The organism is Dyadobacter frigoris (assembly GCF_005280585.1).
GTDB lineage: Bacteria > Bacteroidota > Bacteroidia > Cytophagales > Spirosomataceae > Dyadobacter > Dyadobacter frigoris.
Genome location: NZ_SZVO01000011.1, coordinates 115,343 through 172,315, shown reverse-complemented (window position 1 = coordinate 172,315; position 56,973 = coordinate 115,343). Strand labels below are relative to the sequence as shown.

Annotated in this window: 64 protein-coding genes (1 of these 64 running past the window's edge); 47 read left to right on the top strand and 17 right to left on the bottom strand. The window is 40.1% G+C overall.

The annotated features are described in order from the left end of the window. The first annotated feature begins 27 nt into the window (after positions 1–27). Complete coding sequence (locus FDK13_RS22775; RefSeq protein WP_229216171.1) at positions 28–1,041, top strand: nucleoside hydrolase; 1,014 nt, start codon at positions 28–30, stop codon at positions 1,039–1,041. Between the two features lie 411 nt (positions 1,042–1,452). Here the strand turns inward: FDK13_RS22775 and FDK13_RS22765 are convergent, their stop codons facing one another. From FDK13_RS22765 to FDK13_RS22750, 4 genes are read right to left on the bottom strand one after another with little or no spacing between them, the layout of a single operon-like run. Then, on the bottom strand, positions 1,453–1,698 hold the full coding sequence (locus tag FDK13_RS22765; protein ID WP_137342313.1) for a hypothetical protein: 246 nt from the start codon (positions 1,696–1,698) through the stop codon (positions 1,453–1,455). 41 nt (positions 1,699–1,739) lie between these two features. Beyond that, a complete protein-coding gene (locus tag FDK13_RS22760; RefSeq protein WP_137342312.1) occupies positions 1,740–2,546 on the bottom strand; it encodes an HpcH/HpaI aldolase family protein in 807 nt (268 codons plus the stop codon). 21 nt (positions 2,547–2,567) lie between these two features. Beyond that, on the bottom strand, positions 2,568–4,994 hold the full coding sequence (locus FDK13_RS22755; RefSeq protein ID WP_137342311.1) for an alpha-glucuronidase family glycosyl hydrolase: 2,427 nt from the start codon (positions 4,992–4,994) through the stop codon (positions 2,568–2,570). Between the two features lie 48 nt (positions 4,995–5,042). Beyond that, positions 5,043–6,149, bottom strand: a complete 1,107-nt coding sequence (locus FDK13_RS22750; RefSeq protein ID WP_137342310.1) for an acyltransferase family protein — start codon at positions 6,147–6,149, stop codon at positions 5,043–5,045. A 180-nt stretch (positions 6,150–6,329) separates the two neighbouring features. Between FDK13_RS22750 and FDK13_RS22745 the strand changes: the two genes are divergently transcribed. The 4 genes from FDK13_RS22745 to FDK13_RS22730 all read left to right on the top strand — a co-directional run bounded on the left by FDK13_RS22745 (position 6,330) and on the right by FDK13_RS22730 (position 12,431). After that, positions 6,330–8,924 (top strand): family 20 glycosylhydrolase, encoded by a 2,595-nt coding sequence (locus FDK13_RS22745; RefSeq protein WP_137342309.1) that lies wholly within the window; start codon positions 6,330–6,332, stop codon positions 8,922–8,924. A gap of 130 nt (positions 8,925–9,054) precedes the next feature. Further along, positions 9,055–9,885 (top strand): ROK family protein, encoded by an 831-nt coding sequence (locus tag FDK13_RS22740; RefSeq protein ID WP_137342308.1) that lies wholly within the window; start codon positions 9,055–9,057, stop codon positions 9,883–9,885. A gap of 57 nt (positions 9,886–9,942) precedes the next feature. Then, complete coding sequence (locus FDK13_RS22735) at positions 9,943–11,193, top strand: MFS transporter (RefSeq protein WP_137342307.1); 1,251 nt, start codon at positions 9,943–9,945, stop codon at positions 11,191–11,193. 74 nt (positions 11,194–11,267) lie between these two features. Further along, positions 11,268–12,431 carry an AraC family transcriptional regulator gene (locus FDK13_RS22730; RefSeq protein WP_137342306.1) on the top strand — a complete coding sequence of 388 codons (1,164 nt, stop codon included), beginning with the start codon at positions 11,268–11,270 and terminating at the stop codon, positions 12,429–12,431. 98 nt (positions 12,432–12,529) lie between these two features. On the opposite strand, the gene FDK13_RS22725 is transcribed toward FDK13_RS22730, so the two are convergent. Further along, the gene (locus FDK13_RS22725) at positions 12,530–14,578 is read right to left on the bottom strand and encodes a M13 family metallopeptidase (RefSeq protein ID WP_137342305.1); all 2,049 of its coding nucleotides are present in this window, start codon (positions 14,576–14,578) and stop codon (positions 12,530–12,532) included. A gap of 163 nt (positions 14,579–14,741) precedes the next feature. On the opposite strand from FDK13_RS22725, the gene FDK13_RS22720 reads away from it, so the two are divergent. Further along, a complete protein-coding gene (locus FDK13_RS22720; protein WP_137342304.1) occupies positions 14,742–16,391 on the top strand; it encodes a M28 family metallopeptidase in 1,650 nt (549 codons plus the stop codon). Between the two features lie 89 nt (positions 16,392–16,480). On the opposite strand, the gene FDK13_RS22715 is transcribed toward FDK13_RS22720, so the two are convergent. The 7 genes from FDK13_RS22715 to FDK13_RS22685 all read right to left on the bottom strand — a co-directional run bounded on the left by FDK13_RS22715 (position 16,481) and on the right by FDK13_RS22685 (position 24,732). Further along, positions 16,481–17,971: a peptide MFS transporter gene (locus FDK13_RS22715; RefSeq protein WP_137342303.1), complete on the bottom strand. Its 1,491-nt coding sequence runs from the start codon at positions 17,969–17,971 to the stop codon at positions 16,481–16,483. Positions 17,972–18,211: 240 nt separating this feature from the next. Then, a complete protein-coding gene (locus FDK13_RS22710) occupies positions 18,212–19,120 on the bottom strand; it encodes a DUF8428 domain-containing protein (RefSeq protein WP_137342302.1) in 909 nt (302 codons plus the stop codon). A gap of 201 nt (positions 19,121–19,321) precedes the next feature. Beyond that, the gene (locus FDK13_RS22705; protein ID WP_137342301.1) at positions 19,322–20,095 is read right to left on the bottom strand and encodes a TPM domain-containing protein; all 774 of its coding nucleotides are present in this window, start codon (positions 20,093–20,095) and stop codon (positions 19,322–19,324) included. 9 nt (positions 20,096–20,104) lie between these two features. Next, positions 20,105–20,542, bottom strand: a complete 438-nt coding sequence (locus tag FDK13_RS22700; protein WP_137342300.1) for a TPM domain-containing protein — start codon at positions 20,540–20,542, stop codon at positions 20,105–20,107. 89 nt (positions 20,543–20,631) lie between these two features. Next, entirely contained in the window at positions 20,632–21,213 is a 582-nt protein-coding gene (locus FDK13_RS22695) for a LemA family protein (RefSeq protein WP_137342299.1), read from the bottom strand. Positions 21,214–21,336: 123 nt separating this feature from the next. Beyond that, positions 21,337–22,536, bottom strand: a complete 1,200-nt coding sequence (locus tag FDK13_RS22690; RefSeq protein WP_137342298.1) for a deoxyribodipyrimidine photo-lyase — start codon at positions 22,534–22,536, stop codon at positions 21,337–21,339. A 174-nt stretch (positions 22,537–22,710) separates the two neighbouring features. Further along, positions 22,711–24,732, bottom strand: a complete 2,022-nt coding sequence (locus FDK13_RS22685) for a CHU_0125 family OmpA-like outer membrane integrity protein (protein ID WP_445438713.1) — start codon at positions 24,730–24,732, stop codon at positions 22,711–22,713. A 580-nt stretch (positions 24,733–25,312) separates the two neighbouring features. Here FDK13_RS22685 and rpsL point away from each other — a divergent pair. From rpsL to carA, 35 genes are all read left to right on the top strand, one after another. Then, complete coding sequence (gene rpsL / locus FDK13_RS22680) at positions 25,313–25,723, top strand: 30S ribosomal protein S12 (protein ID WP_137342297.1); 411 nt, start codon at positions 25,313–25,315, stop codon at positions 25,721–25,723. 123 nt (positions 25,724–25,846) lie between these two features. After that, positions 25,847–26,314 carry a 30S ribosomal protein S7 gene (gene rpsG, locus FDK13_RS22675; protein ID WP_090341140.1) on the top strand — a complete coding sequence of 156 codons (468 nt, stop codon included), beginning with the start codon at positions 25,847–25,849 and terminating at the stop codon, positions 26,312–26,314. Between the two features lie 194 nt (positions 26,315–26,508). Further along, complete coding sequence (locus tag FDK13_RS22670) at positions 26,509–27,699, top strand: leucine-rich repeat domain-containing protein (protein WP_137342296.1); 1,191 nt, start codon at positions 26,509–26,511, stop codon at positions 27,697–27,699. Positions 27,700–27,928: 229 nt separating this feature from the next. Beyond that, positions 27,929–30,049: an elongation factor G gene (fusA, locus tag FDK13_RS22665; RefSeq protein ID WP_137342295.1), complete on the top strand. Its 2,121-nt coding sequence runs from the start codon at positions 27,929–27,931 to the stop codon at positions 30,047–30,049. A gap of 136 nt (positions 30,050–30,185) precedes the next feature. After that, positions 30,186–30,491, top strand: a complete 306-nt coding sequence (rpsJ, locus tag FDK13_RS22660; protein ID WP_015813787.1) for a 30S ribosomal protein S10 — start codon at positions 30,186–30,188, stop codon at positions 30,489–30,491. A 283-nt stretch (positions 30,492–30,774) separates the two neighbouring features. Continuing rightward, positions 30,775–31,395 (top strand): 50S ribosomal protein L3, encoded by a 621-nt coding sequence (rplC, locus tag FDK13_RS22655; RefSeq protein ID WP_137342294.1) that lies wholly within the window; start codon positions 30,775–30,777, stop codon positions 31,393–31,395. 5 nt (positions 31,396–31,400) lie between these two features. Next, positions 31,401–32,030 (top strand): 50S ribosomal protein L4, encoded by a 630-nt coding sequence (gene rplD, locus FDK13_RS22650; RefSeq protein WP_137342293.1) that lies wholly within the window; start codon positions 31,401–31,403, stop codon positions 32,028–32,030. 2 nt (positions 32,031–32,032) lie between these two features. Beyond that, positions 32,033–32,320 carry a 50S ribosomal protein L23 gene (rplW, locus tag FDK13_RS22645; protein ID WP_090341154.1) on the top strand — a complete coding sequence of 96 codons (288 nt, stop codon included), beginning with the start codon at positions 32,033–32,035 and terminating at the stop codon, positions 32,318–32,320. A gap of 46 nt (positions 32,321–32,366) precedes the next feature. Then, entirely contained in the window at positions 32,367–33,191 is an 825-nt protein-coding gene (rplB, locus tag FDK13_RS22640) for a 50S ribosomal protein L2 (protein WP_090341157.1), read from the top strand. Between the two features lie 9 nt (positions 33,192–33,200). Further along, positions 33,201–33,479, top strand: a complete 279-nt coding sequence (gene rpsS, locus FDK13_RS22635) for a 30S ribosomal protein S19 (RefSeq protein ID WP_137342292.1) — start codon at positions 33,201–33,203, stop codon at positions 33,477–33,479. 55 nt (positions 33,480–33,534) lie between these two features. After that, positions 33,535–33,936 carry a 50S ribosomal protein L22 gene (gene rplV / locus FDK13_RS22630; RefSeq protein ID WP_090341163.1) on the top strand — a complete coding sequence of 134 codons (402 nt, stop codon included), beginning with the start codon at positions 33,535–33,537 and terminating at the stop codon, positions 33,934–33,936. Positions 33,937–33,954: 18 nt separating this feature from the next. Beyond that, a complete protein-coding gene (gene rpsC, locus FDK13_RS22625) occupies positions 33,955–34,782 on the top strand; it encodes a 30S ribosomal protein S3 (RefSeq protein WP_137342291.1) in 828 nt (275 codons plus the stop codon). A 47-nt stretch (positions 34,783–34,829) separates the two neighbouring features. Next, complete coding sequence (gene rplP, locus FDK13_RS22620; RefSeq protein ID WP_137342290.1) at positions 34,830–35,255, top strand: 50S ribosomal protein L16; 426 nt, start codon at positions 34,830–34,832, stop codon at positions 35,253–35,255. A gap of 42 nt (positions 35,256–35,297) precedes the next feature. Beyond that, positions 35,298–35,492 carry a 50S ribosomal protein L29 gene (gene rpmC / locus FDK13_RS22615; RefSeq protein WP_137342289.1) on the top strand — a complete coding sequence of 65 codons (195 nt, stop codon included), beginning with the start codon at positions 35,298–35,300 and terminating at the stop codon, positions 35,490–35,492. A 16-nt stretch (positions 35,493–35,508) separates the two neighbouring features. Next, complete coding sequence (gene rpsQ, locus FDK13_RS22610; protein WP_090341174.1) at positions 35,509–35,772, top strand: 30S ribosomal protein S17; 264 nt, start codon at positions 35,509–35,511, stop codon at positions 35,770–35,772. Positions 35,773–35,775: 3 nt separating this feature from the next. Further along, on the top strand, positions 35,776–36,144 hold the full coding sequence (rplN, locus tag FDK13_RS22605; protein WP_090341176.1) for a 50S ribosomal protein L14: 369 nt from the start codon (positions 35,776–35,778) through the stop codon (positions 36,142–36,144). Positions 36,145–36,193: 49 nt separating this feature from the next. Then, the gene (gene rplX / locus FDK13_RS22600) at positions 36,194–36,535 is read left to right on the top strand and encodes a 50S ribosomal protein L24 (protein ID WP_137342288.1); all 342 of its coding nucleotides are present in this window, start codon (positions 36,194–36,196) and stop codon (positions 36,533–36,535) included. A 79-nt stretch (positions 36,536–36,614) separates the two neighbouring features. After that, on the top strand, positions 36,615–37,175 hold the full coding sequence (rplE, locus tag FDK13_RS22595) for a 50S ribosomal protein L5 (RefSeq protein WP_137342287.1): 561 nt from the start codon (positions 36,615–36,617) through the stop codon (positions 37,173–37,175). 27 nt (positions 37,176–37,202) lie between these two features. Continuing rightward, positions 37,203–37,472, top strand: coding sequence for a 30S ribosomal protein S14 (gene rpsN, locus FDK13_RS22590; RefSeq protein WP_090341179.1), 270 nt, complete (start codon positions 37,203–37,205; stop codon positions 37,470–37,472). 77 nt (positions 37,473–37,549) lie between these two features. Further along, on the top strand, positions 37,550–37,948 hold the full coding sequence (gene rpsH, locus FDK13_RS22585) for a 30S ribosomal protein S8 (RefSeq protein ID WP_090341180.1): 399 nt from the start codon (positions 37,550–37,552) through the stop codon (positions 37,946–37,948). A 21-nt stretch (positions 37,949–37,969) separates the two neighbouring features. Then, positions 37,970–38,524: a 50S ribosomal protein L6 gene (gene rplF, locus FDK13_RS22580; protein ID WP_137342286.1), complete on the top strand. Its 555-nt coding sequence runs from the start codon at positions 37,970–37,972 to the stop codon at positions 38,522–38,524. A gap of 49 nt (positions 38,525–38,573) precedes the next feature. Beyond that, a complete protein-coding gene (gene rplR, locus FDK13_RS22575) occupies positions 38,574–38,927 on the top strand; it encodes a 50S ribosomal protein L18 (protein ID WP_137342285.1) in 354 nt (117 codons plus the stop codon). A 15-nt stretch (positions 38,928–38,942) separates the two neighbouring features. Then, positions 38,943–39,458 (top strand): 30S ribosomal protein S5, encoded by a 516-nt coding sequence (gene rpsE, locus FDK13_RS22570; protein ID WP_090341189.1) that lies wholly within the window; start codon positions 38,943–38,945, stop codon positions 39,456–39,458. Between the two features lie 36 nt (positions 39,459–39,494). After that, positions 39,495–39,674 (top strand): 50S ribosomal protein L30, encoded by a 180-nt coding sequence (rpmD, locus tag FDK13_RS22565; protein WP_137342284.1) that lies wholly within the window; start codon positions 39,495–39,497, stop codon positions 39,672–39,674. A 14-nt stretch (positions 39,675–39,688) separates the two neighbouring features. Then, positions 39,689–40,135, top strand: a complete 447-nt coding sequence (rplO, locus tag FDK13_RS22560) for a 50S ribosomal protein L15 (RefSeq protein ID WP_137342283.1) — start codon at positions 39,689–39,691, stop codon at positions 40,133–40,135. 65 nt (positions 40,136–40,200) lie between these two features. Then, a complete protein-coding gene (secY, locus tag FDK13_RS22555) occupies positions 40,201–41,514 on the top strand; it encodes a preprotein translocase subunit SecY (RefSeq protein WP_137342282.1) in 1,314 nt (437 codons plus the stop codon). Between the two features lie 6 nt (positions 41,515–41,520). Beyond that, positions 41,521–42,318: a type I methionyl aminopeptidase gene (gene map, locus FDK13_RS22550; protein WP_137342281.1), complete on the top strand. Its 798-nt coding sequence runs from the start codon at positions 41,521–41,523 to the stop codon at positions 42,316–42,318. Positions 42,319–42,330: 12 nt separating this feature from the next. Further along, positions 42,331–42,549 (top strand): translation initiation factor IF-1, encoded by a 219-nt coding sequence (gene infA, locus FDK13_RS22545; RefSeq protein ID WP_090341195.1) that lies wholly within the window; start codon positions 42,331–42,333, stop codon positions 42,547–42,549. Between the two features lie 48 nt (positions 42,550–42,597). After that, positions 42,598–42,714 (top strand): 50S ribosomal protein L36, encoded by a 117-nt coding sequence (gene rpmJ / locus FDK13_RS22540; protein WP_090341197.1) that lies wholly within the window; start codon positions 42,598–42,600, stop codon positions 42,712–42,714. A 6-nt stretch (positions 42,715–42,720) separates the two neighbouring features. Then, the gene (gene rpsM, locus FDK13_RS22535) at positions 42,721–43,098 is read left to right on the top strand and encodes a 30S ribosomal protein S13 (protein ID WP_137342280.1); all 378 of its coding nucleotides are present in this window, start codon (positions 42,721–42,723) and stop codon (positions 43,096–43,098) included. 42 nt (positions 43,099–43,140) lie between these two features. Further along, positions 43,141–43,536, top strand: coding sequence for a 30S ribosomal protein S11 (gene rpsK / locus FDK13_RS22530; protein ID WP_137342279.1), 396 nt, complete (start codon positions 43,141–43,143; stop codon positions 43,534–43,536). A 91-nt stretch (positions 43,537–43,627) separates the two neighbouring features. After that, positions 43,628–44,233, top strand: coding sequence for a 30S ribosomal protein S4 (gene rpsD, locus FDK13_RS22525; RefSeq protein ID WP_137342278.1), 606 nt, complete (start codon positions 43,628–43,630; stop codon positions 44,231–44,233). 137 nt (positions 44,234–44,370) lie between these two features. Beyond that, positions 44,371–45,360, top strand: a complete 990-nt coding sequence (locus tag FDK13_RS22520; protein ID WP_090341206.1) for a DNA-directed RNA polymerase subunit alpha — start codon at positions 44,371–44,373, stop codon at positions 45,358–45,360. A 74-nt stretch (positions 45,361–45,434) separates the two neighbouring features. Further along, positions 45,435–46,004: a 50S ribosomal protein L17 gene (gene rplQ / locus FDK13_RS22515; protein WP_137342277.1), complete on the top strand. Its 570-nt coding sequence runs from the start codon at positions 45,435–45,437 to the stop codon at positions 46,002–46,004. 192 nt (positions 46,005–46,196) lie between these two features. Beyond that, positions 46,197–47,300 (top strand): glutamine-hydrolyzing carbamoyl-phosphate synthase small subunit, encoded by a 1,104-nt coding sequence (gene carA / locus FDK13_RS22510; RefSeq protein WP_137342276.1) that lies wholly within the window; start codon positions 46,197–46,199, stop codon positions 47,298–47,300. 76 nt (positions 47,301–47,376) lie between these two features. On the opposite strand, the gene FDK13_RS22505 is transcribed toward carA, so the two are convergent. Next, positions 47,377–48,084 carry a rhodanese-like domain-containing protein gene (locus tag FDK13_RS22505; RefSeq protein ID WP_137342275.1) on the bottom strand — a complete coding sequence of 236 codons (708 nt, stop codon included), beginning with the start codon at positions 48,082–48,084 and terminating at the stop codon, positions 47,377–47,379. Positions 48,085–48,213: 129 nt separating this feature from the next. On the opposite strand from FDK13_RS22505, the gene eno reads away from it, so the two are divergent. The 6 genes from eno to FDK13_RS22475 all read left to right on the top strand — a co-directional run bounded on the left by eno (position 48,214) and on the right by FDK13_RS22475 (position 53,992). After that, positions 48,214–49,485 (top strand): phosphopyruvate hydratase, encoded by a 1,272-nt coding sequence (gene eno / locus FDK13_RS22500; protein ID WP_137342274.1) that lies wholly within the window; start codon positions 48,214–48,216, stop codon positions 49,483–49,485. 79 nt (positions 49,486–49,564) lie between these two features. Further along, positions 49,565–49,864, top strand: a complete 300-nt coding sequence (locus FDK13_RS22495; RefSeq protein WP_229216169.1) for an FtsB family cell division protein — start codon at positions 49,565–49,567, stop codon at positions 49,862–49,864. A 44-nt stretch (positions 49,865–49,908) separates the two neighbouring features. Then, a complete protein-coding gene (locus tag FDK13_RS22490; protein WP_137342273.1) occupies positions 49,909–50,427 on the top strand; it encodes a low molecular weight protein-tyrosine-phosphatase in 519 nt (172 codons plus the stop codon). A 60-nt stretch (positions 50,428–50,487) separates the two neighbouring features. Beyond that, positions 50,488–52,020, top strand: a complete 1,533-nt coding sequence (gene gpmI, locus FDK13_RS22485) for a 2,3-bisphosphoglycerate-independent phosphoglycerate mutase (protein ID WP_137342272.1) — start codon at positions 50,488–50,490, stop codon at positions 52,018–52,020. A 236-nt stretch (positions 52,021–52,256) separates the two neighbouring features. Beyond that, complete coding sequence (locus FDK13_RS22480; protein ID WP_170982883.1) at positions 52,257–52,742, top strand: hypothetical protein; 486 nt, start codon at positions 52,257–52,259, stop codon at positions 52,740–52,742. Between the two features lie 299 nt (positions 52,743–53,041). After that, the gene (locus FDK13_RS22475) at positions 53,042–53,992 is read left to right on the top strand and encodes a DUF8428 domain-containing protein (protein WP_137342270.1); all 951 of its coding nucleotides are present in this window, start codon (positions 53,042–53,044) and stop codon (positions 53,990–53,992) included. 84 nt (positions 53,993–54,076) lie between these two features. Here FDK13_RS22475 and FDK13_RS22470 read toward each other — a convergent pair whose 3' ends face one another. The 4 genes from FDK13_RS22470 to FDK13_RS22455 all read right to left on the bottom strand — a co-directional run. Further along, positions 54,077–54,967 carry a polyphosphate kinase 2 family protein gene (locus FDK13_RS22470; RefSeq protein WP_137342269.1) on the bottom strand — a complete coding sequence of 297 codons (891 nt, stop codon included), beginning with the start codon at positions 54,965–54,967 and terminating at the stop codon, positions 54,077–54,079. Positions 54,968–55,049: 82 nt separating this feature from the next. After that, positions 55,050–55,637 carry an RdgB/HAM1 family non-canonical purine NTP pyrophosphatase gene (gene rdgB, locus FDK13_RS22465; RefSeq protein WP_137342268.1) on the bottom strand — a complete coding sequence of 196 codons (588 nt, stop codon included), beginning with the start codon at positions 55,635–55,637 and terminating at the stop codon, positions 55,050–55,052. A 97-nt stretch (positions 55,638–55,734) separates the two neighbouring features. Further along, positions 55,735–56,640, bottom strand: a complete 906-nt coding sequence (locus tag FDK13_RS22460) for an FKBP-type peptidyl-prolyl cis-trans isomerase (RefSeq protein ID WP_137342267.1) — start codon at positions 56,638–56,640, stop codon at positions 55,735–55,737. 57 nt (positions 56,641–56,697) lie between these two features. Beyond that, a protein-coding gene (locus tag FDK13_RS22455; RefSeq protein ID WP_137342266.1) for a DHH family phosphoesterase crosses the window boundary here: on the bottom strand, positions 56,698–56,973 show its 3' portion. The gene runs 759 nt beyond the window's last position; only the last 276 of its 1,035 coding nucleotides appear in the window; its start codon lies off the right edge, out of view — the gene reads right to left on this strand; it ends in the stop codon at positions 56,698–56,700.

The window sequence follows — 56,973 nt, the reverse complement described above, 5'->3', positions numbered from 1 at the left end:
TTTATTTCTGTTTACCTGGTTAAGTTTATGAATCCGCAATACATCCTTTCTATTCCAATGAAGTACTTTTTAGCATTATTTTTTCTACTGGCAAATCTGCATTGTTCCGCACAAATTTCCCGCACCCAGCAAGTTTCCATGATTTTGGATACCGATATAGGGCCTGATTATGACGATGTTGGCGCTATTGCCGTTATGCATGCCCTGGCGGATCGGGGAGAAGTGAAGCCGCTGGCCGTTATTGCCAGTAATCAAAATGCATTGGTTGCTCCGACCATTGAAATCCTGAATACTTATTTCGGTCGGCCGGAATTGCCCATAGCGGGCCCAAAAGGTAAGGCACCAAGTATGGGAGCTTCACAAAAATGGCCGGAAATGCTGGTTGATAAATATCCTCATAAAATAAAATCTACCGAAGAAACGCCTGATGCTATTCAGACTTATCGTAAGATTTTAGCCGCACAACCTGACCAGAGCGTAACGATTGTCACGATAGGTTTTCTTACCAATCTTTCAAATTTACTGGAATCCGGCCCTGACAAGATTTCAGCGTTATCCGGTATGGATCTTGTGAAAAGAAAAGTGAAAGAGTTGGTTTCCATGGCAGGAGGTTTTCCAAATGGAAGGGAGTTTAATGTTTATATTGATTCAACGGCTTCTGAAAAGGTATTTTCAAAATGGCCGACACAGATTATTTTCAGCGGTTTTGAGATAGGAAGCCAGATCAAAACCGGATTAAGAGTAGTTGCAGATCAAAATCTGGAAAGTCCTGTTAAAGATGTGTATACATTGGCAATGCCCAAAAGCAAACAAGACGAACAAGGAAGAATGAGTTGGGACCAGACAGCCGTGCTCGTCGCCATTCGTGGAGCGCAGCACTATTTTGATTTGAAAAGAGGGAAAATGGTCATTGATGGTGCAAAAAATTCATGGCGTGATGATCCTATGGGGCCGCACGCTTATCTGACACCGGAAATGCCGTTTAATGAGTTGGCTATGATTATTGAAACTTTGATGATGTATAAAGGAGGCGGGAGGTAGAGAAATAGTTAAATTAAGCGATAGTCCAGTCTTCTAATTTAATTGAGTTAATAGGGCTGAAATGATTTGTGTTGTTTGTAACCATGATTAAATTATGCGTTATGGAAGTTACCGCTATCAGTAAATCAAAGTCTTCAACGGGTGTTCCAAACTTTCTTAATCTTGTTTTTTCTTTGGCATATAAGTCCAAAGAATGAAAAATTGGAAGGATTTGAACACCCGTCAGAAATTTATCCAATACCACTTTATTCTTCTCAGACTACTCACTATTTTCTACGCCAAATTTGAGTTCTGCAAGTGTAATTTCTGATATATAACAGTCTTCTTCTGTAAGCTTATCAAATCTATGATTCAGATTAAACCTCCCCTTCATGTAGAAGATTGCGATATTTGGATCGATTAAGTACTTATTCAAAATGATTCGATTTGCCTCGTAGAAATTCTGCTGTTTCGAATTTTGTCAACAATTTTCTCCGCAGATTCTTCTGATTCGAAGGCACCAAATGCTTCTTTGAACAAAGATTTTTTTTCGCTCAAATCCATTTTAACAGAATCGGTAAGTCTCGAAATAAGGGTTAGCTTATCATTAGGACTTAAATTCTGGAGAAGACCGATATATCCGTCTACTATTTTCGTATTAATTTCTAATGCTCCCATATATCAAATTTACAAAAACTTAATGACGAAAGAAAAATATCTTAAATCACCATATTTCCTTCATCAACAGCAACTTTCGCATCACCAACAGCCTCTTTTATAATATTAAAGTCGTGGCGCAAACGTTGTGCAAAAAGTGCCACATCGAAACTATGTACCACAATATTGGCTCCTTCCTTAATCCACTGAATCTGACGTTCCGGTTCCAGTGAAAAATGGATACCAATGGAAAGTCCCTTGGCTCTGGTTTTTTTGATAATCGTTTTAACAGCCGCTTCAAATTCAGGATGATCATATTGCTCAGGCAACCCCAAACTCACCGACAAATCATGCGGGCCAATAAAAACAGCATCCAGACCTTTTACCGACAATAAATCATCCAGTTTTTCCATAGCCGGAACGCTTTCAATATTCGCTATACAAATATTTTCAGCGTTATGATTTTCGACATAAGTTTTTACGATCTCAGGAATTGGCTCGGTTCCGTTCAGATATTTTGTAAGCAATTCTCCTTTTAACGGACGGTATTTTGTCGCGCCGACTAGTTCCAGTACCTGATCAACCGATTCGAGATAAGGAGCCACGATACCTAATGCGCCGCCATCAATAGCCTGACAAGCCAGAAATGGATCCGGGCATGGAATGCGTACGATGGGTGTAATATTCAAAGCACGGAATTGCTGGCATAAAACCGCCAACTCGTTTCTTCCTAATGGAATGTGTTCAGTATCGATGAAAACAAAATCTACTCCGGTACGTTTTATGGCAGCAGGCCACATCGGTCCGGTGGAGGTAATGCAGGTTCCGTATACATTTTCACCGTTTTGTAATTTTTGTAAAAGTCCCATTTGACAACCTTGTTAAGATATTTATTTTTTAATTAACCAGATTTCAGTAACCTGCGATCCTCGTTCGCCTTCTCCGCAATTCCAGATGAATGTTACTGCTCCGTCGCTGATGGCCGCTTTGGGTACATCAAATTCATAAATCGGCGTTTCGCCGGTTTGTATGAAATCGTGCACAACCTGGCCGTCATCGGTAGTCATTTTCATGCGTGAACGGAAACGTCCTGTGTAAGCGATCCGTATGCGATAATCGGCCTTTGGATCAAGTTCGTCATAGTGAATTTTTAGCGGCTGGTCGTACAAAGTTTTTACCTGTTTCATCCAGACGCGAGGCGTTACCTGTCCTTTAAATCCGGTTGCCTGGATTTCATCAACCCATTCTTCGCCTACTAATCCAACACCAAAACTTGTTCGAGGCGATAGCAGACTTCCCGGATCCTCCTTCCAGCTCAAATTCTGAACAACACGATGCCAGCTTTCGGAATCTCCGAAATGATCATAAAATCCACCAGGGCCCGGATCTGTACGATGCAGCATTTCGTGAATTTTTTTCAACCTTTCAGTTTCGTCAGTAATTTTTTCAATTTGTCCAAACTGATCCAAAAGCCAGGGTGCATCATTCAGCGGCATATTGATCAGGTCAATAAAATTTCCCCTGCCCGACATGGCTCCGTGTTTTTTGATCGTCAACTGTGCGCCTATACTTTTAAACAGCGAATCGGCCAATGAATGACATTTAGCCTGATAGTCTAATAAAATCGGTTTTTTCCAGGCCGTTTCCAAAATGCCTTTTGCTTGCTGGATAGATGAAAGCGATGTTCCCGCTTTTGCGTTTTCCAAAATCTCTTTCGCCTGCGATTCCAGCGCTGTTTCATAAATTAAACGCTGACGGGTATAGGCATCAAAATAAGCGCGGATTAACCCCATCTGAAACCGGGCAGTTTGCAGAACTTTCGGAGGTGCCAGTTTTTCAATTTCCTGCCATTGTAATAAGGTGCGGTCAACACTTTCATTTGTTAGCAATTCACCACGCCAGTTATTTTCCAGCGCGACAATTCCCTGTGCGAAATTTTCTGTGAAATCCGGACTTATAAACAAACGTGCGTAGTCGCGAAGTGTTTCAATCACAGGTCTTTCCGGGTCCCAATCCTGATCACTCCACACAAATTTGTTCACGTCGTCATTTGTTCCTTCGGAATAACTGATACTGCCGACGCCATATTGATCGAAAGCATTATGGATCGCTTTTTCATCGTGTGGACGCGGGTTGATACTTTCCCTTCCAAGCGTCATCGCATAAGCCAGATCCCAATGCGGAACGGGATATTGTGAGCTGTAATTGTGGGTAATGTCCGGATAGTGGCGGATGGGAATGGAAGGTTTCACAAGTTCCCGGATTTTCTGCACCGGCAGTTTTATCCAAGGCCCGAAAACGACGCCGCCAAACCAGGAATATTCTTTATTAACATGAGAAAAGAATGCATCAAACCATTTTTGTGTTGGCCGGAAAACCTGTGGCGAAACCCAGATTTTCGCATTGGGATGATATTTTTGCAATAACACAGCTTCTTTTTCCAGCCAGGCAAAAAGGACATCCGGTTCCAGATCTCCCGGATCGCCGGCGGGTACAAAAACGGCATCCAGCTTTGGCAAAATGGAGAATATTTCTTCTCTTTCTTTCAATTCTTTTTTAATGGAATCCGGATTTGCATAATCTTTTCCAAGGTTAGGATACCAGATGGAAACATTCAAACCATATTCCTTACAAATTCTGGATTGTTCAACGATCATTTTTATCGCGGGCAGTTTCATGTGCGGACTGGTGAAATCATCATCTGTTCTTGGCGGCATGATTTCAATACTATTAGCACCAAAAAGAGAAAGATCCCTGATATACTGATCAAATCCAGCTACCGAAAATGCATCATAAGCATTGGTTTTGGGCCTGTATCCAAGTTGGTGTCCACGAATCGGATAACGTGGACTTGTTGCTATAGCGAGATTTTCTTCAACATGAATTTCACCCTGCCGTATTTCCATATTTCGTAACAAACGGCCTACACCATAAAGAATTCCTCTTGCATCTTTTCCAACAATTAGCACGGTTTTCTCAGTTGGTATTGCGAGAAGTTTAAAGCCTTCACTTTTAATTTCCGGCAATTTATTTAATGCTTTTGAGTAAGAATCAGCAAGTTTTGGGATATCACTTTCCAAAGCAATCACTATAATTTGCTGTCCCGTTTTTGGTAGTTTTTTAACGATTTGAAACTTTGTGCCGCTGCGTTTTTCAACTTCATTTTGCAGGACTTCCAGACTTCTCAGTAAAGTATTTTTATCCGAAATGGTCGTGTATAGTTGTGCTTTCGAAAGATCAAGCGTCTGCGCTTTTGCGCTTTGCTTCGGCGAAAAAAAGTATACAATTAATAAAAAATTGAAAAAGAACTTATACATAATCGTTAATAATTTGGGAACCACTTATTTATTGATATTTCATTCAAGTTATAGTTTGATGAAAACCTTTTTTCTATAAAGTAGCAGCGCAGGTATGAAATTGATTGAAACAAAAAGCAAAGCGTAGATAAGACTTGCTAGTTTTGGAGCAAAACCGGCTGAAATGAAAGTATCGACGAAGTGTTGGTTTAATGTTTTTCCACCAAAAGGCAGGAGGTAAAGGAAAAGTGCAAAGACGTCGGCCAGAACATAAATCGTTATGGCGTTTGCACCGAAAATAATACCTGGTTTGGTGCCTTTTTGATAACCTAAAATATCAATAACGAAATATAATGCTCCAAAAAGCAGAGCCGCAAAACCGGAAGTAACCAGGACAAAAGAACTCGTCCATAGATTTTCATTCACCGGAAATCCAAGTCCCCAAAAATATCCGGCGGCTGCGGTGAAAAGCCCGATACTCATCAGATAACTAACTTTTTCAGTTTGAGAATAATCAGTAAGCATTAATCTTCCGGCCAACATTCCGGTAATGCCTGTTACTATGGAAGGGAATGTGCTCAAAATACCTTCCGGATCCCAGGTTCCCTGCCACATTTTTCCAGGCAAATAGTGTTGATCAACCCAGGCTGCGAGATTTATACCGCGTTCCAACATCACTTTACCATATCCAGGTGTAGGAATTAGATTCATAGCAAGGCAATAGAGAATCAAAATTGTGATACCAATGATTGCCTGTTGTTTCCAGTTTGAATTCAGAAATAAAATGGCGCAAACTAAAAATACAATAGCAATTCTGTGCAACGTGCCAGTCCATCGCAAGTTCAAAAAATCAAAGTCAGGCATCATGTTCAGAAACATGCCAACTGCAAATATTTTCAAAGACCGCATGATGATCTTTTTATATAATTCGTTTTTAGGACTTTGATCTTCCAGTTTTTTTGAAAAAGCGAAAACGATGGAAACGCCAACAATAAAGAGGAAAAACGGAGCGACAAGATCTGTGAAAGTAAGTCCGTTCCATTTGGAATGACTTAACGTTGCGTAAACAAATTCTTCACTACCCGGAAAGTTTACCGTGATCATCAGTGCAATAGTAAAACCGCGCATGGCGTCCAGGGAAACTAGGCGGGTTGGGACATCACTGCGATTAATCATATTTTCCGTTTTTTAGTTTATATACGGAGCTGAATATGTTAAGGGCTATCTTGTTAGGAAATCCTTTTTATAATGGTATGTTTTATTCAATTTGCAGTATTACAAATACGATCAGGCGGGACATTTTATTTCCGGGAAATAACTTTGAAAAATCCTTAACGAATCCATTAACCTTACAAAATGAAGAAATCTTTCTTATTAATTATTGCCTCGTTTATGCTGTTGGCTGCATGTAGTCCGGCAGGTAAATTTTCCAAAGAAGAAGCGCAGAAAATCACCGTTTCCTGGAAGCTGGTTACAAATTTTACTGACGTGGAAGGTGTGTTTCAGGCAAAATTCACAATTAAAAACGGAGGCAATATTGCTCTGAATGATAAAAACTGGACATTGTTTTTCAACATGTCGCCAAGGCCGATCCAAACCAATAAAACACCTGAGCCTGCCATTGTAGAACATATCAACGGCGACTGGTATAAACTGAAACCGGGGAAAGATTTTAAATTAAATGGCGGCGATTCCATTACCATCAATTATACCGGCACCGAAGGTGTGATCAAGGAAACGGACGCACCGATGGGATTGTATTTCGTTTTTTATGACAACGACGGAAAGGAGCAGGATATCGTTGAGGTAGCTGATTATACTGTTGAACCTTTTACAACCAAAGAACAGATCTTACGTGGGAAAATGGATTTGGAACCACTTCCGACTGCGGAACTTCGCTACAATCAAAATCTGGTAATGTCAACTTTGGGTGGGGATCAGCTTCAAAAAATTATTCCGGCACCAGTTAAAGTTGTAAATGGAGCTGGTACTTTTAGTTTAAATAACGAAACGACTATTTATGCTGAAGCCGGACTTGAAGGCGAAGCTAAATATTTAAGTGAAAAATTAAAAACACTTACAGGAAAAGATTATCAGCCGAAAAGTGGTTTACCGACAACGGCTGTAACAAATGGTATTATTCTTAAATCCGGAAAAGTTCAGGTGAACGGAATTGCCCGCGAAGCATATAATTTGGGAATAAATACAAGCGGAATTACCATTACAGGAAGTGATGCTCCTGGTGTTTTTTACGGTGTACAAAGTTTACTGGCACTTGTTCCATTAGAAACTTATCAAAAACCTGCTGCTTCGATCGCCTTAGGTTTTACCCAAATTGAAGATGCACCACGTTTTTATTTCCGCGGTTTGCATCTGGATGTCAGCCGTAATTTCCAGACGAAAGAATCTGTAAAACGAATTATTGACTTATTGGCTACTTATAAGGTTAATCACCTCTTATTTTATACAACGGAAGATGAAGGCTGGCGCGTGGAAATTGACGGTCTGCCCGAATTGACAAAAGTGGGTGCACAACGTCAGCATACAACGGGTAAAGAAACGAATGTTTTGCATCCTTCATATGGTTCCGGTCCATTTGCAAACGCAGAAGGGAAACACGGAAGCGGATTTTATACCAAAGCTGATTTTATCGAAATCCTGAAATATGCGAATGACAGACATATCAAGGTAATTCCTGAACTGAATTTCCCTGGTCATGCCCGTGCTGCGATCAAATCCATGGAAGCACGTTATGAGCGTCTGATGAAAGAAGGAAAAGAAAAAGAAGCCAACGAATATCGTTTGATCGATCCGGATGACAAGTCGGTTTACCTTTCTGCGCAGGCTTATAAGGATAATGTGGTAAGCGTGGGCCGTGAATCGACTTACCATTTCTTTGAAAAAGTGGTAGATGAAATGGCGAAAATGTACAAGGAAGCAGGTTTGACGATGGACACTTTCCATACCGGCGGAGACGAAGTTGCAGAAGGTGCCTGGTCCGGTTCTCCAATGGCTGCCAAACTGATCAAGGAAAATCCTGAAATCAAAAGTCCGAAAAATCTTCAGGCCTATTTTTTCAGGAGATTGGTGCCGCGTTTGGAAAAACGTGGTCTTAAAATTCATGGCTGGGAAGAAGTTGCGCTTACCAAAACACCTGCCGGAAAATATCTGGCAAATCCGGAATTTTCTGGTCGCCAGGTAGTACCTTATATCTGGAACAACGTATTTGATGTGGATTTGGGAAATCGTTTGGCGAATGCCGGTTATCAGGTTGTGCTTTGTAATGTTACCAATTTCTATTTTGATATGTCCTACAACAATGATCCGAAAGAGCCGGGATTGTACTGGGCAGGTTTTGTAAATACCTGGGACAACTGGGCTTTTGCTCCTTTTGATATGTTCAAAACGACATTTTCCACAGGAATGGGAAAACCGATGAAGGAAGAATTTGTCGGAAAAGAAAAGTTGAGACCGGAAGCCAGAAAAAATATTCTTGGTCTGGAAGCGGAACTTTGGAGCGAAACGATCAAAGGAAGAGATATGATGGAATATTCAATTCTGCCAAAATTATTAGGATTCTCGGAAAGTGCCTGGTCTAAGGAAAGAAGCTGGGAAACCATCGATGACAAAACAACGCGCGACAAAGCGATTGCAACGGGATGGAATGTTTTTGCAAATTCCATCGCACAAAAGGAAATCCCAAGACTAAGTTACCTAAATGGCGGATACAATTACCGTTTGCCGCTTCCGGGTGCCATTGTTGAAGGCGGAATGCTGAAAGCCAACGTGGATTTGCCGGGATTGGCAATTCGTTACACAACGGATGGTTCCGAGCCTACCGCTCAGTCGGCCTTGTATAGCAATCCTGTAAAAGTTTCGGGTACTGTGAAATTGAAAAGCTTTGATAAGGCGGGCAAATCAAGTCGTGCCAGTATTATTGAAGTAAAATAGACTAAGTTAATCGCTATCAGCTTTCGGGTTGGATTTTTGTAAAATTGATCCGAAAACTGATAGCCCATTGCCTGCTAAAAAGATTATTAAATAAGCATATCCAATAAAATTAATCACTTCTGTTTTTTTGATGAATATAGGCGTAGATATCGGTGGGACCAACATGCGTGCCGGGATTGAATTGGGCGGATCCATTACGAGTCAAAGTAATGTGCTGCTCGAAAATAAGGATTCACTTTCCTCTACTTTAACCCAACTCATGGATTTAATTCGTCCCTACACCAAATATCCGGTAAAAGGAATTGGTATTGGTGTACCCTCAGTGGTCAATGTGGACAAAGGAATTGTTTACAATGTAATGAATATTCCGTCCTGGGAAGAGGTAGCGTTGAGAGATCTGGTGGAGAAGGAGTTTAATCTCCCGGTTTCCATCAACAACGATGTCAATTGTTTTACCCTGGGAGAACATCGTTTTGGGGCAGCCAAAAAATTCAGGTCTGTCGTTGGAATGGCTATTGGAACAGGCCTTGGTTCGGGTGTGATCATTAACAATGAGCTGTATCCCGGAAATAACTGCGGCGCCGGTGAAATTGGAATGCTGCCTTACCGGGATTCCATTCTGGAAAACTATGTTTGCAACCGTTTTTTTGAGGATACATTAGGAATGGATGCTTTTGACGCACACGAAGCTGCAATAAAGGGCGATTCCAAAGTCATAAAGATATGGGAAGAGTTTGGTGGTCATTTGGGTGTAGTTATCAAAACTATCATGTACACCTACGATCCGGAAGCGATTATTTTGGGCGGTTCTTTGACAAAAGCACACAAATTTTTCAAATCCAGCATGCTGGATAGTCTGAAAGATTTTGCCTATCCGGAATCTATCAAACGTCTTACATTATTGCTTTCTGAAAATGAAAATATTGCTCTGTTAGGCGCAGCGGCCTTAATGGATCAATAATCTTAACAGGATAATGGTATCTTGCGATTAGAAAGAATACCAATAGAAACCCACCTTATGAAGCGAAATACATTTATTGTCGTATTGATATTACTGATCTTCTTCGTAATATCTTTTCTTACCAACATTTTAGGTCCCATCATCCCTGACATCGTTGAAAGTTTTGATCTGAGTATCGGCCTCGCAGGTTTCCTTCCTTTTGCTTTTTTTGTGGCCTATGGTGTGATGTCTATTCCGGCCGGTTTGATGGTTGAGAAATACGGAGAAAAAACCGTTTTGCTCTTGGCATTCATTCTTTCTTTTGGAGGCGCACTGCTTTTTGCAATCATTCCGGGTTTTTCAATTGCCTTATTCTCGCTTTTTCTTATAGGCGTCGGTATGGCAATGTTACAGGTTGTTATCAATCCGCTATTGCGGGTGGCAGGTGGGGAAGAGAAATTTGCCTTTAATTCTGTTCTCGCCCAGTTATTTTTTGGAGCGGCATCTTTTCTTAGTCCGCTGCTTTACAGCTATCTTGTATTGAATGTTCACTCTTCAAACTCAGGTTTTCTGATTGATATTTTAAATAAACTTGTTCCTGAAAATCTGAAATGGGTTTCACTTTACTGGGTTTTTGCCGTCATTTCTTTGCTGATGGTTGTGATCATTGCGACGGTGAAATTCCCGAAAGTCGATCTTAAAGAAGATGAAAAAATAGATGTGGGAAAAGCTTTCACCGAGCTTCTTGCCAATAAATCCGTGTTACTTTTCTTTTTTGGAATTTTCGCCTACGTCGGCACCGAACAGGGAATAGCCAACTGGATTTCCAAGTTTTTACAGACCTACCATGACGTTGATCCGGCCACAACCGGCGCTTCTGTTATCTCTTATTTCTGGGGGTTGCTGACCATTGGATGTTTCCTGGGACTTATACTTTTGAAGCTTCTGGATAGCCGGAAAGTATTGATTTTCTTTACAATCGGTGCGATATTTTCTTTATTGGCTGCTCTTTTCGGATCAAAAGAAATTAGTTTATACGCCTTTCCTTTAACCGGTTTTTTCGCGTCAGTGATGTATTCAGTGATTTTTTCATTGGCGCTTAATTCAGTCCCAAATCATCACGGAACATTTTCCGGGATTCTATGTGCCGGAATCGCCGGTGGTGCCGTTGTCCCTTTGATCATCGGCGGTTTAGGCGAATTGGTTGGGTTGAAACTGGCCATGCTTTTTTTACTGGTTACGCTTGGCTACATTCTAAGCATTGGCATTTGGGCAAAACCTTTGGTCAATAATGATACGGTTAAAAGTTTCAAGGAATTATTTGTGTAGTGGAATTTGTGGAAGAAAATTCTTAAATTCTAACCGGATTCTATTATTACGAATGTATTAGCGCGCAATCTGTTATGTATAAAATTATCTTACTGATTGATTTTGCCGAGGAATACAGCAAAGCCCTTTTGAAAGGCATTGCCAAATATTCCAGAGAACACGGGCCATGGATTTTTACCAGAATGCCGCTTTTTCACCGCGAAACGGTAGGGATTGAAGGTATATTGAAATGGGCATTGGAATGGGGTGCCGATGGTATGATCGGGCAATTTTACAATGATCCCAATATTGGAAAAATTATAGAAGCGGGAATTCCTGTTATTGCTCAGGATTTTAAAAAGCGATTTCACGAAATCCCGAACATTACCGGTGCACACCATGAAGCCGGTGGAATGGGTGCTGACTATTTTTTGAAAAAGGGGTTTAAAAATTTCGCTTTTTACGGGTTCAAGGATATCGTCTGGTCTCAGGAAAGGTCAGAAGGATTTGAAGAACGTATAACACGGGCGGGTTATAAGGTTCATTTTTTTGAACATAAAATGGCGAGGCCTTCGGAGTTGTGGTATTACAAACCCAATTCAATAGGAAAATGGCTTAAATCGCTTCCTAAGCCTATTGCTTTAATGGCTTGTGATGATAATCAGGGACAGCATATAACAGAAGCCTGTCGGCTTTACGGAATCAGGATACCGGAAGAAATGGCTGTTTTGGGTGTTGATAATGATGAAATGATCTGTGAATTCTCAGATCCGCCGCTTTCCAGTGTCGGGCAAGATGCGGAGAAAGGAGGCTATGATGCGGCCAAACTGCTGGATCATATGATCAAAAACGGAATACATGATTTTTATGATATTATCGTAAAACCTACGCAGGTTATCACACGTCATTCGACCGATATTTATGCTACGAACGATGACCATATTGCAACATCGTTAAAATACATCCATCAGAATATTGATAAAAACCTGCATGTGGATGAAGTCGTAAAACAGGTTCCGTTATCAAGACGGGCTTTGGAAAAACGCTTTATTGAAGTAATGGGTTACCCGATTTATAAATACATTTACAATCTTAGGATTGAAAAATTTACTCAGAAATTACTTGATACGGATATGTCCGTTTTTGAAATTGCGTTGGATATGGGCCTATCAGATAGTAAAAATATTGCCCGGCAATTTCGTCAGGTGAAAGGTTGTAATCCGAGTGAATACCGTAACCGGTATCTGGCTGGGAAGTAATTATTCGAGAGGGTTTTTTCAACAAAAAGAGGAGCCGGATTTTAAAAATCCGGCTCCTCTTTTTGTTGAAAAATATATTGATATCTGAAAATGTTTTTCTACCAAATAACAACTCTCGAAGTTTCCGGTAGCACCATTTTACTTCCGGCTCCACAACTCCACGCATCCTGGAATTCTTTCAAATGTGGCAGCGGTCCGTTGATACGATCTTTTGCCGGTGCATGAGGATCCGTCTGGATTTGATTTTGCAGCGCTTCATTTGTCGTGTTCATATGCCAAACCTGAGCCCAGCCTAAGAAGAAACGTTGTTTCCAGTTAAATCCGTCGATTGGTGCCGGTTCTGGTTTTCCTTTTAATGATTTTTCCAATGCGTAATACGCAAGTGTTAGTCCGCCTAAATCGGCTACGTTTTCACCTATCGTTAAAGCACCGTTGATTTTGAAACCGGGTAATGCTTCGATTCCGCTGAAATAATCAATATACTTTTTAGTCAGTTTATCAAAATTGGTACGATCCGAAGCTGTCCACCAGTTTTTAAGATTTCCCTCTTCATCAAACTGAGATCCCTGGTCATCAAATCCGTGGGTGAATTCGTGACCGATTACTGCGATAATTCCTCCGTAATTGATAGCATCGTCAGCATTTCTGTTATAAAACGGAGGCTGCAAAATTCCGGCCGGGAAAACGACTTCATTGTTCAACGGATTGTAATATGCGTTCACCGTTTGTGGCGTCATGTACCACTCGCTTTTGTCAACTTCTTTTCCAATTTTCCTGATGCTTTCTTTATGTTGGAATAGGGACGAAGCGATCACATTTTCAAATAATTTATCGGAAGCAATTTCAATAGAGGAGTAATCCTTCCATTTGTCAGGATAACCGATTTTATAGGTAAATGCTTTCAACTTTTTATGCGCTCTTGCCTTGGTCGAATCGCTCATCCAGGTAAGTTTGTCAATTCTTTCACCGTAAACGCTGCGCACGTTTTCAATCATTTCAGACACTTTCTTTTTGTCTTCTTCCGGGAAATATTTCTTTGAGAATAGTTTTCCCAACGGCATTCCTAAAAGTCCGTCTGTTGATCTTATCGCTCTGTCTGCACGCGTTCTTTGCTGTTTCGTTCCTCGCATAACTGTACTGAAAAAGCGGAAATCCTCTTTGTCGTAACTTTTAGGAAGATAGCCCGCAAAGTTGGAAAGCAATTGCCAGCGGGTATACAATTTCAGCGTCGCCAAAGGTGTTGCTTTCAACAAGGCATTTACGCTTTTCAGATATGGGATATTTTGTACGATAACGGTATCCGTTTTGATATCCTGTTTATCTGCAAATTCCTGCAAATCAAAATCAGGAGCCAAAAGTTTGAAATCCTTGAATGAAGTTTTGTTGTAGGTTTTTACAGGATCACGAAGTTCTACATTCGTTAATTGTAATTTGGCAACCTTCGTTTCAAATTCCAGAATTGTTTTTCCAGGATTCGGATCCTTAAAACCGGCAAAGCCAAACATGTTATCCACATGTTTTACGAATTCGCTGCGTACTTTAACCGTACTGGAATCTGTTCTTTCATAGTAGCTTTTTTCACCCAGACTTAATCCATCCTGGCCTTCATAAAGCACATTCATTTTGGAGTTTTTTAAATCTCCTTCAACGCCAAAACCAAGAACGGTTGAAACACCGACTTTTTGTAATTCACCGGTAACCGATGCAAGATCTTTCAGCGATTTTACGGCTTCAATTTTATCAAGATACGGTTTTAAAGGTTCGATACCGCGTTTTTCAACGGTTGTGGTATCAAGAAAAGATTGGTAATAATCGGCGATCTGCTGCTCTTCACTTCCTTTTTTACGGTCTTTCTGATCGGTTATTTCCTTAATAATCCCTTTCAATCTGACTTCCTTATTTTCCTTGTCCAAAATTCCAAATGCGCCCCAACGGCTTTCTGTACCCGGAATCGGGTTGAGTTTTTTCCAGCCTCCGTTGACGTAGCTGTCAAAATCGTCACAGGCTTTGTAAGTTGTGTCAAGTGAACTTAGCGGGAATCCGGGTACTTTTTCTGTTGATGTTTCTTTCTCCTTTTCTTTATTACAGCTGGCCGTCATCACAACAACGGATGCCAGCATAGACCACTTCAAAAAAGCTGATTTCATATATAATAAATTTGGTGTTAAATATGCTGTGTAAACAAATGTAATTATTAAGTCAAATAAGTTAACGAACATAATGATGATCGGTTATCTTTATCGTTTTACAGAAATACAGAATATTGTTGTTTGAAACAGGGCACATTATCAACCTTACCGCTTTACGATTATGAAAATAAGAGATTTCTTTTTCTTTTTTGCGCTCCTAAGCTTAATATTAACCGGATGTAAAAAATCCGAAAAATCAGAAAGGGATGTACCATTGTCGCCGATTGACGGCAAAGTTTTTTCACAACAAATCGCTGTTTTGGCTTCTGATTCGCTGGAAGGCAGAAAGCCATTCTCAAAGGGTGAAGAAAAAACGATTCAATATTTGAAAACAGAGTTTGAAAAACTTGGACTTAAACCTGGTAATGGTAATAGTTTTTTTCAAAAAGTGCCGATGGTTGATATTATGTCAAAACCTTCCGGATCTCTTGTTATAAAAAATAAAAAAGGAAATGTAACGCTCAAATATCTGGATGATTTTGTTGCCGCTTCCCGACGTGTACAGGATCAGGTTAAGGTTGAAAACTCGGATTTAATTTTTGCGGGTTACGGAATTGTAGCACCTGAATATGGCTGGAATGACTATGAGGGATTAGATGTAAAAGGGAAAACGGTCGTAGTTATGGTCAATGATCCGGGTTTTGTTGATAGTACTTTGTTCAAAGGCAAAACGATGACCTATTACGGCCGCTGGACTTATAAGTTTGAAGAAGCAGCGCGCCAGGGTGCAGCGGGCGTATTAATTATCCATGATACCAAACCGGCGAGTTATGGCTGGGCAGTGGTGAGAAGTGGTTGGTCAAAATCTAAATTGTATCTGGATTCGGAAGATAATAATATGTCGAGAGCCAATATGGAAGGCTGGATTACTTCAGAATCTGCGAAGAAATTATTTCAACTGGCGGGAGTTTCGGATAGTTTGCTGATTGAGGCAGGGAAAAAAGGATTCAAACCAGTTACGCTAAATCTCAAAACTTCACTTGTGATTAATAACAAGATCAAGAAATCAACTTCGAATAATGTTCTCGCGCTATTACCGGGAACCGATCGCAAAGACGAATACATTATTTATTCAGCGCATTGGGATCATTTTGGAAAAGGTGAAGCGATCAAGGGAGATTCTATTTATAACGGTGCAGCGGATAATGCTTCCGGAACCGCGGCTTTACTGGAAATTGCCAGTGCCTTTACCAAGCTGAATAAAAAACCATCCAGATCGATTTTATTTTTATCTGTTACAGCGGAAGAGCAAGGTCTGCTGGGTTCAGAGTATTATACGTCACATCCGGTTTATCCAGTTAACAAAACAGTGGCAGATATCAATATGGATGTTTTGCAGCCCTTTGGCAAAATGAAGGATATTATCCTGGTGGGAAAAGGACAATCCGATCTGGATGATTATGCAGATGAAGCTGCCGCACGACAAGGACGCACAACACGTGGGGAGCCGGATCCGTCGGGCGGCTGGTATTTCCGTTCTGATCATTTCAATTTTGCAAAAGTGGGAATTCCTGCTTTGTATATTGAAAACGGATCGGTATCTGTGGAGCATGGAGAGGCATGGGGGGAAGCGCAGAAAAAGGATTACAATGACAACCGATACCATTCACCTGCTGACGAATATTCATCCTCCTGGGATATTTCAGGAATTATTGAAGACATGCAATTACTGTTCAATGTCGGGTATAGTTTGAGTAACGAAGTTACTTTTCCAGGTTGGAAAAAAGGTTCGGAATTTAAAGCGATCCGAGATAAGTCGATGGGGAAATGATATTGTTAAAAACCAAAGGCGTCAACTTTTAAAAGTTGACGCCTTTGGGAACTTCTGATTGCCTGTAAATATTTCTTGCTAACCGCTAACTACTGAATTCCACCCATCCACTTTTTTACCGGTTTCCAGAATAACAAAAGCAGCAATCCAAATCCAACAGAGAATAAAGTTACCTGATGGAAAAGTGCTGGCATTTGCTGTAAATTTTCTTCGTCAAAACCACCCGCAAATAATCCGGCGATCAGGTTTCCTAAGGAAGCGGCTACAAACCATATTCCCATTAACTGGCTGACGTAACGTTTTGGGGCCAATTTTGTATAAGAACTTAATCCAACAGGACTCAGGCAAAGTTCGCCGATCGTGTGAACTAAATAAGTAAATGTTAAAAATAGTGGAGAGGCCAATCGTCCTGTAACGGCAATTTTGGATGCCATTTCCATGAAAAAGAATCCGGTTCCAACCAATAATAATGCGATTGCAAACTTGATAGGTGTAGCAGGATTTATTCCTTTTGCTGAAAGATAGATCCACAGACTTGCCATAACCGGGGCAAAAATCAGGATAAATGTTCCGTTGAAATTCTGGAACCAGCTCGAAGGCATTTGCCAACCGCCAAAAGTACGCTGCGTATAACGTTCTGCGAAAATTTGCAGGGAAGAACCCGCTTGCTCAAATCCTGACCAGAATATGGCTGCGGCAAGGAAGAAAACGATCAATACATAAATTCTTTTTCTTTCAACTGGATCTAACCCTCCCGCAACGAGGATGTAAATGAAGTAAAACAAAGAAACCGTTACGATGATAATACCTGCTCCTTGTGCAAGACCCTGAGCGGTGGTCATGTCAATGTATCCCTTTAATTGCAATGCTGATAGAAATAATACTAACATTGCAACCAGTCCATACCCAAGTTTTTTCTCCGAGCCGGATTTAGCAACGGATTCAGGTGTACTTATTTTAGCGGCTGGCACTTCGCCAAAGCCTTGCAGATATTTTTTGCTTCCATATCTGAATACAGTCAAACCAAGAAACATACCGACGGCCGCAGCACCAAATCCCATATGCCAGTTGATTTTCTGACCAAGAAAGCCTACAATGGTAATTCCTAATACCGAACCCAGGTTAATTCCCATGTAAAAAATGGAGAAAGCTGCATCGCGTCTTGCCCCGCCTTCCGGATATAGTTCCCCAACAATCGAACTGATATTAGCTTTCAACAATCCTGTTCCGATAGCCACAGTAATCAATCCAATGAAGAAGACGCTTGTCCCGCCGGGAATTGCCAGAATAATATGACCGAGCATGATGACGATCCCGCCATACCAGATCGCTTTCTTTTGTCCAAGGATATTGTCGGCAAGCCAACCTCCGGGAAGTGTTAACAAATAAACAGATGAAGTATATAATCCGTACACAGCGGCAGCTTCTGCTGCTTCAAGCCCCATGCCTCCTCTGACATTATCCAAAAGGAAGAGCAGAAGAATGGCCCGCATACCGTAGAAGCTGAAACGCTCCCACATTTCGGCAAAGAAAAGAACATAAAGACCGCGAGGGTGCTTCTGTGATAGAGTCGAAGTCATAAAGAGAATAGAAGTATTTTATTTGGCAATACGCTCTTGCCGGGTGGTTTTAATAGCGCAAGATAGGAATTATGACCAAATTTTAAATATTTATTTGTTTGAGCAATCATTTCAGTCTTTTTAAATAACAGCTGTAATCAGATAAACCCATTGCTGGTCACATTTATTTTTCCGACCATAGAAAAGCCGGAGAATATGGTTTTTGATCCATATCCTCCGGCTTCTGGCACTACTTGTTATTTACTTCACAGAAAACGATCCTTGTCCAATCTGAAATCCTTCGGAATACAATTCTATCGTATACGTTCCGGATTTGAAAGCAGCATTTCTATCATACAAAATGCTTACATCCTGATTATTATTGCTGTACATTACATCCTGGCTGATCGTGTAACCTTGTTCCTGTCCGTTATACTCGAACTTTCCGGAACCGGTTGCGTCGTCAGAAATTGTAGCACCCGTTGGGTCAATAACACGCAGATAGACTTTTTTGTTATCTGCCTGAGTCAACGCATTTTTTTCAAGAATAAAATCAACTCTGATTTTATCAATTCGTTTTGCTTTTACGTTTTCACCTTCACGAACTTTTCCTTTGGATGAAATCGCATAGACCTTGACGTTACGCGCCCGCAAAGCAGCAGCCATTGTAACCTTGGATTCAAGCTCTGCATTTTTTGTTACAACACCGGAAAGCGAATCTGAAACAGCTTTTTTACTCGTTTCCAAATCAGCTTTTTCCTGAGTTAATGTTTCTGTCTTACTGATCAATTGCTGGTTTTCCTCTCTCAACTGAGCAATTTCTTCATCCTTTTTAGTAAGGAAAGTTTCGTATTCTTTAATTTTATTTCCTAACGTAATTGTGCCTTTACGTAATGCTGCACGATCTTTTTGAAGATCCGCCTTGGCTTTTTGAAGTTCTTCAATGTTTCCGCCAAGCCCTTGTACTTCAACAATTTTTGCGTCAAGTTGTTTTGAAATGGAATCGAGTTTGATCTCGTTCATAGCAAGTTCATTGACACGAACTTCTAAATCTGCTTCCTGTTTTGTTGTGATGTTACGTTCCTGATAATACAAATATCCGAACACGGCAGCGACAACGGTCATAATGATTAAGCCAATAACAAGGCCCGTATTATTCTTATTCTCCATAACATTTAATTTAGGTTAAACTTATTCTTGTAAATGTTCTATCAAATAATTGTGCCAGCATATACGTTCTGGCTTATTTATTTTGGTAAAAGAAAAAACCCGTCCGAAGTATATGACTTTGAACGGGTTTCCTTTTTATTTTAGTCCGTTTAATTAAAACGGGATATTATTTTCAGTAAAAACTGGCGAATAATTCCGCAGTTAGTAATCTCCGCCTGCTCCGCCTCCGCCAAAACTTCCACCGCCAAATCCGCCGAAACCACCACCATCTCCTCCTCCAAAACCTCCGCCCCAGTTTCCTGATGAGCTTCCGCCGCTGGAATGCGTGGTATAAGGAAAGAAAATAGGGCCACCACCCATGCTACGGAAACCACCACCGCCACCGCCTTTGTTACGGGAAATAATAATAAGGATAACAATAAACACAATGACGAAAATAAGCATAGGAGAAATTCCGCCGCCGTCTTCATTATCTTTTGGATCGGCTTTATATTCTCCGGTGGCATATTTTATCAACATATCTACACCTTTATCCAATCCCCGGTAATACATTCCATTCTTAAATTCCGGAGTGATTACCTGCGTGATTATTCTTTTGGCAATTGCATCCGGTACGGCACCTTCCATACCATAGCCGGTACTTATGTAAATTTTCCGGTCAGTAGAAGCCCAGAGAATGACGATACCATTATTTTTCCCCTTGCCACCAACGCCCCATTCTCTTCCCAGCTTTAAGGCATAATCGGCAATGGCATAATCTCCGGTTGTCGGGATTACAACAATGGCAATCTGTGAGGAAGTAGAATCGTTGTAAGCATCCAGTTTTTGTTCAAGCGCGCTGATTTCCGTTGGGTTCAGCTGCTTTGCAAAATCATTGACCAGACGAGGTGGATTAGGCTTCGCCGGTATATCCTGTGCCGAAACGCGGCAAAGAATAAGTAAAAACATTAAAGAAAAAATGGTGTATTTTTTCATAAGAAATATTTACCCGAAAGAAATATCGTCAGGTAGTTCATTAACATCGTCCGAGCGATATGGGAAATGAATTTTTAATTGTAAACCAGCTTCTTTTATTCCTGCGCAAAGTCCTTCCGTATATTTGTTTTGGGAGAAATAACTGCGCAGCAGGTCTTTGGTACTATTCCAAAAATCAGCTTCCACCTTTTCATTGATTCCTTTATCTCCTAAAACTGCAAATTTCCGGTCTTCGTAAGCAAGGTAAAAAAGTACTCCGTTTTGTTCCGCTGTTGCATACATTTTCAAAAGTCCAAAAACCTCTTTTGCTCTTTCCAGAACATCTTCGGCGTCACATTTTTTTTCAATATGCACTTTAACTTCACCCGAAGTTTGTTTTTCAGCTTCCTGTATTGCAGCAATAATTTGCTTTTGTTCCTCTTCTGAGAAAAAAAGTGAATCAGGCATGGATTAGTTGAAAGTTAAGAGTGGAAACCGGGCCGCCGGGCAGTTGAAAGTTGGGTTTGAGGAAAAGCTTCCGAAACCCAACTTTCTTATTAAAATTGTACTGATGGTGCTTTTTCAGAGCCGGCTGCGGCTGTGAAGTAACCTTTTTGAGCGAATCCGAAAATACCTGCGAAAAGATTAGTAGGGAAAGTACGTACTTCCTGGTTGTAATCTTTTACTACCGTGTTGAAATCGTTACGGGCTACGGCGATACGGTTTTCAGTTCCTTCCAATTGTGCCTGAAGTTCCAAAAAGTTCTGGTTTGCTTTCAGGTCAGGATATTTTTCAACCGATACTAAAAGGCGGGATAAAGCGCCGCTTAACTGATCTTGTGCACCTTGAAATTTAGTGATATTTTCAGGAGTAAGCTGGTCTGCATTGATGGTTGTTGAAGTTGCTTTTGCACGGGCTTCAATAACCGCAGTTAGAGTGCTTTTTTCAAAATCTGCTGCACCTTTTACCGTACTCACTAAGTTTGGAATAAGGTCTGCGCGGCGTTGGTACTGGCTTTCGACTTTTGCCCATGATTCTTTCACAACTTCATCTTTGCCTACCAGGCCATTATATTTGCCACATCCAACAAATCCGAAAATCAGGAGAATGACAACAACTGCGATAAGTCCTTTTGACATTGTAATATTTGATTTAGAGTTAATGATTTGGTCCAAAGTTGGCCAAAGCTAGCAAAATCTTTAAGAAAAACTACACAATCGGCAACGAGGCATTATATAGCGCCACCAACCGTGATGACAGGATTAAATACTGCCTACGCCGGCGATCGTATTCCACCTTACCCAGTTTCCTGAAACGTTATAATCAATCAGGTAACTTTCAAAAAACATAGCTCCCCAGGTCCAGTTTATACCAAGTTCGTTGGTCAGATAATCTGCTGCGAGCACTCTTTCGGTAGTTGTCAGATATCCTGTTGTGATAAGTTTGGTAACGGCCGTATTCACAGCGTCATTTTCAGTTTCAGCATTCATCCATTTTTCAAACAATGGAAGCTCATTAAGCCAGCGTTTATTGATTTCATGTTTTATTCCGCCTGGTTTGAAAAGCCTTGAACCATGACGAAGTAATGTCCAGTTTGAAAAATCCCTTTTTAAAAGATCTCTGACAATGACTTTCGCATCCTCATTTTCTGACAAATAGGGAAGAAGTATTGAATAAATATATCTTGGGGACAAACAACCGAGGGAAAGCCAGGTTGATAATTCATAATCTACAATAGGTTCTGCCGAAGTAAGTGCTTTACCTGCTTTGATATTTTCTTCAATAAACTGTTCCAGTTTTGTTAATCCGATCGTTTCTCCTCCCTTTTGTAAAGATCCTGACGATTTTTTCTCGGCATCAATTTCAAAAGGATCTATTGAAAGCATCGGTAAGGATGGAATTAAACCAGCTTCGTAGCCCTGCGGTAAATTAATATGTTCAGGTTCCGGGAATACGGTTTTCACTTTAAGTCCAGGCTTCATTTTTTCATAAAACTCCGGAAAATCGAAAGGTAATTTTGCAATAGAAAATGGCAGGTCAACCGCGCTTCCAAGCGTTGTCATCCAGAAAAGTTTGATATCAACGTTCATCACTTTGATATTTTTACTTAACGAAGTTTCAACACTGGTTTCATCAGGCGCAATTTCCTTGCTCGTATAGATATATTGGGCGTTATACTCTTCTGCCAGTTGTGCTACGATCTTTTCCGGTTCGCCAACGCGGATTAATAAATCTCCACCTTTTTCACGCAGCCGGTTTCTTAAATCCAGGACGGATTCTAACAAAAACTGAGCTCTTAATGCTCCTGCACGACGGAAACCGAATTTTGTTTTTTCAAACTGACGCGGGTCAAAAACATAAACCGGAACAACTTCCTGTGCAATTTGTGTGGCAGAAAAAAAGGCTTCGTTGTCATGAAGTCTAAGGTCGTTGCGGAACCAATAGATAATGCGGTGAATCATTGAAGAAAATAATAGAAGAAGAATTTATTGTTGTTCTTGCAAGTATACTAAAATTGCCCGAATGCATGACGAACGGAGAACGAGATAAAGCAAGGTGGTTATGAAACAAAGAATCCAACAAAATAGTCGCTTCGGGACTGATTTTGTTGGATTCCGATAATTTTGAGACAAAAATTAGTAACTCAAAATCGTAAATTCTGTACGACGGTTTCGCTGATGTTCTTCTTCTGTTTTAGCATTTGGAATAATCAATTGGCGCTCGCCATAACCTTTGGCCGTTAACCTTTCGGCTTCAATTCCTTTCAGATTTAAATACTTTACCGCCGACTCGGCCCTGTTTTGAGAAAGCGTCATATTGTACGCATCCGTAGCACGGGCATCTGTATGAGAACTTAATTCAATGTTCATCGTCGGATTATCTTTCAGGATTTGAACCAATTTGTCAAGTTCAATCGCCGCATCCGGACGGATATTATATTTATTCAAATCATAATAAATATTGTCAAGCACAAACGTTTTGTTTAATTCAAGTCTGTCCAGTTTGATGGAAACCTGATACGTCGTATCCGTTAATACTTTTGTCAAAAAGATCGGTGGAATGCTGCGGCCGTTCATCGAGAATGGTTCTCTTTTACTAATGAATCCTTTTTTCGTTACCAAAAGAACATATGATCTTCCTTCTTCAACCGGCTGTGTTCCGAACTTACCGGCAGCATTTGTTTTCAGCTGGGCAATTTGGGTATCCGAGGTATCGGGTAAAATGTGAACAATCGCAGAATCGATCGGTGTTGGATTTGTTGAGTTATCATAAACATCACCCGCAAGGAAATAACGAACTGTCTTTAATTTTCCTTCGATATAATTCGGATTTTGCGGATTCAAAGGATCCATCGGATCTTTTACAGCAATCGTAGTATCCGGTGCTTTGGGTGTAAAGAAGTAATAAATATCATCGTCGCCTTTTCCACCTTCTCGGTTGGAAGCGAAAAATCCCTGATCCTTTTTTTTGTAAAACATCAGTCCAAAATCATCCTGGGGACTATTAAATGGTAATCCAAGGTTTTCGATCGTGATAACACCTTGCGTACGGGTTGCTGAAAATAAATCCAGTTTTCCTAAGCCAGGATGTCCGTCTGAGGCAAAATAAAGTTTTCCCCCCTCGGCGACGTATGGGAACATATCATCACCAGCGGTATTAATATCACGGCCCATATTCACTGGTTTGCTGAAACGGCCGGATGCATCAATATTTGTTCTGTATAAATCAATTCCACCTGCTCCACCAGCACGATTTGAAGCAAAATATAATGTTTTTCCATCACGGGAAAACGAAGGAGAACCATCCCAGGCCAGAGAATCGTTGATCGGCAAAATTGCTGGCGGCGTCCATTGTCCGTTAACATTCCGGCTTTGGTATAAATCCACATCAGCAGTACCTTTCTTTTTCCCCGTATTACCACGTGCAAAAATCAGCATTTTACCATCCGGACTAAAAGCGGGGGAACCTTCATTTGCATCAGGCGCGAAAATATCCTTACTGAATAATTCAGATGTTCCCTGCGTTTCGCCTGGATCTTTTCCAAGAGCAATTTTGTAAAGGCCTAACATAGACTGGCCGTTATTTTTATAGATCTTTTCTTTTTTGGAAGAAGAAAAAACGAGCTCATTACCAAGAACGGTAGGGGAGAAGTCAGAGCCAGCGCCGTTAAAAGGAATATCTTTCAATTTCACATCAGGCATTTTTTCAATGCTTAATTTGTCTGTGATTTTTAGAATTTCAATTTCGCGTAAAGCCCTTTCCTGTAAATTTTTCGGGCTGTTCGTCGCTTTCGCAAATAAAGCAAACTGATCAGCTGCTTCTTTATACTGCCCGGTAGTTTTCAAAGCATAAGCATATTGAAACTGAGCTTCCGGATTTGTGGTACCACCATCCAATGCTTTTTTATAAAAAGGAATAGCTTCCTTAAAACGGTTAGAAAGGCGATAGGATTCGGCAATCATGAAGTTTGTCTGCGTTGGTTCATAGTTTGCTGCCGCCGCTTTTTCCAAACCTTTAATGGCGAGATCGTACTCCCCATTATCAAATTTCTTTATTCCGTCTTTATAAGCCTGCATGGCAGAATTACAACCAGCCAGGAACGTGCCTAGTACCAGAATACTAATAACGAGGGTAAAATTACACCGCAATATTTTCATATAATTATGTATAAATGCTAACGAATTTGATGAGCGTTTATGGGTTCTAAAAGACAATACTACTAAACAACGTTTGGAAATAAAATTCTGGATATGAAGGACAAATAATTTTATCGAAAAAATAAAATGATCGTCCTAAAATAGTTACCCGGCGGCATTATATAATGATTAGGGCTGGATTTTTGTTAAACAACAGTTACAAATCACGATTAATTTTTCCGTGGGGTTATATTTTAACTTTTTTCAAAAATTTAATTTTTGTCTTAAATAATGCAGACAACAAGTTTCGTGATTACTCCTATTAATCGAAATATACCTTTGTTTTGTTGCAAAGTAACTTTTTAATATAACAAAACCTGCTATTGCAGCTTCAATTCAGATAAGATAATGTAATAAACCCGTAATCCTAAATGATATCGGATGGCTTTAAAAGGACTATTGTATACTGTTTGGTTAAAAAAATATTATTAACATTTTGTAAATCAGGTTAAGTCTGTTACTTTTGCAGTCCGATTTTTAGAGAATATTGTTTTCAAAATAATCGATTAGTTGATTAACTAGATTAAAATCAATTCATTAAATGCCAACTATTTCACAATTAGTCCGTAAAGGTAGAGAGACCATTACATGGAAATCCAAGTCACCGGCTTTGGATTCTTGCCCTCAGCGTCGTGGAGTATGTACTCGTGTATATACGACAACGCCAAAGAAACCGAACTCAGCACTTCGTAAAGTTGCGCGTGTTCGTCTTTCTAACAACAAAGAAGTGAATGCCTACATCCCGGGTGAAGGCCACAACTTGCAAGAGCACTCGATCGTTTTGATCCGTGGTGGTCGTGTTAAAGATTTACCAGGTGTTCGTTACCACATTATTCGTGGAGCATTAGATACTGCAGGTGTTAGCGGACGTAAACAACGTCGTTCTAAATACGGTGCAAAACGCCCTAAACCAGGACAAGTTGCAGCACCGGTAAAAGGTAAGAAAAAATAAAAAGTAACTCTCTCTGCTTTTATTAAAGAACTATTCTGATAAATAAAAGGGAAGTAATCCTGGATTCTGTTCAGGGTGAATAAGTTGCAAAACGAAACCTCGTGTAAAACATTAAGTATTAAAATGAGAAAGTCCAAACCAAAGAAAAGATATATCCTGCCTGATCCTAAGTTCAGAGATGTACAGGTTACAAAATTTGTAAACAACCTGATGCTTCAAGGCAAGAAAAGCATTGCTTTCACAATTTTTTATGACGCATTAGAAGTGGTTGAGAAAAAAACCAGCGAAAGTGGTCTTGAAACCTGGAAAAAAGCATTGAACAATGTAACTCCATCTGTTGAAGTAAAAAGCCGTCGTGTGGGTGGTGCTACTTTCCAGGTTCCAACTGAAGTACGTCCGGAACGTAAGCAAGCTTTGGGTATGAAATGGTTGATCAACTACGCTCGTAAGCGTGGAGAGAAAACTATGGTAGACCGTTTGGCTGGTGAAATCGTTGCTGCTGCTAAAGGTGAAGGTGCTGCTGTTAAGAAAAAAGACGATACGCACCGTATGGCGGATGCGAACAAAGCATTCTCGCATTTCCGTTTCTAGGAAATCGTTTTATAACGTATCTGTTAAATCCGGCTACTGCATTTTATGCGGTAGCCGGATTTTTTTTATTTTATGCACGAATGGTTACAACTTAGATTTTTATTTTAAATTTAAGGATTGAATTGAACGTTTAATTTTCTTTTCAAAATAAGTTAAGAAGCTTTTACTCAACAACTCACCTAAAAAATTTAGCTATGAAAAATTTCTGCATTCTGGGCTTATGCCTGATCATGATTCTTTCCTGTCATTCCAAAAAGGTTGAACCTGTTATTGAAATCGGTGAGGAAATATTAAGCGACAATTCTCTTGTACTTTTTGACAAAGGTTTTGAGAAAGAATTAATTCGTTTAGGGATTGACAAACTAGGCAAGGAAGATGGCAAGATTCGATACATGGATGTTAAAAATATTGAAACGCTCGTTATCCGGCCGCAGGTGAAAGAAGAGATACAGGGATTAAAAGGAATAGAATATTTTGTAAATCTTAAATCCTTAACCGCGCTTTACACCAAGCCGGATTCACTGGATTTAAGTAGCAATACCAAGCTGGAATCATTGCACATAGAAACCGGAATGGAAGTCGGCGGGGAGCGTAAAAGTCTTAAATATTTGAATATCAGCAATTGTAAAGAGCTGAAAATTCTTAATTGCAGAGGTAATCATTTATCCAAGTTGGATTTGAGTCAAAATACTAAACTTCGGGAAATCTTTTGTGATGACAATTATGATTTAGAGACGCTTGATTTGTCCAAAAATACGGCATTGGAAATTCTAAGCGCACCTGGTGGCGAGCGATTCTCAAAATTAGACCTAAGCAGGAATTTAAATCTAAAAAAGTTAATTTGTTATTCACCAGCGTTGAAAACGTTGGACGTTAGTATGCTTGCAAATTTAAGTTTTCTGATTTTAGGTGCCTCTGATATAGATTTAAAATTACCCGGCCTTTCAAAACTTGATACTATACAACTTTATTACTCAAATGATGTATTACTCGATTTTAAGGCAATACCTGACGTCATATCATTGTCGTTAAGCGGTGGTGTTAAACCAGTGGATTTTTCATCATTACCAAAACTGAAAAGTTTGTACTTGCGCCCTGGATTTGAGAAGCTGGATTTGAGATCGAATACAAAACTTGAAAATCTCGTAATTCATGATTCAAAACTTCGTGAGATAAATCTTGCAGGTAATACCATGTTAAAGGAATTTTACGGGGATAACTGGATAGAACTTTCAAGTCTGGACTTACGGCCCTGTAAGAATTTGCAAAAGTTTATAATTGGAAGTTCCCCAAAATTATCCTCCATTTGTGTTAATGAATTACCACTTGAGTCAGACATAAATTGGGGAAAGCCTGACAATGTTAAATTCGTTGTTTGTAATTAGTTGCAAAAATAAAGCTGATAACGCCTGTATTTTTCTAGACGCAAACACTAGCTTTTGTTAATAACCTAAATATTTCTAAAAAATATCTCTTCACCATTGTTTTTATAATCAACTATTTATACTTTTGCACTCTGAATTTTTTGCAGTGGTGTGAAAATGCCCTAAGAATGTTCAGACTTGCTTCAAGAATTGAATTGCACAACGAATATAAATAACAGCACCATTTGCCATGGCACGTGATCTAAGATTAACAAGAAATATTGGTATTGCTGCGCACATTGATGCGGGTAAAACTACAACCACCGAGCGTATTCTTTATTACGCAGGAGTAAGCCATAAAATTGGAGAAGTACATGATGGTGCTGCTACAATGGACTGGATGGAGCAGGAGCAAGAGCGTGGTATTACCATTACTTCGGCTGCTACAACAGTAGATTGGACTTACCGTAATGAAAAATACCATATCAACATTATTGATACACCAGGTCACGTTGACTTTACTGTTGAGGTAAACCGTTCTCTTCGTGTATTGGATGGATTGGTTTTCTTATTCAGTGCGGTTGATGGGGTTGAGCCTCAGTCAGAAACGAACTGGCGTTTGGCTAACAACTATAATGTAGCACGTATCGGTTTCGTAAATAAAATGGACCGTTCTGGTGCAGACTTTCTTAAAGTTTGTGCGCAGGTGAAAGAAATGCTTGGTAGCTACGCTGTCCCTCTTCAATTGCCAATTGGTGCTGAAGATACTTTCAGAGGTGTAGTTGACCTTATCAATTTCCGTGGTATCGAATGGAATGAAGAAGATAAAGGAATGACTTTCAAAGAAGTTCCGATTCCTGAAGATATGATTGAAGAAGCAACTGAATGGAGAGAGAAACTTCTTGAAGCTGTTGCCGAATTCGATGACACTTTGATGGAAAAATATTTTGAAGATCCTACTTCAATCTCGGAAGATGAAATTCTTGCAGCTTTGCGCGCAGCGACAATCAGTATGAAAATCGTTCCTATGGTTTGTGGTTCTTCTTTTAAAAACAAAGGTGTTCAAACGATGCTTGATTATGTGATGGCAATTTTGCCTTCTCCTCAGGATCGTGAAAGCATCATCGGAACTGATCCACGTACTGGTCTTGAAATATCACGTCAGCCAACGGATGCAGATCCCTTCTGTGCACTAGCGTTTAAAATTGCAACTGACCCTTATGTAGGACGTCTTTGCTTTATCCGTTCTTATTCAGGATATCTTGATTCAGGTTCTTATGTGTTGAACAACCGTTCAGGAAATAAGGAGCGTATCTCTCGTATTTTCCAAATGCACGCAAACAAGCAAAATCAAATTGATCGTCTTGAAGCGGGTGATATTGGAGCGGTAGTAGGTTTCAAAGATATTAAAACCGGTGATACTTTATCTGACGAAAAGAACCCAATCGTTCTTGAATCAATGGTATTCCCTGAGCCTGTAATTGGTTACGCAATTGAGCCTAAGAAAGCTGCGGATGCTGATAACTTTAGCAAGGCAATCACTAAACTGATCGAAGAAGATCCTACGTTACAAGTTGAAAGTAACGAAGAAACAGGTCAGACGATCATCAAAGGAATGGGAGAACTTCACCTTGAAATTATCATCGACCGTATGCGTCGTGAATTTAAAGTTGAAGTAAACCAGGGTGCTCCTCAGGTTGCTTACAAAGAGGTTCTTACCAAGAACTTTGAACACCGTGAAGTTTACAAGAAACAAACGGGTGGTCGTGGTAAGTTTGCCGATATCCTTTTTGAAATCGGACCAAGAGACGACAACGAAGAAGGACAAGAGCCAAAAACTGGTTTACAGTTCGTTAACCAGATTGTAGGTGGTACTATTCCTCGTGAATTTATCGCTCCGATACAAAAAGGGTTCGAAGCTTCTATGTCGAATGGTGCTTTGGGTGGATATCCTTTGGATTCGATGAAAGTGCGTTTGTACCACGGTTCATTCCACGATGTCGATTCAGATGCACTATCTTTTGAATTAGCAGCTAAAATTGGTTTCAGAGAATCAGCACGTCACGCAGGTTCTAAATTGATGGAGCCGGTTATGCACGTTGAAGTACTTACGCCTGACGAATACACTGGACCTATCACAGGTGACCTTAACCGTCGTCGTGGTATCATGAGAGGTATGGATTCGCGTAATGGTGCTCAGGTTATCAAAGCGGACGTTCCTTTATCTGAATTGTTCGGTTATGTAACAGATCTTCGTACGATGTCATCCGGACGTGCTACTGCTTCGTTGACTTTCGCTTACTACGAAATTGTACCGCAGCATATCTCTGATACAGTAATTGAGAAAGCAAAAGGCTTAGTTAAAGCTTAATAAAAATATTAGCCACTGCTCTGAAAAGGGCAGTGGCTAAAAATATTTAAGCCAGTGAAGTAAATGGTTCTTTCGCTGGTGGATTGTCGGGATTCGTTCCGCTCAAATTTTCAAGAACCGGAAATAAGCAAATAAGATGAATCAAAAAATTCGTATCAAATTGCGGTCATTCGATCACAACTTAGTTGACAAATCGGCTGAGAAGATCGTTAAGGCTGTTAAGGCAACTGGCGCCGTTGTTAGCGGTCCAATCCCATTGCCAACTAAAACAGAGAAATTCACTGTTTTACGTTCTCCTCACGTGAACAAAAAGTCGCGTGAACAATTCCAGCTTTGTACTTACAAACGTCTGGTAGACATTTTCTCTACAAGTGCAAAAACTGTTGATGCACTGATGAAGCTTGAATTGCCAAGCGGTGTTGATGTAGAGATCAAAGTTTAGTGATTCTTACAGGCTTATTTAATTAAGTCATTTACATAATTGGGTGAAGGTCCTTAATAATTGGAAACCGCATCTGAGCTCATTCAGGTAATAATTCGAATGTTTTTTTGTATTCGATTAGTGCCAGGAATTAACTGAGGTCAGATGTTTAGTACATCTGACCTTTTTTGCTGATTATCAGTGAGAAATAATAAAAAACCGCTTTGATATAAAAATTCAAATTTCTATCTTTGCAGTCCGTTTTAAAGAATAGGGTTTTACCTGCTAATTTAAATTAATTACGATGTCTGGTTTAATAGGTAAAAAAATCGGAATGACTAGTTTGTACAATGCTGACGGGCAGGCTCTGGCATGTACTGTGATTCAAGCTGGTCCTTGTGTTGTTACACAAGTTAGGTCCGAGGAAAAGGATGGTTATAAGGCCATCCAATTAGGTTTTGGCGAGAAAAGAGAGAAAAACTCTACTCAGCCGTTAATAGGTCACTTCAAAAAGGCCGGTACAACTCCAAAGCATAAGCTTGTTGAGTTTAAGGAATTTGAAGTGCAGCATGAACTTGGAACTTCACTATCAGTACAAGATGTATTTGAAGAAGGTGAATTCGTGGATGTAGTAGGTTCTGCCAAAGGCCGCGGTTTCCAGGGTGTTGTAAAACGTCATGGTTTCGCAGGAGTTGGTGGACAAACACACGGTCAGCATAACCGTGCACGTCACCCAGGTTCGATTGGTGCTTGTTCGTTCCCGTCACGCGTATTTAAAGGCATTCGTATGGGTGGGCGCATGGGTAACAATCGTGTAAAAATTCAGAATTTGCGTATTCTGAAAGTGATACCTGAGCAAAATCTTATAGTTGTAAGTGGCTCAGTACCGGGTTCAAAGAATTCATTTCTAATCATTGAGAAATAGTACCAATGGAACTGTCCGTATTAAATATAAAAGGAGAAGATACCGGCAAGAAGGTAACAATGTCTGAAGAAATCTTCGGCATCGAACCTAACGAGCATGCGATCTATCTCGACGTGAAACTGTACTTGGCCAATCAGCGCCAGGGTACACACAAGTCAAAAGAACGTGCTGAGATCAATCACTCAACACGTAAAATTAAGCGCCAAAAAGGTACCGGTGGTGCCCGTGCAGGTAGCATTAAGTCACCAGTTTTCATCGGTGGTGGTCGTATATTCGGTCCTCGCCCTCGTAACTACACTTTCAAAATCAACAGAAAAGTGAAAACGTTAGCGCGTATTTCTGCTCTTTCTGCGAAAGCGAAAGTTGACGCTATCTCTGTATTGGAAGCATTTACTTTTGATGCGCCAAAAACTAAGTCATATTTGACTGTACTTAATTCACTTTCATTAGTGAATACAAAAACATTGTTGATTCTTTCAGAAGTTGATAACAATGTGTACCTGTCAAGCAGAAACGTTCCGAAAGCGAAAGTTACTACTGTTGATTTGGTAAATACATATGATCTGATGAATGCAGACCGCCTTTTAATAAGTGAATCTGCTCTGTCTAATTTGGAAACCCTATTAAACAAATAGTGATGAGTGTACTGAAACGACCGATTATAACAGAAAAGGTAACGGCTCAGGGTGGTCAGGGAAAGTATGCCTTTGAAGTAACACTTACTTCTAACAAGGTTGAAATCAAAAAGGCTATCGAGAAACTGTTTGGGGTTACCGTAGAGAGCGTTCATACAATGCGCAGCATTGGAAAAAGCAAATCCCGCACATCGGGAGGAAAGTTTGTAAGTGGAAAAACGTCAACCATTAAGAAAGCTATTGTAACAGTAGCTGAAGGTGAGATCATCGACATTTACGGTGAAGCTTAGAATTTTGGTTGATCTATTCAAATCTTAGAAGAGTTTAAGTATAGCAATGGCAGTTAAAAAATTAAAACCGACAAGTGCTGGTCAACGTTTTCGCATGGCTCCTGCTTTTGAGGAGATCACAGCGTCAAAACCTGAAAAGAGCCTATTAGAGCCTGTTAAAAGAACAGGTGGTCGTAATAGCTCCGGACATCGTACCATGCGACATATAGGTGGTGGTCACAAACGCAGATACCGTGTTATCGATTTCAAAAGAAATCGTTTTGATGCACCAGCAACAGTTCTTACAATTGAATACGATCCAAACCGCTCAGCACGTATCGCTCTGGTACAGTATGCTGATGACGAAAAAAGATACGTAATCGCACCGAACGGATTGAAAGTGGGACAAGTAATTGTTTCAGGAAGCTCAGTAGCACCAGAAATGGGAAATGCTCTTCCACTAGGTTCAATGCCAATCGGTACAATTGTTCACAATATTGAATTGACGCCTGGTAAAGGTGGTCAGTTTGCAAGAAGCGCAGGAGCTTATGCTCAGCTTGTAGCGCGTGAAGGTAAGTACGCAGTAATAAAAATGCCATCTGGCGAAATGCGTATGATTCTTTCAACTTGTATCGCAACGGTTGGAACAGTTTCCAATTCAAGTCACATGAATGTGAATTACGGTAAAGCAGGCCGTAAACGTTGGTTAGGTCGTCGCCCAAGAGTTCGTGGTGTTGCTATGAACCCAGTCGATCACCCAATGGGTGGTGGTGAAGGCCGCTCATCAGGAGGCCAGCCTAGATCAAGAAACGGACAGTTCTCAAAAGGACTTAAGACTCGTGATCGCAATAAGCATTCTGAGAAATTGATTATCAGCCGTCGTAAAAAATAATATAATAATATGGCACGCTCATTAAAAAAAGGACCATACATCGACTTTCGTCTGGACATCAAGATTCAGACGATGAACAGCGCAGCTCGTAAGTCGGTAATTAAGACATGGTCAAGACGCTCAATGATCTCTCCGGATTTTATTGGACATACATTCGCAGTTCACAACGGTAACAAGTTCATACCGGTTTATGTAACTGAAAACATGGTAGGACACAAATTAGGAGAGTTTTCGCCAACGCGTAACTTCCGTGGTCACACCGCCAAAAAAGATAAAGGTAGAAAATAATTAGTCGACGATAGCTGGGTTTCGTCAATCGGAACCAGCCTATATCTGAAAGAACATGGAAGCAAGAGCTATATTAAGAAATGTGCCTACTTCTCCTCGTAAGATGAGATTAGTAGCCGACATGATTCGCGGACAAAAGGTCAGCAAAGCGTTGGCGCTGTTAAAGTTTCAACCAAGAGCTTCTTCACCAATTTTGCACAAAGTTTTACTTTCTGCAGTTGCCAACTGGCAACAATTGAATGAAGATGCAAAGCTGGAAGACGCTGATCTTTATGTTAAAACCGTATTTATTGACGGTGGACGTATGTTGAAGCGTTTGCGCCCTGCACCGCAAGGAAGAGCACACAGAATCCGTAAGCGTTCAAACCACATTACACTTGTGGTTGATGACAAAGCGGAAGTTGCCACAACGGATGTTGCCGCAAGCGTGGAAAACAAAGTAATCACCGAATCATAAGTAAACGATCTATTTCGAATGGGACAAAAGGTTAATCCTATAGGTCTGAGACTAGGAATTGTTAGAGGCTGGGACTCTAGCTGGTATGGAGGAAAAGATTTTTCTGACAAACTTGTTGAAGACGAAAAAATTCGTAACTACATAAAAGCACGTATCCCAAAAGGATCAATCTCTAAAGTAGTTATCGAGCGTACACTGAAACGCATCACGCTTACAATTCACACGGCTCGTCCGGGTATAGTAATTGGTAAAGGTGGTAGTGAAGTTGACAAGATCAAAGAAGAGCTTAAAAAAATCACAGGAAAAGACGTTCAGATTAACATCTACGAAATTAAACGTCCTGAGATTGATGCAAAATTAGTTGGAGAAGCAATTGCACAACAACTACAAGCTCGTATCTCTTACCGTCGTGCAATGAAGCAATCAATCGCTTCTGCCATGCGTGTAGGAACTCAAGGTATCAAAATCCGTCTTGCGGGACGTTTGGGTGGAGCTGAAATGGCTCGTACTGAAGAGTATAAAGAAGGACGTATTCCTCTACATACATTGAGAGCGGATATTGACTATGCAATCTCGGAAGCACAAACGATCTATGGTAAAATAGGTATCAAAGTTTGGATCTTCAAAGGTGAATTGTACGGAAAGCGTGATTTGACTCCAAGTGCTGCAACAGCTGCTGCTGACAGAAGCGACAGAGGAACAGGATCAGGCGGCGGAAACGACCGTAACAAGGACAGAAGAGGTGGTCGTGGCGGAAACGATAGTAACCGTGGCGGTGGTAGTGAAGGCGGTGGCGGAGGAAGCGAAGCGGATCGTCGTAAGAGAAGTAGAAATAAGAAGAAGTAATCAGACATTTTCCGATTTTGTGAAATCGGTTCAAATAGATTAGAATCATGTTACAGCCGAAAAGAACAAAATTTCGCAAGCAACAAAAAAACAAAGGTTCAGAAAAGGGACTTGCCACTCGTGGCGCAGAAATCGCTTTCGGATCTTTCGCAATCAAGTCGCTTGAGCCAGGCTGGCTAACAGCACGTCAGATAGAAGCAGCGCGTATTTCAGTTACACGCGCTATGAAACGTGAAGGCCAGGTATGGATTCGTGTATTCCCTGACAAGCCTATCACAAAGAAACCTGCAGAGGTTCGTATGGGTAAAGGTAAAGGAGCTCCTGAGTATTGGGTAGCACCAATCAAGCCGGGAACAATCATCTTCGAAGCAACCGGTGTTACACTGGAAACTGCTAACGAAGCATTGCGTTTGGCTGCACAAAAGTTGCCAATTAAAACAAAGTTCGTGGTACGTCGGGATTATCAAGAATAGACCAACCCCGAACGTATCTAAGAACGCTAATTATTATAAGCAATGACTAGTAAAGAAATACAAGACCTGTCGCAGGATCAGCTGAAAGAACAGATCGCACAAGAAAGAGAGCGCTTACTTCGATTGAAATTCGCGCACGCTATTTCACCGATCGAAAACCCTTTGCGTATTCGCGCCTCGCGTAAGGAAATTGCAAAACTATTGACCGAACTGTCGGCTAAAACTAACCAACAGTAAATCAGTTTAAGAAATTATGGAGGCAACAGAAAGAAATTTACGGAAAGAAAGAGTCGGTAAAGTAGTGAGCAACAAAATGGAGAAATCCTGCGTGATCACTGTTGAGCGTAAAGTTAAGCACGAAAAATATGGTAAGTTTATGACTAAAACTACCAAACTTATGGTGCATGACGAAAATAACCAGGTTGGTATCGGTGATACGATCAAAGTTATGGAAACACGTCCGCTTAGTAAGAATAAGCGTTGGAGATTAATAGAAATCCTTGAAAAAGCTAAGTAACAAATGGTACAGCAAGAATCAAGACTGTCGGTAGCAGACAACAGTGGAGCGAAGGAAGTACTCGTAATACGTGTACTTGGCGGAACTGGCAAACGCTATGCTTCAGTAGGCGATAAGATCGTCGTAACAGTAAAGTCTGCTCTTTCATCGAGCAGCATGAAAAAAGGAACGGTTTCAAAAGCCGTGGTTGTACGGACTAAAAAGGAAGTACGCCGCAAGGATGGTACATACATTCGCTTTGAAGATAATGCAGCCGTTTTACTTAACAACAACGACGAACCACGTGGATCACGTATCTTCGGTCCAGTAGCGCGTGAATTGCGTGAAAAACAATTTATGAAGATTGTTTCCCTGGCACCGGAAGTGTTGTAAGAAATAAAAACAAAAGTATTTCTTTAGAACCGATAAGAGAATACCTCAAATGGAAAGCAAAAATAAAAACCTACCCGCTAAATTGCACATACGCAAAGGAGATACTGTTAAAGTAATTTCCGGAAATGCGAAAGGTGAAACAGGGGTTATCAAAACTGTGCTTATTGAGAAATCAAGAGCAACTGTGGAAGGTGTTAATTTGATTACGAAACACGTAAAACCAAATGCACAGAACCCACAGGGAAACATCGAAAAACGTGAAGGTACTATTCATATCAGTAACCTGATGGTAATAGATCCTAAGACTGGCGAAGCGACTCGTACGGGACGTAAAGCAAACGAAAAAGGAAAGTTACAGCGGTTCTCTAAAAAATCAGGAGACTTTTTATAAGTCTCCCGGTTTTGGGGCCAGTTGTTAGTTTTATATACGAAGCGCGTGGGTCGGCAATCCACATAATTAAATCAGAAAAATGGCACAGCCGAGATTAAAAGAAAAGTACGTTAGCGAAGTAGTTTCGCAGCTGAAAGAAAAGTTTGAGTACAAGTCTGTAATGCAAGTACCTCGCTTGACTAAAATTGTTATCAACAAAGGTATTGGCGCAGCCGTATCTGACAAGAAACTGGTTGATACAGGAGTTGAAGAGCTTGGATTGATTACAGGACAGAAAGCAATTGCTACCATTTCTAAAAAGGCGGTTTCCAACTTTAAGTTGCGTGAAAACATGCCGATTGGAGCAAAAGTAACACTACGCGGAGATCGTATGTACGAATTCCTTGATCGTTTGACAGCTATCGCGATGCCTCGTGTACGTGATTTCAAAGGAATCAGCGACAAAGGATTTGACGGTCGTGGAAATTATACTTTTGGTGTGAAAGAACAGATCATCTTCCCTGAAATCTCTATCGAAAAGGTAAACAAGATTACAGGTATGGATATCACATTTGTTACTTCAACAAATTCTGACGAAGAAAGTTACGAATTGTTGAAAGCACTTGGTATGCCTTTCACTAATGCGAACAAACAAGGATAATTCTTAAGATTAAGATATTTACCGACAATGGCAAAAGAATCAGTAAAAGCACGGGAAAGAAAAAGACAAGCTTTAGTAGCTCGTTATGCTGAAAAGCGTAAAACATTAAAGGCTGCTGAGGATTGGGTTGGCCTAGATAAATTACCCCGTAACTCATCGCCTGTACGTCTGCACAATCGTTGCAAAATCACAGGAAGACCTCGTGGATACATGCGAAAATTCGGAATCTCAAGAGTTCTGTTCCGGGAAATGGCCTCAGATGGTAAAATTCCGGGTGTTACAAAATCAAGTTGGTAGGAATACTTTCAATTCTGATTTCAATTACTTAACTTTGCACTCCCGTTTTAAGGAAGTGTTTAAACTAGGCATAAAAAATGTTAACGGATCCCATAGCAGATTATCTGACGAGACTCAGAAACGCCATCAAAGCGAAGCACAGGGTTGTTGAGATACCTGCATCCAACATAAAAAAAGAAATAACGAAGGTACTTTTTGATAAAGGGTATATCCAGAGTTATAAATTTGACGAAGTCGGCCCTCAGGGTGTAATCAAGATAGCCTTGAAATACAATCCTGTTACGAAACAAAATGCGATTGTTAAATTGCAAAGAGTTAGTAAGCCAGGGTTACGCAAGTACTCCGGGACATCTACACTACCTCGCGTTTTGGGTGGTCTTGGAACTGTAATTATCTCTACATCGAAAGGTGTAATGACAGATAAGGAAGCCAAAACACTGAATGTAGGTGGAGAGGTGTTATGTTTCGTGTACTAATATTATAAAGTTATTCAGGAAATGTCACGAATAGGAAATAAATTAATCGCTATACCAGCCGGCGTTTCGATCTCAGTATCGGACGACAACCTGGTTTCGGTAAAAGGTCCAAAAGGAACACTTACTCAGTCTGTTGATACTGATATTTCAATTGAAATTGAAGGCGGCGAACTGAAAGTTAAGCGTCCTAGCGAACAAAAGCGCCATAAGGCTTTGCACGGATTGTACCGCTCACTTATTAATAACATGGTTATTGGTGTTGAGACGGGTTACAAAAAGGAATTGGAAATCATCGGTGTTGGTTATAAAGCCAGTGCCGTTGGTAACGTTTTAGAGTTACAATTGGGATATTCACATAATATTTTTATGTCTATTCCTGATGAACTGAAAATTACAACCACTTCCGAAAAAGGTCAGAATCCAAAAGTAATTTTGGAAGGTATTGACAAGGAATTGATAGGTTCTGTTGCTGCTAAAATTAAGTCTCTACGTAAAGTAGAACCTTATAAAGGTAAGGGTATTCGTTTTGTTGGTGAAATCGTTCGCCGCAAAGCTGGTAAGTCTGCTAAGAAATAGTGCGTAGCCACAGGATGATTTTGTTAACTAAGTTTAGATAAGATTTAAAATGGCTACCTCAAAAGTAGATAGAAGACAACGCCTTAAATATCACATCCGTAAGAAAGTGAAAGGTAGTGCTGAACGTCCCCGTCTTTCGGTTTTCCGTTCAAACACTAGCATCTATGCTCAAATCATTGATGATATTCAAGGAATAACCCTGGTAAGTGCTTCGACGCTTGACCTTGGTGAGAGAAAAGAAAGTTCTAACGTAGAGGCAGCTCTTGCAGTTGGAAAGAAGATTGCCGAAAAGGCGCAGGCAGCAGGTATTCTTGCGGTAGTATTTGACCGTAACGGATATTTGTACCATGGTAAAGTTAAAGCATTGGCCGAAGGAGCTCGCGAGGGTGGCCTGAAATTCTAAGAATAAGCAAAGACTATGTCTACAAATACAAAACCTTCAAAGGTTAACGAATCGGATCTGAAAGAACGCGTAGTAGCGATCAATCGGGTAGCAAAAGTAGTAAAAGGCGGTCGTCGTTTTAGTTTCTCTGCCATCGTGGTTGTGGGTGACGGAAAAGGTGTGGTAGGTCATGGACTAGGTAAAGCAAATGAAGTAACAGATGCTATTGCCAAAGGAATTGATGATGCTAAAAAGAATTTGATTCAAATTCCAATGTTGAAAAACACTGTTCCTCATGCGATGGAAGGTAAATTCAGCGGTGGGTTTGTATTGATCAAGCCAGCAGCTCCTGGTACAGGAGTTCTTGCGGGCGGGCCAATGCGTGCCGTTCTTGAAAGTGCTGGTATCAAAGACGTACTTGCTAAGTCAAAAGGTTCTTCGAATCCGCATAACGTTATAAAAGCTACAATTGACGCTCTTTTGAAAATGAGAGCTCCTCATCAGGTTGCTTTCCAACGTGGAGTTAAATTGGACAAAGTATTCAACGGATAATCCTTACAGGGGATTATCCTTTATCTGAGAGTAATTATGTCAAAAGTACGTATTACACAAATTAAAAGTGTTATCGATCGTCCGGAAAGACAAAAGTTAACTATCCAGGCGTTAGGCCTAGGTAAGATTAACCGTACGGTTGAGAAGGAAAATACCGACGCCATTGCGGGTATGATCCGTAAGGTAAGTCACTTAGTTTTAGTTGAAGAAATCTAATAAATACTAAAAGTATGAATCTTAGTTCATTAAAACCGGCAGCTGGATCCGTTAAAGTCGGAAAACGTGTCGGACGTGGTCAGGGATCCGGTTTAGGCGGAACTTCTGCACGTGGACATAATGGAGCACAGTCTCGTTCAGGTTACAGCCGTAAATTGGGTTTTGAAGGTGGCCAGATGCCTCTTCAAAGACGTTTGCCTAAATTCGGTTTTAACAACATTAACAGAGTAGAATACAAAGCATTAAATCTTGATGCAATTCAGGCTCTTGTTGAAAAATTGAATGTTACTGTTATCACGCTTGATTTGCTTCGTGAAAACGGACTTTGTGCGAAAAAAGACCTTGTGAAAATCCTTAGCCGTGGTGAAATCACTTCTGCTGTTGAAATTCAGGCAAATGGTTTTTCTTCGTCTGCTGTTGAAGCAATTGAAAAAGCAGGTGGTAAAGCCGTTAAGTTGTAACCTTGTTGGTTCAGTTCTAAACCGTGTATGTTTGATTATCGAACAGATAATGTAAGCCCCATAACATGAAACGATTTTTTGAGACGATAAAACATATATTTTCGATTGAGGAGTTGAGAACAAGAATTCTCAACACTCTTTTGTTTATAACAATATTCCGTTTAGGGTCTTATGTAGCTTTGCCTGGTGTAGAACCGGATCAGATGAATTTTTCATCACAGGGTTTATTAGGTCTTCTGGATACTTTCTTAGGTGGAGCTTTTAGTAAAGCATCCATCTTTGCGTTGGGTATCATGCCTTACATTTCTGCTTCCATTGCAATTCAGCTGTTGACTATGGCATTGCCATATTTCCAGAAGATGCAAAAAGAAGGAGAATCAGGGCGTAAGAAGTTAAATCAAATTACAAGGGTACTAACGATTGTTGTTACACTGGTACAAGGGACTGCGTATTTAAATACAACTGTTCCTGATGAAGCATTATTGGTTTCACGCAGCTTGTTTTCTATATCTTCTGTTTTTGTCCTTGCAGCCGGAACAATGTTCTGTATGTGGTTGGGTGAGCGTATTACGGATAAAGGTGTAGGAAACGGTATCTCAATGTTGATTATGATTGGTATTGTTTCCCGTTTTCCGGGTGCAATTCTTAAAGAGTTCTCTTCAAGAGGAACGGGTGGAATCTTGCTTTTCGTGTTAGAAATTGTAGCCTTGTATTTTGTGATCATGGGCGCTGTGATGTTAACGCAGGCAGTACGCCGTATACCAATACAATATGCAAAACAGGTAGTTGGTAACCGCGTTATGGGTGGCCAACGTCAATACCTTCCATTGAAACTGAACGCAGCTGGTGTAATGCCAATTATTTTCGCTCAGGCGTTAATGTTCATTCCTTCACTTGGAGCGTCTTATTTTGCAGAGAAAAGTGACTTCGCGAGTAACGTGGCCACTATTTTTGCAAACTATACAACCTGGCAATACAATTTGTTGTTTGCTTTCCTTATTATCGTTTTTACTTTCTTTTATACTGCAATCTCGGTTAACCCGCAGCAAATTGCAGATGATATGAAAAGAGGAGGCGGTTTTATTCCAGGTGTTAAGCCAGGTCAGCAAACTTCTGAATATATCAGTTCGGTATTGGACCGTATTACTTTCCCTGGTTCACTCATGTTAGCTATCGTAGCTACCTTGCCTGCTTTTGCAAGTTTGGCTGGTGTATCAACTGACTTTGCTCATTTCTTCGGAGGAACATCTTTACTTATCATGGTAGGTGTTGTTTTGGATACTTTGCAGCAAGTGGAAAGCTATCTTCTAATGAGGAGATATGAAGGACTTATGAAATCCGGACGTGTAAAAGGTAGGACTGAAAGTGTCGCTATCTGATTTGGAATGATTTATTTGAAAACAGAAGAGGAAATAAACCTCATTAAAGAAAGTGCTCAGGTTTTGGGTAAGGCACATGCCGAAGTGGCACAATGGATAAAACCAGGAATCACCACTAAAAAGCTTGACACAATCGCTGAGGATTATATCAGAAGCTTCGGAGGTATCCCCTCCTTTAAAGGTTTCAACAATTTCCCTGCTTCACTTTGTATGTCTGTAAATGAAGTAGTAGTTCACGGAATTCCCGGGAATTATGAACTAAAAGACGGAGACATTGTTTCAATTGATTGCGGTGTTAAGTTAAATGGATTCCACAGTGACAGTGCTTACACATATCCTGTGGGGGAAGTATCAAAAGAGGTAATGGATCTTTTAACTGCCACCAAAAAATCTCTTTATAAGGGAATTGAACAAGCAGTTGACGGATTAAGAATAGGCGATATCGGTTTTGCTGTGCAACATTATTGCGAAGAAAGAGGTTACACTGTTGTTCGTGAACTTGTAGGTCATGGTGTAGGAAGAGAACTACATGAAAGCCCGGAAGTTCCTAACTACGGAAAAAGAGGAAAAGGATTACGTTTGAAAGAAGGAATGGTTTTGGCGATCGAACCGATGATTAACTTAGGTACTAAGTCAGTTATGCAGGAGAAAGACGGCTGGACAATCAGGACAACGGATCGTAAATACTCTGCTCATTTTGAACATACTATTGTAGTGCGTAAAGGAAAAGCTGAAATTCTTACCACTTTTGATTATATAGAACAAGTCACGGCGAATACCAGCCTAATGGTTGAAGTAAAGTAATAAAAGCTACGAATGGCAAAACAAGCATCAATTGAGCAAGACGGAGTAATTTTAGAGGCACTCTCGAATGCAATGTTTCGTGTAGTATTGGAAAATAAACACGAAGTAATAGCACACATTTCAGGTAAAATGAGGATGCATTATATTAAAATTTTACCTGGCGACCGTGTAAAGCTTGAAATGTCTCCATACGACTTATCGAAAGCCAGAATTGTATACCGATACAAGTAAGCTAAGAGTTTGAATAGATTAGTTTAGGAAATAACTATTGTAAGTAAGATGAAAGTTAAAGCATCAGTAAAAAAGCGCAGTGTAGACTGTAAAGTCATACGCCGGAAGGGTAAGGTCTACGTAATAAACAAGAAGAACCCACGGTATAAACAAAGACAAGGTTAATAAATTATGGCACGTATTTCAGGAGTTGATATCCCCGACCGTAAAAGAGGCGAGATTGCCTTAACTTACATTTTTGGAATTGGTCGCAGTACTGCGAAGAAAATTCTGGACAAAGCAGGTGTGGATCTGGATAAAAAAGTACTTGACTGGACAGATGAAGAGTCAGGGGCTATTCGTTCTGTTATTTCAGGCGAATATAAAGTTGAGGGAGCACTAAAGTCGGAGGTTCAATTGAGTATCAAACGCTTAATGGATATTGCTTGTTACCGTGGCCTTCGTCATCGTAAGGGATTGCCATTGCGCGGACAGAGAACCAAGAATAACTCTCGTACTCGTAAGGGTAAACGCAAGACAATCGCGAACAAGAAAAAGGCTACTAAATAAACAATGAGTGTGGCATCACAGCCACATCTTATTCCATAAGCAATGGCACAAAATAAAAGAAAAGACAAGGCAAAAAAGAGAGTTGTTGTAGTAGAGTCTGTGGGTCAGGTACACATCAGAGCTTCTTTCAACAACATCATCATCTCTATCACTAACAATAATGGACAGGTGATCTCATGGGCTTCGGCTGGTAAAATGGGATTCCGTGGTTCTAAGAAAAACACGCCTTATGCAGCTCAGACTGCAGCACAAAACTGTGCTCAGGTAGCGTTTGACCTTGGAATGCGTAAAGCTGAAATTTTTGTTAAAGGACCTGGTTCAGGTCGTGAGTCGGCGATTCGTACGATTCAAAATGCAGGAATTGAAGTAACCACAATCCGTGATATTACTCCACTTCCTCACAACGGATGTCGTCCTCCGAAAAGAAGAAGAGTTTAGTTTATTTTTTATCCAATGATTTCTTCATTCGTAATTTGGACACTGGGGTTACAGAATGGTTATCATTAACATTACAAACAATTAGTATCAAATGGCTCGTTACACAGGTCCCAAATCAAAGATTGCAAGACGCTACGGAGAACCAATTTTAGGCCCTAGCAAAGCACTTGCAAAGAAAAATTACCCACCCGGAGTACACGGAAAGGGTCGTCGTTCCAAAAAATCGGAATACGCTTTACAATTAATGGAAAAGCAAAAAGTTAAGTTTATCTACGGTATTCTTGAAAGACAGTTTCGTAATCTCTTCGAAAAAGCGTCTGTAAAAGAAGGTCTTACTGGTGAAAACTTACTCCGTTTCTGCGAAGCTCGTCTTGATAACACAGTTTATCGTTTAGGAATTGCTCCTACAAGACGTGCAGCTCGTCAGTTGGTCTCTCACAAACATATTCTTGTTGATGGAGAACTGGTTAATATACCTTCGTATTCTTTGCGCCCTGGACAAACTGTTACAGTTCGTGAAAAATCTAAATCTCTTGAAGCTGTTTCGGAAAGCTTAGCTGGCCACAGTTCTAAAGGTTTTAACTGGTTAGAATGGAATGGACAGGAGCTTTCAGGTAAATTTATAACTTTCCCTGACCGCGAACAGATTCCTGAAAATATCAACGAGCAACTTATCGTTGAGTTGTACTCGAAATAATAAGTAATCTTCAAAATTTTATGAGCACGCTTCATTCTTGGAGCGTGCTTGTAGCCGAAAAACGGCAATATTTGCGATCGCAAAGGTAACGGTAGCGTGATCAACTATCATTTACTACTATAAAAGGAGCAAGGACTATGTCAATATTAGCTTTCCAAATGCCTGATAAGGTCGTCATGGAAAAAGCAGACGACTTTCACGGGTTGTTTGAGTTTAAGCCTTTAGAGAAAGGGTATGGCGTAACAATCGGTAATGCGTTACGCAGGATTCTTCTTTCATCTTTGGAAGGCTATGCCATCACGAGCGTGAAGTTCCCTGGTGTGCTTCATGAATTTTCGTCCATTGAAGGTATTGTTGAGGATGTAACAGAAATCATCCTGAACCTTAAAATGGTTCGATTTAAAAAAGTATCGGATTTAAACGAGAGCAGAATTGTTGTTAACCTTAAAAATGTATCGGTTATTACAGCCGGTGACATCAGCAAGTTTACCAGCGCTTTCGAAGTTTTAAATCCTGATCAAGTAATTTGTCACATTGACGACAACAAGGAGTTCGAAATGGAGCTTTTGTTGGATAAAGGAAGAGGATACGTTCCTGCGGATGAGCCAAGAGCAAATGAATTGCCTTTCGGATACATCGCAATGGATTCTATCTATACACCGATTAAAAATGTAAAATACAGCGTTGAAAACACGCGTGTTGAACAACGTACAGATTACGAACGTCTTTTAATTGATATTCAAACTGATGGGTCAATCCACCCTGAAGATGCTCTTAAAGGAGCTGCGAATATTTTGATTCAACACTTTATGCTATTCTCTGATCAGACTATGACGTTTGAGAAACAGAAAGCTGAGGAAGATAATCAGGTTGATGAAGAAATGTTGCGTATGAGGAAATTGCTTAAAACTTCATTGTCGGAGTTGGATCTTTCAGTTCGTGCTTACAACTGTTTGAAATCTGCTGACGTTAAGTCTTTAGGTGATTTAGTAAGACTTGAAATTTCGGACATGATGAAGTTCCGTAACTTCGGTAAAAAATCTCTGACTGAGTTGGAGCAACTTGTTGCTGACAAACAACTGGTATTTGGAATGGATGTTGCCAAATATCGTTTGGACGAAGAATAAAATAAATTCCATAATAAGTCTGTATTCTGTAGCGCGTAGCAATGCGCAGCTCGAAGCAACTAAACAAAAACAAAATGAGACACGGAAGAAAAGTAAATCACCTGGGAAGGACGCATTCACACAGAAAAGCAATGCTTGCGAATATGGCTTCCTCGTTGATTCTTCACAAAAGAATTGAAACAACGCTTGCAAAAGCGAAAGAACTTAAAAAGTTTGTTGAGCCTTTGTTGACTCGTGCAAAAGAAGATACGACTCACAACCGTCGTGTGATCTTTGGCTATTTGAACGACAAAGAATCAGTTAAAGAACTTTTTGGTACTATTTCTGATAAAATTGCAGACCGTCCGGGCGGATACACTCGTATCATCAAATTGGGTAACCGTTTAGGTGATGCGGCTGAAATGTCTTTGATGGAACTTGTTGATTTCAACGATGCATTACTACTTGCTAACGCAGACAAACCTGTGAAAACTCGTCGTAGCCGTCGTGGTGGTAAGAAAGAAGGCGGATCAGAAACATCAGCAGTAGAAGCAGCACCAGTTGTTGCACCGAAAGCTGATTTCCCGATCGTAGCTGAAGACGAAACACCAGAAGCTCCAAAAGCAGAGTCTGATGAATCTCAAGAAGATGCTAAAAGTGAATAATATAATGCAAAGCATCTGATTAAATATTATTAAAAGGGTTAGACGTTTTCGTTTAACCCTTTTTTTTGACTAAAAATATATACTTTTGCAGCGCCAAATTTAATAGTAAGATGGTGCTTATCTCTTACGGTTCAGAAATTGAACTGCTTTAATCGTGAGAATGTTATAATTAGCAAATCGATTTAACCATATATGAATCAAAAGAAAGAGGCTTTATTACTGCTGGAAGACGGAACAGCATATAGAGGGTTAGCTTTAGGGATAGACGGCACAACCGGTGGCGAGATCTGCTTTAACACGGGAATGACGGGGTATCAGGAAATTTATACTGACCCTTCCTATTTTGGACAAATCATAGTGAACACTAATTCCCATATCGGAAATTACGGTGTTCAGCTTGAAGATGAGGAAGAATCAAGTTCAGTGAAAATTAAAGGGATGGTTTGTAATACCTTCTCGACAATTTATTCACGTGATACAGCTGATTATTCTCTTCAAGAATATTTTGAAAGAGCAAAAATCGTTGGCGTTAGCAATGTGGACACAAGGCATATTGTTCGCCATGTTCGTGAAAAAGGAGTAATGAACGCGATTATTTCATCCCAGATACTGGATGAAAAGGAATTGATGGACGAATTGCACAAAGTACCTTCAATGGACGGTCTTGAATTATCCTCATATGTTACCACGGATGTGCCATATTATATGGGTACAGAAGCAGAAAGCAAGTGGAGAATTGCTGTAATGGATTATGGTATTAAGAAAAGTATCCTGAATAATCTTACGCAGCGCGGATGTTATTGCAAGGTTTTCCCGGCACAGGCGTCGTTTGAAGAAGTAATGAGCTGGAACCCGGATGGATTTTTTATCTCAAACGGACCGGGTGATCCATCCGCGATGCCATACGCAATAAAGACGGTCGATGAAATGGTTAAAACAGGTAAACCGTTATTCGGTATTTGCCTGGGACACCAACTGTTGGCGCTTTCAAGCGGTATTAACACCTATAAAATGCACCACGGGCACCGTGGGTTGAACCATCCGGTTAAAAACCTGATTACCGGGATGTGTGAGGTAACTTCTCAAAATCATGGTTTTGCGGTAAATCCTGACGAAATCCAGAGTCATCCGGATGTTGAAATTACACACATTAACCTGAATGATAAAACGATCGAAGGAATTCGTCGTAAGGATTATCCTGCTTTTTCGGTACAATATCACCCGGAAGCATCACCAGGGCCTCATGATTCCAGATACTTATTTGATGAATTTACTAAGCTGCTTTCAGCGGTTTAGTAAATCAATATAAAAAAGCATAAAAAAAATCCACCCGAATTTCGAGTGGATTTTTTTTATGCTTAAGAAATTAATATTAAAGATTTTCTTCAATTAATTTCTTGAAGTCCGCTTCTTCCATTAACCCATTCTTACGAAGAATTAATTTTCCATTTTTGTAAAAAAGGAAAGCGGGTATTTCGTCAATACCAAGCTCCTTAGCCAACGCTTTATTCTGGTCGTAATGAATTGCTTCAATTGTTGCTTTGGACTTATATTCTTCTGCTAGTTTGTGAACCGTAGGAAGCATTTTGATACAAGGTGCGCACCAGGGAGCGTAAAAATCCACCATCACTAATTTTCCTGAGCGGGTTAATTTCTTAAAATCAGGAGCACTCATTCCTTTATTAGAAGCAGCAGCATCCTTTGGAGCATCGATTAATTTTCCTGACGATGTCCATTTTAAATAACCTCCCTGCATATCATAAACATCCGTAAATCCTTTCTCATGCAAGATTTTCGCGGCCTGTCCACTTCTTCCACCTGAAAGGCAGTACACGAACACAGGTTTATTTTTATCGAGTTTTTCAACCTGATCTTTAAATGCAGCATTTCGATAATCGATGTTTTCTGCCTTTTCTAAATGCCCCTGGCTATATTCCTCCGGTGTTCTTACATCCAGCAATTGCGCCTGTTTGGTTGCATTCAGCTTATTTTGAAAATCATTTGTCGTTAACTGAGTCTGAGCCAGTACTGCCGAGGTCGTTAGCAATATGCCCAGAAATGATATGAGAATACTTTTCATGTTGTAAAATTTAATTCTATGATAATGTAAATTTACCTGAAAATAGATTAGTGGCTCACGTATGACATTTTTTTTGTGTTATTTTGTACCGTTAATATATCCAATTTCAAATCAAACCCAAAGCTGCAAATGAGTACGATTCAGTCAGTACATGCAAGACAAATTCTGGATTCAAGAGGAAACCCTACAGTAGAAGTAGATATTCGTACCGAAAATGGTTATTTAGGACGCGCTGCGGTGCCTTCTGGAGCGTCAACCGGTAAACACGAAGCAGTAGAACTTCGCGATGACGACAAGAGCGTTTACGTTGGAAAAGGAGTTTTGAAAGCTGTTGAAAATGTTAATGATATCATTTTCCCTGAATTGATCGGCGCTTCTGTTTTCGAACAAAACCTGATTGATAAAATAATGCTTGAACTGGATGGCACGCCAAACAAAAGCAAGCTGGGTGCTAACGCAATCCTTGGTGTTTCCTTGGCAGTTGCCAAAGCTGCTGCTCAGGAGGCTGGTCTTCCTTTGTACCGTTATATCGGTGGTGTTAATGCTAACACACTTCCGGTTCCTATGATGAACATTTTGAATGGCGGTAGCCATGCAGATAACTCAATCGATTTCCAGGAATTTATGATCCTTCCTGCGAAAGCTGATACTTTCTCTGAGTCTCTTCGTATGGGTGTTGAAGTGTTCCACACTTTGAAAACTGTATTGAAAAGCAAAGGATATTCTACTAACGTTGGTGACGAAGGTGGTTTTGCTCCAAACATCAAATCAAATGAAGAAGCGATTGAAATCGTGATTCAGGCGATCGAAAAAGCAGGTTACAAACCAGGTGAAGATATCTTCATCGCGATGGATGCTGCCGTTTCTGAATTCTACGAAGATGGTTTCTACCACTTCAAAAAATCAGATGGTCGTAAATTGACTTCTCCTGAAATGGCTGACTACTGGACTCAGTGGGTTGCTAAATATCCAATTATCTCGATTGAAGATGGAATGGACGAAGATGACTGGGCAGGTTGGAAAACACTTACTGAGTCAATCGGTTCTAAATGTCAATTGGTAGGAGATGATTTGTTTGTGACAAACGTAACTCGTTTGCAACAAGGAATCGAATCTCAGATCGCTAACGCTGTTTTGGTTAAAGTAAACCAGATCGGTACTTTGACTGAAACGATTGATACTGTAAATCTTGCAAAAAGAAACAGCTACAAAACAATCATGTCTCACCGTTCTGGTGAAACTGAGGATTCTACAATTGCTGACCTTGCAGTGGCATTGAACACAGGACAGATCAAAACGGGTTCTGCTTCACGTTCTGACCGTATGGCGAAATACAACCAGCTTCTTCGTATTGAAGAAGAATTGGGAGAAAGCGCTTACTTCCCAGGATTGAAATTCTAATTTAATATGGCAAAACCGGAGCTTAGGCTCCGGTTTTCTCTTTCCCGGCATGATGGATTTCAAAAGTCTTTTACCGCACATGCGTAAATTCTATACTGCAACCTTTGTGGTATGGCTTGTCTGGATTTTGTTTTTAGACAACAATAATCTCAAAGTAGTTTTGTCGAACCGTGTCAAAATGAAAGAGCTGGAAAAAGAGAAAGTTATTCTGGAAGATAAGATCAAACAGGTAAAAAAAGAACGTAACGAAGTATTTGGAACGCCGAAAATGCTTGAAAAGTGGGCGAGAGAAAAGTATCTTATGCGCAAACCCCATGAAGATGTTTACGTAATCGTAGACGAAAATAACCAACCTATTGAAAGTAAAAAAGAAGAATAAGTTCTAGTCATTCTTCAAAAATTAACCAATATTACTCCTGCACCTTGATTAACGTACTTTTTATTTGTTTAGGGAATATTTGCCGGTCTCCCATTGCAGAAGGCGTTTTTAAAGCACTTGTTAAAAAAAAGGGATTAGATCATATCATTCACTGTGATTCCGCCGGCACTGGGGCTTACCATATAGGCAGCTTACCCGATAAGCGCATGAGAAAAGTTGCATTATCTCATGACATTACACTGACACACCAGGCAAGACAACTATCTTTCGAGGATTTCATAAATTTCAATTATATCGTAGCAATGGATGAATCTAATTTCGAAAATATTCGAAAGGAAAGCTTCCGTGCACATGGATTTTATTTACCCGAAGATCAGTTATATTTATACAGAATGTTTGATCCTGAAAGAGGAGAGGCCCTTATCGTTCCGGATCCTTATTACGAAGAGCTTTCAGCTTTTGACAATGTATACGAAATTGTGGAACGAAGCGGGAATTCTTTTTTAGATTTTTTGATTGAAAAACACGGATTGACAAAGGAGAAAAAATATCAGGAAAATTAAGTCTGGTAATCTGATGTCGGATAATTATTATAGAAGCAGGAATTTTAAACAAGTACGAAATTGGGAAAAAAAGTAATTCTTATCATCATGGACGGCTGGGGAATTGCCAAAGCCGGAGAGGAAAACCGTTCTGCTGTTTTGGCGGCGAATACACCTTTTTATGACAGTATTTTGCAGAAATATCCTCATAGCAAACTGGAAGCAAGCGGACTTGCCGTTGGTTTGCCGGATGGACAAATGGGTAATTCCGAAGTTGGGCATACCAACCTTGGTGCAGGCCGTGTTGTTTATCAGGATCTTGTAAAGATAAATCTTGCCGTTTCGTCTGGAACATTAGCCAACGAGCCGGTATTAGCCGATGCGTTGACTTTCGCAAAAGAAAATAATAAGAAAGTACATTTCATCGGATTGGTTTCGGATGGTGGTGTACATTCGCATATCGACCATGTAAAAGGTCTTTGTAAAATCGCTGCTGATAAAGGTTTGTCCAATGTTTTTGTACACGCTTTCACAGATGGCCGTGATACGGATCCAAAAAGTGGTTTAGGATTTCTTACCGAATTGCAGGAAACAATGGCTGCCACGACCGGCCAGATCGCCAGCGTTACCGGACGTTATTATGCAATGGACCGCGATAAACGTTGGGAGCGTGTGAAACTTGCTTATGACGCCATGGTTCTGGGCGAAGGTAAACATGTTAGGGCGGATGGAATTTTGGCGGCTATCGAAGAGTCTTACGAAGCAGGCGTGTCTGATGAATTTATTCTTCCAATTATTGCGGTGAAAGAAGACGGTTCTCCAATAGCTGTTATTGAAGAAAATGATGTGGTTGTTTGTTTCAATTTCCGTACGGACCGTGGCCGTGAAATTACAGAAGCGCTTACACAGCAGGATTTCCACGAGCAGAACATGCATAAGCTGAACCTCCGTTATATTACGATGACAAATTATGACGATACATTCAAAGGTGTTTCTGTCATTTTTGATAAAGACAATCTGAACAATACGTTGGGGGAAGTTTTGGAAGCTGCGGGTAAAAAACAAATCCGTATTGCTGAAACAGAAAAATATCCACACGTCACTTTCTTCTTTTCAGGTGGCCGTGAAAAACCGTTTGAAAGTGAAAGCCGTTTGTTGAGCCCTTCTCCAAAAGTTGCGACTTACGATTTACAGCCGGAAATGTCTGCGTTTGGATTACGTGATCTTATAGTTCCTGAATTGATAAAAGAAGAGGTAGATTTCGTTTGTCTGAATTTTGCCAATGCAGATATGGTTGGTCACACCGGTGTTTTTGAAGCGGCAGTTAAAGCTTGCGAAACGGTTGATCAATGTGTTCAGGCGGTTGTAACGACTGGTTTAGAACATGGCTATACATCGATCATTATTGCCGATCACGGTAATTCGGATTATATGGCCAATGATGATGGATCACCAAATACGGCACATTCGCTTAATCTGGTTCCTTGTATTTTGGTTGATAACGATTATCAAAAACCAATCAAAGATGGTAAACTTGCCGATATGGCGCCGACTATCCTTGATTTGATGGGTATTGCAAAACCGGAAGAAATGACTGGTAACAGTATTCTTTAAACTATACCTGAATAAAAGGTGTTATTTTTGTCAGAGAGTCTGGATCAGGCTCTCTGATTTTTTTTGTGCCATAACTGTTAGATTTTCGATTTTGCTTCTTCACAGAAAATATGAATAATAAAGTAACAATCTCTTCTTTTCGATTTCTCATTTTTACTCCGATAATATGTTTGTTTGCGGGCATTTGTCTGTTAGTGACAAGCTGTGATTCGGCGCAGGAAAGGCAGAGTAAAGTGATGACTTATTACGATTTAAAGGAATTTATTGAATCTCAGGTTCCTATCCTTAACAATGAGAAGCCGGAAGTGATCAAAACAATGAGCGTATCTGGAAAAAATGAGACGCGTACTTCGGGTGACGTAGATTGGAAAAAGGAACTGGAATTATTTATACAGGCCGATATTAATAAACCTGCTTACAGCAAAAGTTATTCTATCAGTAAACCTGATTCACTGACGGTACTATATACATTGAAACCCGGCGAAAGTTTACCCGTTCGGTATTTAAAAATTGAAATGGATAAAACTTCCGGAACGCCATTGATGATCAAAGCCTTATTGCGGTCTGAAAATAAATTATATCAGTCCGAAAAAAATATTGAAATGCATGGATCAGTTCAGGATAGTCAGTGGCATTTGAATTCTTACACAATTAAAGGATATCAGAAATTAGCTACCATGGACAAAAAATCATTTGATGTAATTGTGCGGGTGCAGCGTTAAGCTTCATTTGAAGCATTTTGTCCTATTTTGCCCTATTTTGTGTGTGGTATACTCAGGAATTTTTTGGCTGAGTTTAATAGATTTTTGTATCAGGACAATTTTTATTATTTGCTTTATGTATAAAAAAATGCGTAATCACTGCGTAATGAAGGTTTTTTGTTTTGACTGAAAATTTATTACTACCGGGACAATAAAATTTTGATGGTCTGAAAGGTTGGGGAATGATATTGGTTAAAGATGTTTCAGAGTTTAACTGAAATCTAAATAAATCAAACATTACATAATCTAAATTAGCATCAATGCAGCAGCCAGAACAAAAAAACAAGCAAACAATAGCGTGGGCAATGGTAGTTGTCCTAGGTCTAGCAACAGCCATGTTTGGCTATCTTTTCACAACTCAGAAAAGTGAATTGACTCAGCAAGAATCAGTGGTAGTAGAAAAGGCCAGAGAATTGGCGCTTACCAAAACAAAACTTGATTCTATTTCAACAGTTCTGGATACGAAAATTGCCGAAATAGAAAAACTAGGCGGAGATGTTTCAGAACTTACAAAAATGAAAACTCAGCTGGAAGCGGATAAAGCGGCGTTCAGAAGAAGCAATAAAATTGAAACAGGAAAATATCTTGTTAAAATTAAAGAGTACGAAAAATTCCTGGTTGAAAAAGATGAAGTTATTGCACAGCTTAGGCTTGAAAATGAGCATCTTGTAGCTTCGAATGATTCTTTGAGTACACACGTAGGAAGCTTGACAAACGAGAGAGAAAGGCTTGTACAGCGCCAAACGGAATTGACGGACTCAGTTGTAACTTTTACAGCTGCTAATAAAGAGCTATCTGCAAAAGTTAGTCAGGCAGCTGCTCTTAAAGCTCAGAATCTTAAAGTTCTGACCGTAAATTCAAGAGGAAAAACAAAAGATAAAGAGGAGTACAAAGCAAAACGTGTTGATAAACTTAAATTGGTTTTCAACCTTCCGGAAAATGCTCTTACAGCACAGGAATCGAAAGATATTTATCTAAGAGTTCTTGATCCGCAAGGAGCTGTTGTTGCCAATGATGCAACAGGTTCAGGAGAGTTTGAAGTTGATGGAGCGCCTTCAAAATTCACATCACGTGAATCAGTGGCTTACCAGAATAACAATCAAAAAGTAGAAATGCTTTATGATAATTCGCAGCTTCGTCCTGGAAAATACAGTGTTGAACTTTATTCAGAAGGTTATAAAATCGGTGGAACAAACTTCACGATCAAGTAATAACTCTGACAGTGTTTTGCGAATAAAAAACAGAGCCGGGCAAATGTCCGGCTCTGTTTTTGTTATATAAGAAAGCTGATATTACTAAACCGCATTCTGATTTCTTATGATCTGGATAAAGCGTTGAAGTTCTTCTGCCCTTTGCGGACTAACTTCCGGATAACTCATATCCATTTTCTTTAATTCTTCAATAATAATACTGCCGACAATTAACCGCGTATTCTTCTTATCATCCGCAGGAACAACAAACCAGGGGGATTTTTTAGTTGCCGTCTCATTAATCGCGTCCTGATATGCTTGCATATATTCATTCCAATTGTCGCGAACTTTTACATCCTGCTCTTCAAATTTCCAGTTTTTGTTAGGATCTTCAATACGTTCGATCAGGCGGTCGGCCTGTTCTTTTTTTGAAACATTCAGAAAAAATTTGATCACGCGAATTCCATTACGGTATAGATATTTTTCAAGGTTTTTAATATCCGAATAACGTTGGTCCCATAGTTTATCCATATCCTGGGTAAGTTCTGTCGGCAGCCTTTGCGAATTTTTCAATATATCCGGATCCACTTTTACAACCAGCACTTCTTCGTAATAACTGCGGTTGAAAATAGTAATGGTGCCGCGCTGAGGCAACACATTATTGGTTCGCCAAAGAAAATCGTGGCCGAGTTCAGTATCGGACGGCCTTTTGAACGAATGTATTTTGACGCCCACGGGATTTACGCCGGACATAACGTGCTTTATCGTTCCATCCTTACCGGCGGCATCCATAGCCTGAAAAATAATAAGCAGCCCATATCGGTTATGTGCGTACATTTTGCTTTGCAGTTCATCCATTTCCTGGACAAAATCTGCCAGCATGGAAGCATATTCTTCTTTGTTGTCATAAATATCCTTAAAGCTTGAAGCCGCTTTGCTGATATCAAATTTTTCAGTACCGTCTACACGAAATTCGCTTGACTTGAAATGAGACATATTAATGGAGTTTAGTTGATTGGATGAACATGCAGTTGTATTATTTTTCAGTAATATTTATTTGAAACATGCTGAAACACGATCAGACTTCGCTGCTGTAATTTTTCAGAAATTGTTCAAGTTTGGCAAAAGCCCGCGCTCTGTGGCTTAATTCTCCTTTCTCATCCATGCTCATTTCTGCAAAAGTTCTGTCGTGGCCTTCCGGAACGAAGATAGGATTGTAGCCAAATCCATAGGTTCCACGCTTTTCCATAATAATCTTACCTTTTATTTCTCCGTCAAACTGATAATATTTGCCATCAAGAACCAAAGTAATCACAGCTACAAACCGTGCATTGAAATTATCCTTGCCGACCATTTTCTCTAACACAAGATCCATATTGTCATCAGCACTTCTTTGCGGACCGGCATAATAAGCGGAATGCACGCCGGGCTCACCATTCAGCGCATCAATTTCAAGTCCGGAATCATCAGCAAAACAGTTGACACCATAATGGGTCCAGACAAATTCAGCCTTTTCATGTGAGTTTTCAGGAATGGTATCATGTGTCTCAGGGATTTCTTCTTCGCAGCCAATTTCTTTTAATGTAGTCAGGGTAAAAGAGTCGCCGAGCAACGCCTGTACTTCCTCTAATTTATGCGTGTTATTGGTAGCAAAACAAAGTTTCATCAGTAAAATCGAATAAGAATGATTTGAAAATGCAGTTTAACAAAAAACGGCCACTTCAGAAGAAGCAGCCGTCTATTATTTTATAACCTGACCAGAATTATTTCGTAGGAGCAGGCATTGGAGGTGTTGCTGGTTTAGCGCCTTTTGTGAAGTCGATCAACTCAACATCAAACAACAAAACAGAGTTTCCCGGAATTGCACCTGGCGATCCGTCAACACCGTAAGCCAATCCCGAAGGAATGATCAAAGTACGTTTTCCTCCTTTTTTCATCAGCATAATTCCTTCTTCCCAACCTGGAATAACCATACCAACACCAACCTGGAAGTCAATAGGTTTTCCCGCGTTTTTAGAACTGTCAAATACTTTTCCATCCAAAAGTTTACCAGTATAGTGAACTTTCACATTGTCACCCTGCGTAGGAGCGATGCCGGTTCCAACTACATCGTCAACATAGTAAAGGCCGGAAGCCGTATGCTGTGCTTTTGCGGTCAGGTTATTTTTAGTAAGATATTCCTGGATAACTTTTTCGTCAATCGCTTTTTGTTTTACACCCGCTTCCGATTGTGATTTTTGGAATTCTTCAGATGTAAGAACGCTCAAAACTTTAACAGTAAATGTAATTTCTGATCCTTTTTTGATCATTGGAGGTAATGGCTGCATCATTTTTGCGAAAAGAGTATCCGCATTGATGAAGAATTTCGCGCTGTCACCAGCCGCAAGCATAGCCAAACCTTCTTCAAAACTTCCTTTGAAAGGAGGAGCCTGAAGAACCAGTTTTACCGGAGTTTTATCTTTGTAAGTATCACGAAGCGTCGAGTCAGCACCGTTTTTAAGAACCAGGTGAAATGACATAATATCTCCAAGTTTTGCTTTCCGGGCAGCCTCGTCGTGCTCGAAAATCTGATACTTCAGGCCACTTTCAGTAACTTTTGTCTTATACTTGTCGCAGGCTGTGGCGAGAATAGTTATGCCTAGCACATAACCGATTGTTTTAAGATTCATTGGATTGTATTAATTAGAAAATATTTATGTGAATGTTATAATATTTGGTTCTTGTTACTAATCAACTTTCAGCAATTCCTCTTTGTATTTTGGAAGAATTGATAAAAAGAGATCAACTGTATCATTAATGGAAAGCTCTGTTCTGCCTCCTGATGCATTTTTATGTCCGCCTCCATTAAAATAAGTACTCGATACGTCACGAACGGAAAAGTCGCCTACAGATCGGAAAGAAATTTTTATTTCTCCTTTTCTTTCAATAAATAATGCCGACATAACCACGTTTTCAACCTGCAAACCGTAATTAACAATACCTTCTGTTTCGCCCGGACTTGA

Coding starts and splice junctions, on each gene's coding strand:
- rpsD (WP_137342278.1), top strand. CDS start 43,628: ATGGCTCGTTACACAGGTCCCAAATCAAAGATTGCAAGACGCTACGGA.
- rpsS (WP_137342292.1), top strand. CDS start 33,201: ATGGCACGCTCATTAAAAAAAGGACCATACATCGACTTTCGTCTGGAC.
- rplP (WP_137342290.1), top strand. CDS start 34,830: ATGTTACAGCCGAAAAGAACAAAATTTCGCAAGCAACAAAAAAACAAA.
- FDK13_RS22745 (WP_137342309.1), top strand. CDS start 6,330: ATGAAGAAATCTTTCTTATTAATTATTGCCTCGTTTATGCTGTTGGCT.
- FDK13_RS22775 (WP_229216171.1), top strand. CDS start 28: ATGAATCCGCAATACATCCTTTCTATTCCAATGAAGTACTTTTTAGCA.
- map (WP_137342281.1), top strand. CDS start 41,521: ATGATTTATTTGAAAACAGAAGAGGAAATAAACCTCATTAAAGAAAGT.
- FDK13_RS22760 (WP_137342312.1), bottom strand. CDS start 2,546: ATGGGACTTTTACAAAAATTACAAAACGGTGAAAATGTATACGGAACC.
- FDK13_RS22715 (WP_137342303.1), bottom strand. CDS start 17,971: ATGACTTCGACTCTATCACAGAAGCACCCTCGCGGTCTTTATGTTCTT.
- rpsL (WP_137342297.1), top strand. CDS start 25,313: ATGCCAACTATTTCACAATTAGTCCGTAAAGGTAGAGAGACCATTACA.
- rplO (WP_137342283.1), top strand. CDS start 39,689: ATGAATCTTAGTTCATTAAAACCGGCAGCTGGATCCGTTAAAGTCGGA.
- FDK13_RS22480 (WP_170982883.1), top strand. CDS start 52,257: ATGACTTATTACGATTTAAAGGAATTTATTGAATCTCAGGTTCCTATC.
- FDK13_RS22755 (WP_137342311.1), bottom strand. CDS start 4,994: ATGTATAAGTTCTTTTTCAATTTTTTATTAATTGTATACTTTTTTTCG.
- FDK13_RS22740 (WP_137342308.1), top strand. CDS start 9,055: ATGAATATAGGCGTAGATATCGGTGGGACCAACATGCGTGCCGGGATT.
- FDK13_RS22495 (WP_229216169.1), top strand. CDS start 49,565: ATGCGTAAATTCTATACTGCAACCTTTGTGGTATGGCTTGTCTGGATT.
- FDK13_RS22470 (WP_137342269.1), bottom strand. CDS start 54,967: ATGTCTCATTTCAAGTCAAGCGAATTTCGTGTAGACGGTACTGAAAAA.
- rpsQ (WP_090341174.1), top strand. CDS start 35,509: ATGGAGGCAACAGAAAGAAATTTACGGAAAGAAAGAGTCGGTAAAGTA.
- rpsE (WP_090341189.1), top strand. CDS start 38,943: ATGTCTACAAATACAAAACCTTCAAAGGTTAACGAATCGGATCTGAAA.
- FDK13_RS22700 (WP_137342300.1), bottom strand. CDS start 20,542: ATGCCTGATTCACTTTTTTTCTCAGAAGAGGAACAAAAGCAAATTATT.
- FDK13_RS22475 (WP_137342270.1), top strand. CDS start 53,042: ATGCAGCAGCCAGAACAAAAAAACAAGCAAACAATAGCGTGGGCAATG.
- FDK13_RS22750 (WP_137342310.1), bottom strand. CDS start 6,149: ATGATTAATCGCAGTGATGTCCCAACCCGCCTAGTTTCCCTGGACGCC.
- FDK13_RS22725 (WP_137342305.1), bottom strand. CDS start 14,578: ATGAAATCAGCTTTTTTGAAGTGGTCTATGCTGGCATCCGTTGTTGTG.
- rplD (WP_137342293.1), top strand. CDS start 31,401: ATGGAACTGTCCGTATTAAATATAAAAGGAGAAGATACCGGCAAGAAG.
- rplE (WP_137342287.1), top strand. CDS start 36,615: ATGGCACAGCCGAGATTAAAAGAAAAGTACGTTAGCGAAGTAGTTTCG.
- carA (WP_137342276.1), top strand. CDS start 46,197: ATGAATCAAAAGAAAGAGGCTTTATTACTGCTGGAAGACGGAACAGCA.
- rpsK (WP_137342279.1), top strand. CDS start 43,141: ATGGCACAAAATAAAAGAAAAGACAAGGCAAAAAAGAGAGTTGTTGTA.
- rplN (WP_090341176.1), top strand. CDS start 35,776: ATGGTACAGCAAGAATCAAGACTGTCGGTAGCAGACAACAGTGGAGCG.
- rpmC (WP_137342289.1), top strand. CDS start 35,298: ATGACTAGTAAAGAAATACAAGACCTGTCGCAGGATCAGCTGAAAGAA.
- FDK13_RS22460 (WP_137342267.1), bottom strand. CDS start 56,640: ATGAATCTTAAAACAATCGGTTATGTGCTAGGCATAACTATTCTCGCC.
- rplV (WP_090341163.1), top strand. CDS start 33,535: ATGGAAGCAAGAGCTATATTAAGAAATGTGCCTACTTCTCCTCGTAAG.
- rplB (WP_090341157.1), top strand. CDS start 32,367: ATGGCAGTTAAAAAATTAAAACCGACAAGTGCTGGTCAACGTTTTCGC.
- FDK13_RS22720 (WP_137342304.1), top strand. CDS start 14,742: ATGAAAATAAGAGATTTCTTTTTCTTTTTTGCGCTCCTAAGCTTAATA.
- infA (WP_090341195.1), top strand. CDS start 42,331: ATGGCAAAACAAGCATCAATTGAGCAAGACGGAGTAATTTTAGAGGCA.
- rpsN (WP_090341179.1), top strand. CDS start 37,203: ATGGCAAAAGAATCAGTAAAAGCACGGGAAAGAAAAAGACAAGCTTTA.
- secY (WP_137342282.1), top strand. CDS start 40,201: ATGAAACGATTTTTTGAGACGATAAAACATATATTTTCGATTGAGGAG.
- rplC (WP_137342294.1), top strand. CDS start 30,775: ATGTCTGGTTTAATAGGTAAAAAAATCGGAATGACTAGTTTGTACAAT.
- rpmJ (WP_090341197.1), top strand. CDS start 42,598: ATGAAAGTTAAAGCATCAGTAAAAAAGCGCAGTGTAGACTGTAAAGTC.
- FDK13_RS22505 (WP_137342275.1), bottom strand. CDS start 48,084: ATGAAAAGTATTCTCATATCATTTCTGGGCATATTGCTAACGACCTCG.
- rplF (WP_137342286.1), top strand. CDS start 37,970: ATGTCACGAATAGGAAATAAATTAATCGCTATACCAGCCGGCGTTTCG.
- eno (WP_137342274.1), top strand. CDS start 48,214: ATGAGTACGATTCAGTCAGTACATGCAAGACAAATTCTGGATTCAAGA.
- fusA (WP_137342295.1), top strand. CDS start 27,929: ATGGCACGTGATCTAAGATTAACAAGAAATATTGGTATTGCTGCGCAC.
- FDK13_RS22520 (WP_090341206.1), top strand. CDS start 44,371: ATGTCAATATTAGCTTTCCAAATGCCTGATAAGGTCGTCATGGAAAAA.
- FDK13_RS22695 (WP_137342299.1), bottom strand. CDS start 21,213: ATGTCAAAAGGACTTATCGCAGTTGTTGTCATTCTCCTGATTTTCGGA.
- rpsC (WP_137342291.1), top strand. CDS start 33,955: ATGGGACAAAAGGTTAATCCTATAGGTCTGAGACTAGGAATTGTTAGA.
- FDK13_RS22670 (WP_137342296.1), top strand. CDS start 26,509: ATGAAAAATTTCTGCATTCTGGGCTTATGCCTGATCATGATTCTTTCC.
- rpsG (WP_090341140.1), top strand. CDS start 25,847: ATGAGAAAGTCCAAACCAAAGAAAAGATATATCCTGCCTGATCCTAAG.
- rplR (WP_137342285.1), top strand. CDS start 38,574: ATGGCTACCTCAAAAGTAGATAGAAGACAACGCCTTAAATATCACATC.
- rdgB (WP_137342268.1), bottom strand. CDS start 55,637: ATGAAACTTTGTTTTGCTACCAATAACACGCATAAATTAGAGGAAGTA.
- FDK13_RS22730 (WP_137342306.1), top strand. CDS start 11,268: ATGTATAAAATTATCTTACTGATTGATTTTGCCGAGGAATACAGCAAA.
- rpsH (WP_090341180.1), top strand. CDS start 37,550: ATGTTAACGGATCCCATAGCAGATTATCTGACGAGACTCAGAAACGCC.
- FDK13_RS22710 (WP_137342302.1), bottom strand. CDS start 19,120: ATGGAGAATAAGAATAATACGGGCCTTGTTATTGGCTTAATCATTATG.
- FDK13_RS22765 (WP_137342313.1), bottom strand. CDS start 1,698: ATGGGAGCATTAGAAATTAATACGAAAATAGTAGACGGATATATCGGT.
- FDK13_RS22735 (WP_137342307.1), top strand. CDS start 9,943: ATGAAGCGAAATACATTTATTGTCGTATTGATATTACTGATCTTCTTC.
- rplX (WP_137342288.1), top strand. CDS start 36,194: ATGGAAAGCAAAAATAAAAACCTACCCGCTAAATTGCACATACGCAAA.
- rpmD (WP_137342284.1), top strand. CDS start 39,495: ATGTCAAAAGTACGTATTACACAAATTAAAAGTGTTATCGATCGTCCG.
- rpsM (WP_137342280.1), top strand. CDS start 42,721: ATGGCACGTATTTCAGGAGTTGATATCCCCGACCGTAAAAGAGGCGAG.
- FDK13_RS22705 (WP_137342301.1), bottom strand. CDS start 20,095: ATGAAAAAATACACCATTTTTTCTTTAATGTTTTTACTTATTCTTTGC.
- FDK13_RS22690 (WP_137342298.1), bottom strand. CDS start 22,536: ATGATTCACCGCATTATCTATTGGTTCCGCAACGACCTTAGACTTCAT.
- FDK13_RS22685 (WP_445438713.1), bottom strand. CDS start 24,732: ATGAAAATATTGCGGTGTAATTTTACCCTCGTTATTAGTATTCTGGTA.
- rplW (WP_090341154.1), top strand. CDS start 32,033: ATGAGTGTACTGAAACGACCGATTATAACAGAAAAGGTAACGGCTCAG.
- rpsJ (WP_015813787.1), top strand. CDS start 30,186: ATGAATCAAAAAATTCGTATCAAATTGCGGTCATTCGATCACAACTTA.
- rplQ (WP_137342277.1), top strand. CDS start 45,435: ATGAGACACGGAAGAAAAGTAAATCACCTGGGAAGGACGCATTCACAC.